Annotated in this window: 52 protein-coding genes (1 of these 52 cut by a window edge); 35 read left to right on the top strand and 17 right to left on the bottom strand. The window is 76.5% G+C overall.

All coding sequences use genetic code 11. From position 1 onward, the window contains the following. From carB to ACI8AX_RS15120, 16 genes are all read left to right on the top strand, one after another. Window positions 1–1,408, top strand: the 3' end of a protein-coding gene (gene carB / locus ACI8AX_RS15195) for a carbamoyl-phosphate synthase large subunit (protein ID WP_456550670.1). 1,886 nt of this gene lie to the left of the window's left edge; the window shows 1,408 of its 3,294 coding nt (coding positions 1,887–3,294); its start codon lies off the left edge, out of view; its stop codon occupies window positions 1,406–1,408. Beyond that, on the top strand, window positions 1,405–2,292 hold the full coding sequence (locus tag ACI8AX_RS15190) for a dihydroorotate dehydrogenase electron transfer subunit (RefSeq protein WP_456550669.1): 888 nt from the start codon (window positions 1,405–1,407) through the stop codon (window positions 2,290–2,292). Before carB ends, ACI8AX_RS15190 begins: the two co-directional genes overlap by 4 nt. A gap of 35 nt (window positions 2,293–2,327) precedes the next feature. Then, window positions 2,328–3,263, top strand: a complete 936-nt coding sequence (locus ACI8AX_RS15185) for a dihydroorotate dehydrogenase (protein WP_456550668.1) — start codon at window positions 2,328–2,330, stop codon at window positions 3,261–3,263. Then, the gene (gene pyrF / locus ACI8AX_RS15180) at window positions 3,260–4,135 is read left to right on the top strand and encodes an orotidine-5'-phosphate decarboxylase (RefSeq protein ID WP_456550667.1); all 876 of its coding nucleotides are present in this window, start codon (window positions 3,260–3,262) and stop codon (window positions 4,133–4,135) included. The genes ACI8AX_RS15185 and pyrF overlap by 4 nt, the downstream gene beginning before the upstream one ends. 360 nt (window positions 4,136–4,495) lie before the next feature. Continuing rightward, window positions 4,496–4,852 carry an integration host factor, actinobacterial type gene (gene mihF / locus ACI8AX_RS15175; protein ID WP_456550666.1) on the top strand — a complete coding sequence of 119 codons (357 nt, stop codon included), beginning with the start codon at window positions 4,496–4,498 and terminating at the stop codon, window positions 4,850–4,852. Between the two features lie 36 nt (window positions 4,853–4,888). Continuing rightward, window positions 4,889–5,497: a guanylate kinase gene (gmk, locus tag ACI8AX_RS15170; RefSeq protein ID WP_456550665.1), complete on the top strand. Its 609-nt coding sequence runs from the start codon at window positions 4,889–4,891 to the stop codon at window positions 5,495–5,497. A 53-nt stretch (window positions 5,498–5,550) separates the two neighbouring features. Continuing rightward, window positions 5,551–5,814: a DNA-directed RNA polymerase subunit omega gene (gene rpoZ, locus ACI8AX_RS15165; RefSeq protein WP_012949163.1), complete on the top strand. Its 264-nt coding sequence runs from the start codon at window positions 5,551–5,553 to the stop codon at window positions 5,812–5,814. A gap of 78 nt (window positions 5,815–5,892) precedes the next feature. Further along, window positions 5,893–7,104: a bifunctional phosphopantothenoylcysteine decarboxylase/phosphopantothenate--cysteine ligase CoaBC gene (coaBC, locus tag ACI8AX_RS15160; protein WP_456550664.1), complete on the top strand. Its 1,212-nt coding sequence runs from the start codon at window positions 5,893–5,895 to the stop codon at window positions 7,102–7,104. 93 nt (window positions 7,105–7,197) lie between these two features. Then, window positions 7,198–8,394: a methionine adenosyltransferase gene (gene metK, locus ACI8AX_RS15155; RefSeq protein ID WP_456550663.1), complete on the top strand. Its 1,197-nt coding sequence runs from the start codon at window positions 7,198–7,200 to the stop codon at window positions 8,392–8,394. Window positions 8,395–8,488: 94 nt separating this feature from the next. Next, window positions 8,489–10,480: a primosomal protein N' gene (locus ACI8AX_RS15150; RefSeq protein ID WP_456550662.1), complete on the top strand. Its 1,992-nt coding sequence runs from the start codon at window positions 8,489–8,491 to the stop codon at window positions 10,478–10,480. A gap of 7 nt (window positions 10,481–10,487) precedes the next feature. Next, window positions 10,488–11,177, top strand: coding sequence for an aspartate/glutamate racemase family protein (locus ACI8AX_RS15145; RefSeq protein ID WP_456550661.1), 690 nt, complete (start codon window positions 10,488–10,490; stop codon window positions 11,175–11,177). 121 nt (window positions 11,178–11,298) lie between these two features. Then, window positions 11,299–11,556 carry a hypothetical protein gene (locus ACI8AX_RS15140; RefSeq protein WP_456550660.1) on the top strand — a complete coding sequence of 86 codons (258 nt, stop codon included), beginning with the start codon at window positions 11,299–11,301 and terminating at the stop codon, window positions 11,554–11,556. A 43-nt stretch (window positions 11,557–11,599) separates the two neighbouring features. Further along, window positions 11,600–12,133, top strand: coding sequence for a peptide deformylase (gene def / locus ACI8AX_RS15135; protein ID WP_456550659.1), 534 nt, complete (start codon window positions 11,600–11,602; stop codon window positions 12,131–12,133). Continuing rightward, window positions 12,082–13,059, top strand: a complete 978-nt coding sequence (fmt, locus tag ACI8AX_RS15130; RefSeq protein WP_456550658.1) for a methionyl-tRNA formyltransferase — start codon at window positions 12,082–12,084, stop codon at window positions 13,057–13,059. The genes def and fmt overlap by 52 nt, the downstream gene beginning before the upstream one ends. Next, on the top strand, window positions 13,056–14,459 hold the full coding sequence (locus ACI8AX_RS15125) for an RsmB/NOP family class I SAM-dependent RNA methyltransferase (protein WP_456550657.1): 1,404 nt from the start codon (window positions 13,056–13,058) through the stop codon (window positions 14,457–14,459). Before fmt ends, ACI8AX_RS15125 begins: the two co-directional genes overlap by 4 nt. Before the next feature lie 47 nt (window positions 14,460–14,506). After that, entirely contained in the window at window positions 14,507–15,004 is a 498-nt protein-coding gene (locus ACI8AX_RS15120; protein ID WP_456550656.1) for a GNAT family N-acetyltransferase, read from the top strand. 25 nt (window positions 15,005–15,029) lie between these two features. Here ACI8AX_RS15120 and ACI8AX_RS15115 read toward each other — a convergent pair whose 3' ends face one another. Further along, complete coding sequence (locus ACI8AX_RS15115) at window positions 15,030–16,508, bottom strand: aldehyde dehydrogenase family protein (RefSeq protein ID WP_456550655.1); 1,479 nt, start codon at window positions 16,506–16,508, stop codon at window positions 15,030–15,032. Window positions 16,509–16,913: 405 nt separating this feature from the next. On the opposite strand from ACI8AX_RS15115, the gene rpe reads away from it, so the two are divergent. From rpe to ACI8AX_RS15075, 8 genes are all read left to right on the top strand, one after another. Further along, a complete protein-coding gene (rpe, locus tag ACI8AX_RS15110; protein WP_456550654.1) occupies window positions 16,914–17,588 on the top strand; it encodes a ribulose-phosphate 3-epimerase in 675 nt (224 codons plus the stop codon). Continuing rightward, window positions 17,585–18,634 carry a bifunctional diaminohydroxyphosphoribosylaminopyrimidine deaminase/5-amino-6-(5-phosphoribosylamino)uracil reductase RibD gene (ribD, locus tag ACI8AX_RS15105; protein ID WP_456550653.1) on the top strand — a complete coding sequence of 350 codons (1,050 nt, stop codon included), beginning with the start codon at window positions 17,585–17,587 and terminating at the stop codon, window positions 18,632–18,634. The genes rpe and ribD overlap by 4 nt, the downstream gene beginning before the upstream one ends. Window positions 18,635–18,636: 2 nt before the next feature. Continuing rightward, window positions 18,637–19,260 carry a riboflavin synthase gene (locus ACI8AX_RS15100; RefSeq protein WP_456550652.1) on the top strand — a complete coding sequence of 208 codons (624 nt, stop codon included), beginning with the start codon at window positions 18,637–18,639 and terminating at the stop codon, window positions 19,258–19,260. Next, entirely contained in the window at window positions 19,257–20,558 is a 1,302-nt protein-coding gene (locus ACI8AX_RS15095) for a bifunctional 3,4-dihydroxy-2-butanone-4-phosphate synthase/GTP cyclohydrolase II (RefSeq protein ID WP_456550651.1), read from the top strand. The genes ACI8AX_RS15100 and ACI8AX_RS15095 overlap by 4 nt, the downstream gene beginning before the upstream one ends. Before the next feature lie 76 nt (window positions 20,559–20,634). Beyond that, complete coding sequence (ribH, locus tag ACI8AX_RS15090) at window positions 20,635–21,159, top strand: 6,7-dimethyl-8-ribityllumazine synthase (protein ID WP_456550650.1); 525 nt, start codon at window positions 20,635–20,637, stop codon at window positions 21,157–21,159. After that, window positions 21,156–21,419: a phosphoribosyl-ATP diphosphatase gene (locus ACI8AX_RS15085; RefSeq protein ID WP_456550649.1), complete on the top strand. Its 264-nt coding sequence runs from the start codon at window positions 21,156–21,158 to the stop codon at window positions 21,417–21,419. The genes ribH and ACI8AX_RS15085 overlap by 4 nt, the downstream gene beginning before the upstream one ends. 92 nt (window positions 21,420–21,511) lie before the next feature. Further along, entirely contained in the window at window positions 21,512–22,378 is an 867-nt protein-coding gene (gene hisG / locus ACI8AX_RS15080) for an ATP phosphoribosyltransferase (protein WP_456550648.1), read from the top strand. Between the two features lies 1 nt (window position 22,379). Next, entirely contained in the window at window positions 22,380–22,820 is a 441-nt protein-coding gene (locus tag ACI8AX_RS15075) for an SSI family serine proteinase inhibitor (RefSeq protein ID WP_456550647.1), read from the top strand. Window positions 22,821–22,825: 5 nt separating this feature from the next. Here ACI8AX_RS15075 and ACI8AX_RS15070 read toward each other — a convergent pair whose 3' ends face one another. After that, on the bottom strand, window positions 22,826–23,116 hold the full coding sequence (locus tag ACI8AX_RS15070) for a DUF4287 domain-containing protein (protein WP_456550646.1): 291 nt from the start codon (window positions 23,114–23,116) through the stop codon (window positions 22,826–22,828). Window positions 23,117–23,274: 158 nt separating this feature from the next. Beyond that, complete coding sequence (locus ACI8AX_RS15065; RefSeq protein ID WP_456550645.1) at window positions 23,275–24,258, bottom strand: DUF2877 domain-containing protein; 984 nt, start codon at window positions 24,256–24,258, stop codon at window positions 23,275–23,277. Between the two features lie 407 nt (window positions 24,259–24,665). On the opposite strand from ACI8AX_RS15065, the gene ACI8AX_RS15060 reads away from it, so the two are divergent. After that, window positions 24,666–26,519, top strand: coding sequence for a PucR family transcriptional regulator (locus tag ACI8AX_RS15060; protein ID WP_456550644.1), 1,854 nt, complete (start codon window positions 24,666–24,668; stop codon window positions 26,517–26,519). Window positions 26,520–26,533: 14 nt separating this feature from the next. Beyond that, window positions 26,534–27,277, top strand: coding sequence for a DUF5995 family protein (locus ACI8AX_RS15055; RefSeq protein ID WP_456550643.1), 744 nt, complete (start codon window positions 26,534–26,536; stop codon window positions 27,275–27,277). An 18-nt stretch (window positions 27,278–27,295) separates the two neighbouring features. On the opposite strand, the gene ACI8AX_RS15050 is transcribed toward ACI8AX_RS15055, so the two are convergent. After that, complete coding sequence (locus ACI8AX_RS15050; protein ID WP_456550642.1) at window positions 27,296–28,888, bottom strand: helix-turn-helix domain-containing protein; 1,593 nt, start codon at window positions 28,886–28,888, stop codon at window positions 27,296–27,298. 84 nt (window positions 28,889–28,972) lie between these two features. Here ACI8AX_RS15050 and ACI8AX_RS15045 point away from each other — a divergent pair, with 84 nt between their 5' ends. Then, entirely contained in the window at window positions 28,973–29,716 is a 744-nt protein-coding gene (locus ACI8AX_RS15045; RefSeq protein WP_456550641.1) for an SDR family oxidoreductase, read from the top strand. A gap of 63 nt (window positions 29,717–29,779) precedes the next feature. Continuing rightward, a complete protein-coding gene (locus ACI8AX_RS15040) occupies window positions 29,780–30,706 on the top strand; it encodes a DMT family transporter (protein ID WP_456550640.1) in 927 nt (308 codons plus the stop codon). 7 nt (window positions 30,707–30,713) lie between these two features. Here ACI8AX_RS15040 and ACI8AX_RS15035 read toward each other — a convergent pair whose 3' ends face one another. From ACI8AX_RS15035 to ACI8AX_RS15025, 3 genes are read right to left on the bottom strand one after another with little or no spacing between them, the layout of a single operon-like run. Next, on the bottom strand, window positions 30,714–31,580 hold the full coding sequence (locus tag ACI8AX_RS15035; protein ID WP_456550639.1) for a universal stress protein: 867 nt from the start codon (window positions 31,578–31,580) through the stop codon (window positions 30,714–30,716). Window positions 31,581–31,629: 49 nt separating this feature from the next. Further along, a complete protein-coding gene (locus tag ACI8AX_RS15030; protein ID WP_456550638.1) occupies window positions 31,630–32,478 on the bottom strand; it encodes a DUF998 domain-containing protein in 849 nt (282 codons plus the stop codon). After that, window positions 32,466–32,921, bottom strand: coding sequence for a hypothetical protein (locus ACI8AX_RS15025; protein ID WP_456550637.1), 456 nt, complete (start codon window positions 32,919–32,921; stop codon window positions 32,466–32,468). Before ACI8AX_RS15025 ends, ACI8AX_RS15030 begins: the two co-directional genes overlap by 13 nt. A 47-nt stretch (window positions 32,922–32,968) precedes the next feature. On the opposite strand from ACI8AX_RS15025, the gene ACI8AX_RS15020 reads away from it, so the two are divergent. Next, the gene (locus ACI8AX_RS15020; protein WP_456550636.1) at window positions 32,969–34,234 is read left to right on the top strand and encodes an MFS transporter; all 1,266 of its coding nucleotides are present in this window, start codon (window positions 32,969–32,971) and stop codon (window positions 34,232–34,234) included. Here the strand turns inward: ACI8AX_RS15020 and ACI8AX_RS15015 are convergent. From ACI8AX_RS15015 to hrpB, 4 genes are all read right to left on the bottom strand, one after another. Then, on the bottom strand, window positions 34,231–34,431 hold the full coding sequence (locus ACI8AX_RS15015) for a hypothetical protein (protein WP_456550635.1): 201 nt from the start codon (window positions 34,429–34,431) through the stop codon (window positions 34,231–34,233). The two genes, ACI8AX_RS15020 and ACI8AX_RS15015, sit on opposite strands and share 4 nt — an antisense overlap. An 80-nt stretch (window positions 34,432–34,511) precedes the next feature. Continuing rightward, window positions 34,512–34,892, bottom strand: coding sequence for a hypothetical protein (locus ACI8AX_RS15010; RefSeq protein WP_456550634.1), 381 nt, complete (start codon window positions 34,890–34,892; stop codon window positions 34,512–34,514). Between the two features lie 504 nt (window positions 34,893–35,396). After that, complete coding sequence (malQ, locus tag ACI8AX_RS15005) at window positions 35,397–37,049, bottom strand: 4-alpha-glucanotransferase (protein WP_456550689.1); 1,653 nt, start codon at window positions 37,047–37,049, stop codon at window positions 35,397–35,399. A 250-nt stretch (window positions 37,050–37,299) separates the two neighbouring features. After that, window positions 37,300–39,786, bottom strand: coding sequence for an ATP-dependent helicase HrpB (hrpB, locus tag ACI8AX_RS15000; protein WP_456550633.1), 2,487 nt, complete (start codon window positions 39,784–39,786; stop codon window positions 37,300–37,302). Between the two features lie 79 nt (window positions 39,787–39,865). Between hrpB and ACI8AX_RS14995 the strand changes: the two genes are divergently transcribed. From ACI8AX_RS14995 to ACI8AX_RS14985, 3 genes are all read left to right on the top strand, one after another. Continuing rightward, on the top strand, window positions 39,866–40,915 hold the full coding sequence (locus ACI8AX_RS14995; protein ID WP_456550632.1) for a TIGR03885 family FMN-dependent LLM class oxidoreductase: 1,050 nt from the start codon (window positions 39,866–39,868) through the stop codon (window positions 40,913–40,915). Between the two features lie 81 nt (window positions 40,916–40,996). Next, the gene (locus ACI8AX_RS14990) at window positions 40,997–41,461 is read left to right on the top strand and encodes a hypothetical protein (protein ID WP_456550631.1); all 465 of its coding nucleotides are present in this window, start codon (window positions 40,997–40,999) and stop codon (window positions 41,459–41,461) included. A gap of 63 nt (window positions 41,462–41,524) precedes the next feature. Further along, window positions 41,525–43,204, top strand: a complete 1,680-nt coding sequence (locus ACI8AX_RS14985) for an alpha-amylase family protein (RefSeq protein WP_456550630.1) — start codon at window positions 41,525–41,527, stop codon at window positions 43,202–43,204. Here ACI8AX_RS14985 and ACI8AX_RS14980 read toward each other — a convergent pair. Both ACI8AX_RS14980 and ACI8AX_RS14975 read right to left on the bottom strand, forming a co-directional pair. Further along, window positions 43,150–47,934 carry a Pls/PosA family non-ribosomal peptide synthetase gene (locus ACI8AX_RS14980; RefSeq protein WP_456550629.1) on the bottom strand — a complete coding sequence of 1,595 codons (4,785 nt, stop codon included), beginning with the start codon at window positions 47,932–47,934 and terminating at the stop codon, window positions 43,150–43,152. The two genes, ACI8AX_RS14985 and ACI8AX_RS14980, sit on opposite strands and share 55 nt — an antisense overlap. Window positions 47,935–47,949: 15 nt before the next feature. Further along, window positions 47,950–49,482, bottom strand: a complete 1,533-nt coding sequence (locus tag ACI8AX_RS14975; protein ID WP_456550628.1) for a diaminobutyrate--2-oxoglutarate transaminase family protein — start codon at window positions 49,480–49,482, stop codon at window positions 47,950–47,952. Window positions 49,483–49,771: 289 nt separating this feature from the next. Between ACI8AX_RS14975 and ACI8AX_RS14970 the strand changes: the two genes are divergently transcribed. Next, a complete protein-coding gene (locus ACI8AX_RS14970) occupies window positions 49,772–50,521 on the top strand; it encodes a hypothetical protein (protein WP_456550627.1) in 750 nt (249 codons plus the stop codon). Between the two features lie 16 nt (window positions 50,522–50,537). Here ACI8AX_RS14970 and ACI8AX_RS14965 read toward each other — a convergent pair whose 3' ends face one another. The 4 genes from ACI8AX_RS14965 to ACI8AX_RS14950 are packed head-to-tail and all read right to left on the bottom strand — an operon-like array spanning window position 50,538 to window position 55,472. After that, complete coding sequence (locus tag ACI8AX_RS14965; RefSeq protein WP_456550626.1) at window positions 50,538–51,257, bottom strand: ANTAR domain-containing protein; 720 nt, start codon at window positions 51,255–51,257, stop codon at window positions 50,538–50,540. Between the two features lie 58 nt (window positions 51,258–51,315). Further along, window positions 51,316–52,086, bottom strand: coding sequence for a sulfite exporter TauE/SafE family protein (locus ACI8AX_RS14960; protein WP_456550625.1), 771 nt, complete (start codon window positions 52,084–52,086; stop codon window positions 51,316–51,318). Continuing rightward, window positions 52,083–52,868 carry a sulfite exporter TauE/SafE family protein gene (locus tag ACI8AX_RS14955; RefSeq protein WP_456550624.1) on the bottom strand — a complete coding sequence of 262 codons (786 nt, stop codon included), beginning with the start codon at window positions 52,866–52,868 and terminating at the stop codon, window positions 52,083–52,085. The genes ACI8AX_RS14960 and ACI8AX_RS14955 overlap by 4 nt, the downstream gene beginning before the upstream one ends. Window positions 52,869–52,913: 45 nt before the next feature. After that, window positions 52,914–55,472 carry a DEAD/DEAH box helicase gene (locus ACI8AX_RS14950; protein ID WP_456550623.1) on the bottom strand — a complete coding sequence of 853 codons (2,559 nt, stop codon included), beginning with the start codon at window positions 55,470–55,472 and terminating at the stop codon, window positions 52,914–52,916. A gap of 168 nt (window positions 55,473–55,640) precedes the next feature. Here ACI8AX_RS14950 and ACI8AX_RS14945 point away from each other — a divergent pair, with 168 nt between their 5' ends. Together ACI8AX_RS14945 and ACI8AX_RS14940 are read left to right on the top strand one after the other, a co-directional pair. Beyond that, window positions 55,641–55,769 (top strand): hypothetical protein, encoded by a 129-nt coding sequence (locus ACI8AX_RS14945; RefSeq protein ID WP_456550622.1) that lies wholly within the window; start codon window positions 55,641–55,643, stop codon window positions 55,767–55,769. A 148-nt stretch (window positions 55,770–55,917) separates the two neighbouring features. Continuing rightward, complete coding sequence (locus ACI8AX_RS14940) at window positions 55,918–56,775, top strand: SDR family oxidoreductase (RefSeq protein ID WP_456550621.1); 858 nt, start codon at window positions 55,918–55,920, stop codon at window positions 56,773–56,775. Window positions 56,776–56,896 lie beyond the last annotated feature (121 nt).

Below are 56,896 nucleotides of genomic sequence, written 5' to 3'. Positions count from 1 at the left end.
GCGCGCGGCGGGGCCGGTGGCCGGCGTCATCTGCACCCTCGGCGGGCAGACCCCGCTGGGTCTGGCACAGCGGCTCAAGGACGCCGGGGTGCCGGTGCTGGGCACGTCCCCGGAGGCCATCGACGACGCCGAGGACCGCGGCGCGTTCTCCCGGGTGCTCGCCGACACCGGGCTGCAGGCGCCCAAGCACGGCACCGCCACCACCTTCGCCGAGGCCCGCGCGATCGCCGCGGAGATCGGCTACCCGGTGCTGGTCCGGCCCTCCTACGTGCTGGGCGGCCGCGGCATGGAGATCGTCTACGACGAGGCCACCCTCGAGGCCTACATCGCCAAGGCGACCGACGTCAGCCCCGCGCACCCGGTGCTGGTCGACCGGTTCCTCGAGGACGCCGTCGAGATCGACGTCGACGCGCTCTACGACGGCGCCGAGCTCTACCTCGGCGGGGTCATGGAGCACATCGAGGAGGCCGGCATCCACTCCGGCGACTCGGCGTGCGCGCTCCCGCCGATCACCCTGGGGCAGGCGGACGTCGCGAAGATCCGCACCGCCACCGAGGAGCTGGCCGCCCGGATCGGCGTCCGCGGGCTGGTGAACGTCCAGTACGCGATCAAGGACGACATCCTCTACGTCATCGAGGCCAACCCCCGGGCCAGCCGGACGGTGCCGTTCGTCTCCAAGGCGACGGCGGTGCAGCTGGCCAAGGCCGCGGCGCGGATCGCGGTCGGGGAGACGATCGCCGGGCTGCGGACGGCGGGCGTGCTGCCGGCCACCGGCGACGGCGGCGACCTGCCCGCCGACATGCCGATCGCGGTCAAGGAGGCGGTGCTGCCCTTCAACCGGTTCCGCACCGCCGAGGGGCAGAACGTCGACACGGTGCTCTCGCCGGAGATGAAGTCCACCGGCGAGGTCATGGGCCTCGACACCGGCTTCGGCACCGCGTTCGCCAAGTCCCAGGCCGCCGCCTACGGCTCGCTGCCGACCGAGGGCACGGTGTTCGTGTCGCTGGCCAACCGGGACAAGCGCTCGGCGATCTTCCCGGTCAAGCGGCTGGCCGACCTCGGCTTCCGCGTCCTCGCCACCGCCGGCACGGCGCAGGTGCTGCGCCGCAACGGGGTGGCGTGCGAGGTGGTCGGGAAGTACAGCGAGGGCCCCGGCAACGTGGTCGAGCGGATCGTCGCCGGGGACGTCGACATGGTGGTCAACACGCCGTTCGGGTCGCCGGGCAACAGCGGCCCGCGGCTGGACGGCTACGAGATCCGCGCCGCCGCGGTCGGCGCCGGTGTCCCGAGCATCACGACCGTGCAGGGTCTCGCCGCCGCGGTGCAGGGCATCGAGGCGCTGCGGGCCGGCGACATCGGCGTCCGCAGCCTGCAGGAGCTGCACGCCGCCCTGGCGGCCTCCCGGTGACCTCCTACCTGACCAGCCCGGCGCCGCGGGCGGAGCGGCCCCCGGTCCAGCGGGAGGTCCCCGTCGTCTCGGCGCGGCCGACCGGCGCCTACGTCGAGCTGACCCTCGACGCCCCCGAGGTCGCCGAGCGCACCCAGCCGGGCCAGTTCGTCGCGTTCGCCGTCGGCGGGCCGATGACGGCGAACCTGCTGCGCCGGTCCATCGCCGTCGCCGGCACGGATCCGGCGGCCGGCACCGTCACCGTGGTCGTCGCCCCGCACGGGCCCGGGTCGACCTGGCTGGCCGAGCGCCGGCCCGGGGACACCGTCGACGTGGTCGGCCCGCTCGGCCGGCCGTTCCCGCTGCCGGAGCCCGGCGCCACGGCGCTGCTGGTGGGCGGCGGCTACGGGGCGGCGGCGCTGGTCGGGCTGGCCGGGCTGCTGCGCTCGCGCGGCTCCCGGGTGCTCGCGGTGACCGGCGCGGCCGACGCCGCGCGGCTGTGCTCGGTGGCGGAGCTCGGGGCGGTCGCCGACCGGGTCGAGGTCACCACCGACGACGGCAGCGCCGGCCGGACCGGCCGGGTGACCGTCGCGGTGGACGAGCTCGTCGGGGAGGCGGCGGTCGCCTACGCCTGCGGCCCGATGCCCATGCTGCGCGCGGTGGCCGACGCCGCCACCGCCGCGGGCGTGCCCTCCTACGTCGCGGTCGAGGAGTCGATGGCCTGCGGGATCGGGGTCTGCATGACCTGCGTGCTGCCGGTGGTGGGGTCCGACGGGCTCACCCGCTTCTCCCGGTCCTGCACCGAGGGGCCCGTCTTCGGCGGGGACCGGGTGCGCTTCGCCGACGTCGGCTCCCTGCCCTGGGACGTCGTCGGTGCCGACGCGATGGGGGTGGTGGCCCCGTGACGACGACCGCGAGCGGAGTCGCTCGAGCGCAGGAAGTGCACTCCAGCGACTCCGTCGACATGACGACGGCGCTCGGGTCCGTGCCGCTGGCCGGCCCGGTGCTCACCGCGTCGGGCTGCTCGGCGTTCGGTCAGGAGCTGGAGCCGTTCGTGGACCTGGGCGGCCTCGGCGCCGTCGTCACCAAGTCCGTGCAGCTGCGGCCCCGCTCCGGGCGCCCTACCCCGCGGATGGCCGAGACGCCGAGCGGGATGCTCAACTCCATCGGCCTGCAGGGCCCCGGCATCGACGGCCTGCTCGCCGGCGAGCTGCCCTGGCTGGCCGAGCGCGGCGTCCCCGCGTTCGTCTCCATCGCCGGCACCCGGGTCGAGGACTTCGCCGAGCTCGCCACCCGGCTGCGCGGCGTGCCCGGCGTCCTCGGGCTCGAGGTCAACATCAGCTGCCCCAACGTCGAGAGCCGCGGCGAGGTGTTCGCCTGCGACCCGGTCGCCGCCTCCGACGTGGTCGCCGCCGTCCGAGCCGCCGCGGACCCCGCGCAGCCGGTCTACGCCAAGCTCAGCCCCGACGTCACCGACATCGTCTCGGTCGCCCGCGCGGTCACCGACGCCGGCGCCGACGGCCTGTCGATGATCAACACCCTCCTCGGCCTGGTCATCGACCCCGACACCATGAAGCCGGTGCTGGGCGGGGTCACCGGCGGGCTGTCCGGCCCGGCGGTGCGCCCGGTCGCGGTGCGCTGCGTCTGGCAGGTGCACCAGGCGCTGCCGGAGGTGCCGATCCTCGGCATGGGCGGCATCCGCTCGGGCCTGGACGCGCTGCAGTTCGTGCTCGCCGGCGCCTCGGCGGTCAGCGTGGGGACGGCGGTCTTCCACGACCCCTCGGCGACCGCCCGGGTGCACCGCGAGCTGGCCGGGGCCCTGGCCGCCCGCGGGTTCTCCTCGCTGCGCGAGGCCGTCGGGCACGCGCACCGGTGAGCACCTTCGGGGAGCGGCTGGCCGACGCCGTGGCCGCACGCGGGCCGCTGTGCGTCGGCATCGACCCGCACGCTCCGCTCCTGGAGCGCTGGGGGCTGCCCGACTCGCCCGAGGGGCTCGCGCGGTTCACCGACGCCGTCGTCGGCGCGCTGGCCGGCACGGTCGCCGTCCTCAAGCCGCAGATGGCGTTCTACGAGCGGCACGGGTCGCGGGGGACCGCCGTCCTGGAGGACGCCGTCGCCCGCGCCCGGGCCGCCGGGGCGCTGGTGCTGCTGGACGCCAAGCGCGGCGACATCGGCTCGACGATGGACGCCTACGCCGACTACCTCCGCCCGGACCACCCGCTGGCCGTCGACGCGCTGACCGTCAGCCCCTTCCTCGGGCCGGGCTCCCTGCAGCCGGCCGTCGACACCGCCCGGCAGCACGGCGGCGGCCTGTTCGTGCTGGCGCGGACGTCGAACCCCGACGCCGGCACGCTGCAGCACGCGCTCGTGGGGGAGCGGTCGGTCGCCCAGGTCGTCGTCGACACGGTGCGCGGCTGGAACACCCCCGGCTGGGTCGTCGGCGACCCGCTGCCCGACCCGGGCTCGGTGCAGGACCTGGCGAGCCGCTTCGGGCCCACGACCGGCTCCTTCGGGGTCGTCGTCGGCGCGACCCTGCGCGCGCTGGACGTCGACCTGGCCGGCCTGGGCGGGCCGGTGCTCGCCCCTGGCCTGGGCGCCCAGGGCGGCTCGCCGGAGGACCTGCGCCGGCTGTTCGGCCGCGACACCGCCGTCGTCCCCACCGTCTCCCGGGACGTCCTGGGAGCCGGGCCCGACGCGGCCGCGCTGCGGGCCGCGGCGGCCCGCTGGGCCGAGGCCCTGGCCGCCTGACCGGGCGCCGCGACGCCGCGGTCCGTGCCGCCCTGACCAGGGCGGACCGCGCCGGCCGGAGCTGCCCCCGGCGTGTCGCGGTAGATCCCTCCCGTGTGGCGCACGTCACCGCTTACCGGAACTGCTCCGGAGCGTAAGCCGGTTGACCTGCCCCCTTGACACACGGTCATCACGCAGGTGGACGGAGGGTGAACACGGCGGCGCCGGCTGCCGCGAAAATGTGTCGAGGGTGGGCGTGACCTGCGCATACGCCGGTTACTAGGTTGGCCGTCAGGCTCCCGCGGGAGCGCCACCTCCGAGGCAGCACAACCACCAGCCGGGGTCCACCGTCGCCGGCGACGACACGATCGGATCGCACCGATGCCCCTTCCCAGCCTGTCCCCCGAACAACGCGCCGCCGCACTCGAGAAGGCCGCCGCGGCCCGCAAGTCGCGCGCCGAGCTCCGCGAGAAGCTCAAGAGCAAGGGCGCCACCGTCGGAGACGTCCTCCGGCAGGGCGAGACCGACGAGGTGATCGGCAAGATGCGCGTCAGCGCCGTCCTCGAGTCCCTCCCGGGTGTCGGCAAGGCCCGGGCCGCGAAGATCATGGAGCGGCTGGAGATCTCCCCGACCCGCCGCGTCCGAGGCCTGGGCGCCAACCAGCGCCGGGCGCTCGAGGCGGAGTTCGGTGGGGACCAGGTGGCGGCCGACCAGGTCCCCGCCGACGCCACCAGCTGACCCGCGCGACCGGAGGAACGAGGACGACGACGAGTGGTGCCCGATGCGCCCGCCTGCCCGCCGCCGGCGCGGCTGACCGTGCTCTCCGGCCCCTCGGGGGTCGGCAAGGGGACGGTCGTCGCCGAGGTCCGGCGGCGGTACCCGGAGGTCTGGCTGTCGGTGTCGGTGACGACCCGGCGGCCACGGCCCGGTGAGGTGGACGGCGTCCAGTACCACTTCGTCGACGACGCCGAGTTCGACCGGCTGGTCGCCACCGACGGCCTGCTCGAGTGGGCCGAGTACGCGGGCAACCGGTACGGCACGCCGGTGGCCCCGGTCCGCGAGCGCCTCGCGGCCGGGGCCCCGGCCCTGCTGGAGATCGAGCTGCAGGGCGCGCGGCAGGTCCGGTCCCGCGACGCCGAGGCGCAGCTGGTCTTCCTCGCCCCGCCCTCGTGGGCCGACCTCGTCAGCCGGCTGGCCGGCCGCGGGTCGGAGCCGCCGGAGGTGCAGGAGCGCCGGCTGGCCATCGCGCAGGCCGAGCTCGACGCCGCGGGGGAGTTCGACGTGGTGGTGGTCAACGACGACGTGGCCCGCGCCGCGGACGAGTTGGTAGGATTGCTGACTGCGCCCTCGCCGGACCTGTGCCGGGGTGGCGCGAAAGAGTGAGTCCGGCCCGCCGGCCGCCACTCCCGCTGAGGATCTGAGGAGCACGCCCACCCGTGTCCGGAGTCGCACCTGCCCCCGAGGGCATCACCAACCCGCCGATCGACGAGCTGCTCGAGCGCACCAGCAGCAAGTACGGCCTGGTGATCTTCGCCGCCAAGCGTGCGCGGCAGATCAACGCCTACTACAGCCAGCTCTCCGAGGGCCTGCTCGAGTACGTCGGGCCGCTGGTCGACACCGCGCCCCAGGAGAAGCCGCTCTCGATCGCGCTGCGCGAGATCAACGAGGGCCTGCTGACCCACACCGCCGGCGAGAACTGAGTCGCCCGCACCCCGATGTGATGACGGAGCCCCCGGCACCCGCCGGGGGCTCCGTCGCGTCTGGGGGAGGATGAGCTCATGAGCCGGATCGTGCTGGGCGTCAGCGGCGGCGTGGCCGCGTACAAGGCGGCCCTGCTGCTGCGCGCGCTCACCGAGGCCGGCCACGACGTGCGCGTCGTCCCCACGCCCGGCGCCCTGCACTTCGTCGGCGCCGCCACGTTCGAGGCGCTGTCGGGCAACCCGGTCACCACCGACGTCTGGTCCGACGTCCCGGAGGTGGCCCACGTGCGGATCGGGCAGACCGCCGATCTCGTCGTCGTCGCCCCGGCCACGGCCGACCTGCTGGCCCGCGCCGCCGCCGGCCGCGCCGACGACCTGCTCACCGCCACGCTGCTCACCGCGCACTGCCCGGTGGTGTTCGTGCCGGCGATGCACACCGAGATGTGGCTGCACCCGGCCACCCAGGACAACGTCGCCACCCTGCGCCGCCGCGGCTCGATCGTGCTGCCGCCCGCCGTCGGCCGGCTCACCGGCCCGGACTCCGGTCCCGGGCGGCTGCCCGAGCCCGCCGACGTCGCCGCGCTCGCCCAGCTGGTGCTCGCCTCCGGCGCGCCCGCGCTGGCCCGCGACCTGGGCGGACGACGCGTGGTGGTCAGCGCCGGGGGCACCCGCGAGCCGCTCGACCCGGTCCGCTACCTGGGCAACCGCTCGTCGGGCCTGCAGGGCTGGGCGCTGGCCCGGGTGGCCGCGGCCCGCGGCGCCGACGTCGTGCTCGTCGCGGCCAACGTCGAGGCGCCGGCGCCCTTCGGCGTCCGGGTGGTGCCGGTGGGCACCGCCGAGGAGCTGCGGACGGCGATGCGCCAGGAGGCCCGGGAGGCCGACGTCGTCGTGATGAGCGCGGCCGTCGCCGACTTCCGGCCCGAGACCGTCGCCGCGACCAAGCTCAAGAAGGGGTCGAGCAGCGAGCCCTCGGCCGTCCCCCTGGTGCGCAACCCCGACGTGCTCGCCGAGCTGGTCGCCGAGCGGCGGCCCGGGCAGCTCGTCGTCGGCTTCGCCGCCGAGACCGGGGACGCGGAGGGCGACGTGCTCGCCCACGGCCGGGCCAAGCTGGCCCGCAAGGGCTGCGACCTGCTGGTGGTGAACGACGTCTCCGGCGGGCAGGTGTTCGGCAAGCCCGACAACGCCGCCGTCGTCCTGGGCTCCGACGGCGCGGTGACCGAGCTGCCGCCCGGGAGCAAGGACGCCGTCGCCGCCGGCATCTGGTCCGCCGTCGTCACCCGACTGGGCTGACCGCACGCCCGACCGCACGCCTCCGTGCCCGCACCCCGGCGCCCGCCGGTACCGTGCACGACGACATCGTCCGTCGAACACCCTGGAGTTCTCGTGTCACGCCGCCTCTTCACGTCCGAGTCGGTGACGGAGGGCCACCCGGACAAGATCGCCGACCAGATCAGCGACGCCATCCTCGACGCGATGCTCGAGCAGGACCCGCGCAGCCGGGTCGCCGTCGAGACGCTGATCACCACCGGCCAGGTGCACATCGCCGGTGAGGTCACCACCGCCGGCTACGTCGACATCGCCGACATCGTGCGCAGGACGGTGCTCGGCATCGGCTACGACTCCTCCCGCAAGGGCTTCGACGGCGCCTCCTGCGGCGTCAGCGTCTCCCTCGGCGCGCAGTCGCCCGACATCGCCCAGGGCGTCGACACCGCCTACGAGGCGCGCACCGCCGGGGCCACCGACGACGAGATCGAGCGCCAGGGCGCCGGCGACCAGGGCCTGATGTTCGGCTACGCCAGCGACGAGACCCCCGAGCTCATGCCGCTGCCGATCGCGCTGGCCCACCGGCTGGCCCGGCGGCTGTCGGCGGTCCGCAAGGACGGCTCGGTGCCCTACCTGCGGCCCGACGGCAAGACCCAGGTCACCGTCGTCTACGAGGACGGCCGGCCGGTCGGCGTCGAGACCGTCGTCGTCTCCTCGCAGCACGCCGAGGACATCTCCATCGACCAGCTGCTGGCGCCAGACGTCAAGGAGCTCGTGGTGGAGCCCGAGCTGGCCGCGCTCGGCCTGCCGACCGGCGACTACCGCCTGCTGGTGAACCCGACCGGCAAGTTCGTCATCGGCGGCCCGATGGGCGACGCCGGGCTGACCGGCCGCAAGATCATCGTCGACACCTACGGCGGCATGGCCCGCCACGGCGGCGGCGCCTTCTCGGGCAAGGACCCGTCGAAGGTGGACCGCTCGGCGGCCTACGCGATGCGCTGGGTGGCCAAGAACGTCGTCGCCGCGGGCCTGGCCCGCCGCTGCGAGGTGCAGGTGGCCTACGCGATCGGCGCCGCCCACCCGGTGGGCCTGTTCGTCGACACGCACGGCACCGGCACCGCTCCCGACGACGTCCTGGAGAAGGCGATCACCTCGGTGTTCGACCTCCGCCCCGGCGCGATCGTGCGCGACCTGGACCTGCTGCGCCCCATCTACGGCCCGACGGCGGCCTACGGCCACTTCGGCCGCAGCGACCTCGACCTGCCGTGGGAGCGCACCGACCGCGTCGACGCGCTGCGCTCCGCCTGCGGCATCTGAGGCGGCACCCGGCTGCACCGGTGGCCCGTTCCCCCCAGGGGGAGCGGGCCACCGCCGTCTGCTGTCGTAGCCCGTCGGTAGCGTCGCCGGAGCGATGACGACGACCCCCGACCTCCCCGCCGCACCCCTGGTGGCCCGGGTCGTCGTGGACGTGCCGCTGGCCCACCTGGACCGGCCCTTCGACTACGCCGTGCCGCCCGAGCTCGCCGCCGACGTGCGGCCGGGCTGCCGGGTCCGGGTGCGCTTCGCGGGCCAGCTCGTCGACGGGTACGTCCTCGAGCTGGCCGCCACCACCGAGCACCAGGGCCGGCTCGCCCCGCTGGCCAGGCTCGTGTCGCCCGAGCCGGTGCTCACCCCGCAGGTGGCGGCGCTGGCCCGGGCCGTGGCCGACCGCTGGGGCGGCACCATGTCCGACGTCCTGCGGCTGGCGGTCCCACCGCGGCGCGCGGCGGCCGAGAAGCGCCCGCCCGCCGAGCCGCCACCGGCCCCGGGGCCACCCGACCCGGCCGGCTTCGGCCGTTACCCGGCCGGCCCGGCGCTGCTCGCCGCCCTCGCCGAGGGCCGCCCGGCGCGTGCGGTGTGGACGGCGCTGCCCGGGGAGGACTGGCCGGCCCGGCTGGCCGAGCTGTGCCAGGCCGCGCTGTCCGGCGACCGCGGCGCGCTGGTCGTCGTCCCCGACGGGCGCGACCTGGACCGGATGGAGGCCGCGGCGGCCGCGCGGCTGCCGAAGGGCTCCTTCGTCGTCCTGCGGGCCGACGCCGCGCCCGACGCCCGCTACCGGCGCTTCCTGGACGCCGTCCGCGGCAGCGCGAAGGTCGTGCTCGGCACGCGGGCGGCGGTCTACGCCCCGGTGGCCGACCTGGGCCTGGTCGCGATCTGGGACGACGGGGACGACCTGCACGCCGAGCCCCGCGGGCCCTACGCGCACGCCCGCGACGTCCTGGTGCACCGGGCGCACCTGGCCGGCTGCGCGGCCGTGGTCGCCGCCACCGCCCGCACCGCCGAGGCCGCCCTGCTGCTGGAGAGCGGCTGGGCGCAGGAGCTGGCCGCCGACCGCGCGGCCCTGCGCGCGGCCGCGCCGCGCGTGCAGGCGCTGGGTGCCGACGCCGAGCTGGCCCGCGACCCGGCCGCCCGCACCGCCCGGCTGCCCAGCCTCGCCCACCGGGTGGCCCGCGAGGCCCTCGCCGCCGGGGCGCCGGTGCTCGTGCAGGTGCCGCGGGCCGGCTACGCGCCCGGGCTGTCGTGCGACCGCTGCCGCGCGCCCGCCCGCTGCCCGGTCTGCTCGGGCCCGCTGGGCATCGCGCCGACCCCCGGGCCGGGCGGCTCGCGGGTCCCCGCCTGCCGGTGGTGCGCGCGCCCGGCGGCGACCTTCGACTGCCCGCACTGCCACGGCACGAAGCTGCGTGCCTCGGTGGTCGGCGCCTCCCGGACGGCGGAGGAGCTGGGCCGCGCGTTCCCCGGCGCCGCGGTCCGGGTGTCGGGCCGCTCGTCCGGCGTCCTGCCGACGGTCCCCGCCGGGCCGGCCCTCGTGGTGGCCACCCCGGGTGCCGAGCCGGTCGCCGAGGGCGGGTACGGCGCGGCCCTGCTGCTGGACTCCTGGGCGCTGCTGGGCCGGGCCGACCTGCGGGCGGGGGAGGAGACCCTGCGCCGCTGGATGAACGCGGCCACGCTCGTCCGGCCCGCCCCCGACGGCGGCCAGGTGGTCGTCGCGGCCGACGCGGCGCACCCGGTCGTGCAGGCGCTCGTGCGCTGGGACCCGGGCTGGCTCGCCGAGCGGGAGCTGGCCGACCGGCGGGAGCTGGGGTTCCCGCCGGCCACCCGGATGGCGTCGGTGTCCGGCTCGCCCGACGCCCTCGCCGACTTCCTCGCCGCCGTCCGGCTGCCGGCCGACGCCGACCTGCTGGGCCCGGTGCCCGAGCAGCCGCGCCCCGGCCAGGAGGGGCCGCGCGAGCGGTACCTGGTGCGCACGCCGCGCACCGAGGGGGTCGCCCTGGCCCGCGCCCTGGCCGAGGTGCAGGGCGTGCGCAGCGCGAAGAAGGTCGCCGAGCACGTCCGCGTGCAGCTGGACCCTCCCGAGCTGGTGTGATCGGCGCATGCGGACCATCGGCCTGCTCGGCGGCATGAGCTGGGAGAGCAGCGCGCTCTACTACCGACTGCTCAACGAGGCGGTGCGCGATCGTCTCGGCGGGCTGCACTCGGCCCGCTGCGTGCTGCTGTCGGTCGACTTCGCGGAGATCGAGCGCCTGCAGGTCGCCGGGGACTGGGACCGGGCCGGGGAGCTGCTGGCCGCCGACGCCCGCAGCGTGCAGGCCGCGGGCGCCGACCTCGTCCTGCTGTGCACCAACACGATGCACCAGGTCGCCGGGGCGCTCACCGCGGTCCTCGACGTGCCGCTGCTGCACATCGGCGACGTCACCGCCGACGCCGTCCGGGCCGCGGGCGTCACCCGGGTCGGCCTGCTGGGCACGGCGTTCACCATGGAGCGGCCGTTCCTGCGGGAGCGGCTGGCCGGGCACGGCCTCGAGGTCGTCGTGCCGGAGGCCGCCGACCGCGCGCTGGTGCACCGGGTGATCTACGAGGAGCTGTGCCTGGGGGTGGTCCGGGACGGGTCCCGGGAGGCGGTGCGCGGCGTCGTGGCGCGGCTGGCCGCCGCAGGCGCCACGGGCGTCGTCCTGGGCTGCACCGAGCTCGAGCTGCTGCTGGGCGCCGGCGACGTCGACCTGCCGCTGTTCCCCACCACGCAGCTGCACGTGGCCGCCGCCGTGGCCGCCGCCCTGGACTGACCCGGTCGCCGGGCATCCCGGGGTGTCGGGGCCGGTGGCCGGGGTAGCGGACGGGAACGGGTCAGCAACCGCCCGCTGGCCGACCACCGGTCCGCTCGGGGACCGGGACCAGGAGCGCCCCGTGACCGCCACGAACCCCCAGCCCGGTGACACCGGCAACGACGACGCCGGCTCCGGCGTCCCGCGCAGCGGCACCGACCCGGAGGGCGTCGCGAGCGTCAGGCGGGGCCTGCGCCGGGTCCTGCTCGGGTTGGTCGCCCTCGTCGTCGTCGCCGCGATCGCCGTCGGCATCAGCCGGTGCGGCCCCGACGACGGCCCCAGCGGCAACGACCCCTCCGACGGGGCGCCGGCCGTGGTCGGCGTGCTGACCGGCACCTGACCGGCCGCCCGGGGCGTCGTGCGGGGCCGCCTACGATCGTCCGGTGAGCGTGACCCCCATCCGGCTCTACGGCGACCCGGTGCTGCGCACCCCGGCCGCGCCGGTCGTGGACTTCGACGCCGAGCTCCGGCGGCTGGTGGCCGACCTGACCGACACCATGCAGGCCGCCGGCGGCGCCGGCCTGGCCGCGCCGCAGATCGGCGTCGGCCTGCGCGTCTTCACCTGGCGGGTGGACGGGGAGCTCGGCCACCTGGTCAACCCCGACGTGACGCTCGTCGGCGAGGAGCAGCAGGAGGGCCCGGAGGGCTGCCTGTCGCTGCCGGGCTACGCCTACGACTGCCGCCGGCACCTGCACGTGGCGGCCACCGGCTGGAACATGCACGGCGACCCGGTGCGGATCGAGGGCTCGCACCTGCTGGCCCGCGCGGTGCAGCACGAGGTCGACCACCTCGACGGCGTGCTGTTCGTCGACCGGCTCGACCCGGACGCCCGCGCGGCCGCGCTGGCCGCCCTCGCCGAGGCCGAGTGGTCCGGCTGGGGCGCCTACCTGCCGCGGGTGGAGGTGAGCCCCCACTGAGGCTCCTGTTCGCGGGCACCCCGGCGCCCGCCGTCCCCTCGCTGGACCTGCTGCTCGGCTCGGAGCACGAGGTCGTCGCCGTGCTCACCCGCCCGGACGCCCGCTCCGGCCGCGGCCGGTCGCTGCGCCGCTCGCCGGTGGCCGAGCGCGCCGACGCCGCCGGCGTGCCGGTGCTGCAGCCGCGCTCGCCGCGCGAGCCGGAGTTCCTGGCGCAGCTGGCCGACCTCGCCGTCGACTGCGCCCCGGTCGTCGCCTACGGCGCGCTGGTGCCGCAGGCCGCCCTCGACCTGCCGGCCCACGGCTGGGTCAACCTGCACTTCTCGCTGCTGCCGGCCTGGCGCGGCGCCGCCCCGGTGCAGCACGCGGTCATGGCCGGCGACGAGATCACCGGCGCGTCCACCTTCCGCCTCGAGGCCGGGCTGGACACCGGGCCGGTGTTCGGCACGGTCACCGAGGCGATCGGGCCCCGCGACACCGCCGGCGACCTGCTCGGCCGGCTGGCCGTCAGCGGTGCGCAGCTGCTGCTCGCCACCCTCGACGGCATCGCCGCCGGCGCGCTGGAGCCGCAGCCGCAGCCGGCCGAGGGGGTCAGCCTGGCGCCGCGCATCGAGGTCGCCGACGCGCGGGTGGACTGGACGCTGCCGGCGCACGTGGTCGACCGGCGGGTCCGGGGCGTGACCCCCGCGCCGGGGGCGTGGACGACCTGGCGCGGCGACCGCCTGCGGCTGGGCCCGGTGGAGCCGCTGCCGACGTCCCTGGGCCTGGAGCCCGGTGAGCTGTCGGTGGGTCCGACGGGCGTGCTGGTGGGCACCGGCCGCGGCGCCGTCCGGCTGGGCGAGGTGCAGCCCGCGGGCAAGCGGGTGCTGCCTGGGCCGGACTGGGCGCGCGGCGCGCGGCCGGCCGCCGGCGAGCGGGTCGGCGCATGAGCGGTCCGCCGCGGCGCGGAGGGCGGGGACCCTCCGGGGGCCGGCCCGGCGGGCGGCAGGGACGCCGGCCGCGCCCGCAGCTGGACGGCGCCCGGCTGACCGCCTACGACGTGCTGGACGCCGTCACCTCGCGCGAGGCCTACGCCAACCTGCTGCTGCCGCAGCTGCTGCGCGAGCGGGAGCTGGACACCCGGGACGCGGCCTTCACCACCCAGCTGGCCTACGGGGCGCTGCGGGCACAGGGCACTCTGGACGCCGTCCTGGCGACGCTGGTCGACCGGCCGCTGGCCGAGCTCGACCCGCGGGTGCTCGACCTGCTGCGGCTGGGCGCCTACCAGCTGCTGGACCTGCGGGTGCCGGCGCACGCCGCCGTCGCCACCACGGTGGACCTGACCCGCGCCGTCGTCGGCACGGGCGCCTCCGGTCTGGTCAACGCCGTGCTGCGGAAGGTCGCCGGTGGCGGGGACCGCGCGGCCTGGCTGGAGCGGCTCGGTGCCGGGGGCGACCAGCGGCTCGCGCTGGCCACCGACCACCCGCGCTGGGTCGTGGCGGCCTGGCGCGACGCGCTGGGCGGGGACGACGAGCTGGAGCCCGCCCTGCTGGCCGACGACGCGGCGCCCGAGGTGCACCTGGTCGCGCGGCGGGTGGCCCGCGAGGCGCTGGCCGAGGAGTCCGGCGGCGAGCCCGGGCCGTGGTCGCCGTACGCGGTCCGCATGGGCGGCGGGGACCCCGGCCGGCTGCCGTCCGTGCGCGCGGGCGCCGCGGCGGTCCAGGACGAGGGCAGCCAGCTCGCCGCGCTGCTGCTGGCGCGGGCGCCGCTGGAGGGGCCCGACGGGGCCTGGCTGGACATGTGCGCCGGCCCGGGCGGGAAGTCGGGGCTGCTGGCCGCCGTCCGCCCGGCCGGGGTGCGGCTGACCGCCGCCGACCGGGCCCCGCACCGGGCCGAGCTGGTGCGCCGGGCGCTGCGCGGCGAGGACGACGTCGAGGTGCTGGTGGCCGACGGGCGCGAGCCGCCGTGGGCGGCCGGCTCGTTCGACCGGGTGCTGCTGGACGCCCCGTGCACCGGGCTGGGGGCGCTGCGGCGGCGCCCCGAGGTGCGCTGGCGCCGGACGCCGGAGGACGTCGCCCCGCTGGCCGGGCTGCAGCGCGAGCTGCTGGACGGCGCGCTGGCGTCGGTGCGGCCCGGGGGAGTGGTCGCCTACGTGACCTGCTCGCCGCACACCGCGGAGACCGAGGACGTCGTGGGCGGGGTCGCGGCCCGCGACGACGTCGAGGTGCTGCCGGTGGCGCCGCTGTTCCCCGAGGTCCCCCGGATCGAGCGGGGGCGGTACGGGCAGCTGTGGCCGCACCGGCACGGCACCGACGCGATGTTCCTGTCGCTGCTGCGCCGCACCCGCTGACCGGTCGGCCGGCCGACGGCCGACCGCGAGCGGCTACGGTCCCGGCCGTGTCCTGGCTCCCCGACGACTTCGTCCACCCGCTGCGCGCCGACCTCCCGACCGGGCACCACCTGCGGCCCATCCGCGAGGCCGACACCGCGATCGACTTCCCGACCGTCATGGCCGAGCAGCCGCGGCTGTGGGCCGTCTACGGCGAGGCCTGGGGCTGGCCGCCGGCGGACATGACCGAGGAGCAGGACCGCGCCGACCTCGCCCGCCACGAGCGGGAGATCGAGGCCCACGAGAGCTTCAACTACGCCCTGTTCGACGCCGGCGAGACCGAGCTGCTCGGCTGCGTGTACGTCGACCCGCCGGAGAAGGCCGGGGACGCCGACGCCGAGGTCTCCTGGTGGGTCGTCGAGCGGCTGGCCGGCACGGAGGTCGAGGCGGCGCTGGACGCCTTCGTCCCGCGCTGGCTCGCCGGGGAGTGGCCGCTGCGCCGTCCCCGCTTCGTGGGTCGTGACCTCAGCTGGGCGGAGTGGACCGCCCTGCCCGACCGCGACTGACCCGCGGTCGGTGGGGGGGCGGCGGTCAGAAGGGGAAGCGGCGCTTGGTGTGCTGGACGCTCACCCAGTGGTCGGTGGTGAACTCGTCGATCGCCCACTCGCCGCCGAACCGGCCCAGGCCCGACTCCTTCTCGCCGCCGAACGCGGTGTTGTTCTCGTCGTTGAGCGGTGAGTCGTTGACGTGGGTCATCCCCGCCTCGACGCGGAGGGCGAAGCGGACGCCGCGCTCGGTGTCCTCGGTGAAGACGGCGCTGGACAGCCCGTACTCGGTGTCGTTGGCGATGGCGAGCGCGTCGTCCTCGTCGCGGGCCCGGATGATCGTGACGACGGGACCGAACATCTCCTGTCGCGCGCTGGCGACGTCGTTCGTGCCGAGCAGGACGTGCGGCGGCAGCACGGAGCCGATCGGGCCGGTGGGGTCGCCGCCGAGCAGCTGATGCGCGCCGTCCTCGCGGGCGGCGCCGATCTTCTCCTGGATCCCCTCGAGCTGCTTGGCGTTGATGATCGGCCCGATGACGGTGTCGTCCTCCCGCGGATCTCCGGCCTTGAGCGAGCGGGCCCGCTCGACGTAGCGGTCGACGAACTCGTCGTGCACGGCGTCGTCCACCACGATCCGGTTGGTGATCATGCAGACCTGGCCCTGGTGGAAGAACTTGCCGAAGATCGCCGCGTCGACGGCGTAGCCGAGGTCGGCGTCGTCCAGGACGACGAGCGGGCCGTTGCCGCCCAGCTCCAGCGACAGCTTCTTGAGGCCGGCCTTCTCGGCGATGCCCTTGCCGACCGGTGTGGACCCGGTGAACGAGACGACCCGCGGCGTGGGGTGGGAGACGATCGCGTCGCCGATCTCGCTGCCCGACCCGATGACCACCGAGAGCAGCCCCTCGGGCAGCCCCGCCTCCTCGTAGACCTTGGCCAGGAGCAGGCCGCCGGTCACCGGCGTGTCCCCGGCCGGCTTGAGGACGACGGCGTTGCCCAACGCCAGTGCCGGGGCGACGGAGCGGTTGGACAGGTGCATCGGCACGTTCCACGGGCTGATGACGGCGACGACACCCACCGGACGGCGGTAGACGCGGCTCTCCTTGCCCTCGATGTCCGCGGGCAGGATCCGGCCCTCGACGCGGTAGGGGTAGGACGCCGCCTCGTGGAAGTCGCGCACGGTGATCGCGAACTCGAAGGCCGCGGCGGGGGCCGCGGCGCCGCTCTCGCGGACGTGCCAGTCGACGATCTCGTCCCTGCGGGCGTCCATGATCGCCGCGGCCCGGCGCATCACCTCGGCGCGCTCGCCGGGCAGCCGGGCGGCCCAGTCCCGCTGCGCCTCCTTCGCCCTCGCGTAGGCCTGGTCGAGGTCGGCGGCGTCGGCGAGGCGGATCTCGGTCAGCGTCTCGCCGGTGTAGGGGTCGGTGTCGGTCGCCGTCTTCCCCGAGCTCCCGGGCCGCCAGGTGCCGGCGATGGGCATGCGGTCGAATCCGTCGTAGCGGGAGGGGGCGGGGGTCGCAGGAGCCATGGGTCGTGCCCTACCCGGCCGCCCCCGGCGGACACGCCCCGATCCGCGCCCGGCCTCGTCGCGGGTGCCGCGGTGCCGGTCTGGGTGCCGCGCGGCAGATCGGCGGTCGGGTCGGGGACGCGGCAGTGCCGGCCGGGCGCAGGGCACCCACGGCGGACCGGCCTCGGGGACCGGCGCGGCGGACCGGCTCGACCGGTGGGCCGGGTCAGCCGGCGCCGGCGGTGTCCCCGGTCCGCATCGCGGAGGCGTGCGAGCGGGGCGCCGGTCGCGGGCGCGCGGGCGCGGCCGACCACGCCTCGGACCAGCCGCCGGACCCCGTACGCGCAGGTTGGGGAACCGCACGGGATCGCGCCGCCGTGCATCGCCCCGAAGGGGAGCGGGCGGGCCCGCCTAGACTCGGCACCCGTGCCCCGGACGCCGATGATCGCCCCCAGCCTGCTCTCGGCCGACTTCGCCCGCCTCGCCGAGGAGGCGCAGCGCGTGGCCGACGCCGACTGGCTGCACGTCGACGTCATGGACGCCCACTTCGTGCCCAACCTGACCCTGGGCCGGCCGGTGGTCGAGGCGATCCAGCGGGTGAGCCCCGTCCCGCTCGACTGCCACCTGATGATCGAGGCCCCGGAGCGGTGGGCGCCCGGCTACGCCGAGCTCGGCGCCCGCAACGTCACCGTCCACGCCGAGGCCTGCACCGGCGACCCCCGCGACGTCGCCCGCGACCTCCGCGCCGCCGGCGCGCTGGCCGGCCTGGCGGTCAAGCCCGGGACGCCGCTGGAGGACTACGTCGAGGTGCTCCGCGAGTTCGACACCCTGCTGGTCATGACCGTCGAGCCCGGCTTCGGCGGCCAGTCGTTCATCGCCGAGGTCCTGCCCAAGGTCCGCCGGGCCCGCGAGCTGGTCGACACCGGCCACCTGAAGCTGTTCGTCGAGGTCGACGGCGGCATCAACGCCGACACCATCGAGCAGGCCGCCGAGGCCGGCGCCGACGTCTTCGTCGCGGGCTCCGCCGTCTACGGCGCCGACGACCCCGCGCGGGCCATCGCCGCCCTGCGCGCGCAGGCCGCCGCGGCGCTGTCCGGGTGACCGCCCCGACCGGCGCCACCAGCCCCTGGGCCGAGCGCATGGCCATGGCGCGGGCGCTGGCCCTCGGCGAGTCGGTCCTCGGCGCCACCAGCCCGAACCCGCCGGTCGGCGCCGTGGTGCTGGCCGCCGACGGCACGCCGGTGGGGGAGGGCGCGACCGCGCCGCCCGGCGGCCCGCACGCCGAGGTCGCCGCCCTCGCCGAGGCCGGGGAGCGGGCCCGGGGCGGCACCGCCGTCGTCACGCTCGAGCCCTGCGCGCACACCGGGCGCACCGGCCCCTGCGCCGACGCCCTGATCGCCGCCGGCGTCGCCCGCGTCGTGGTCGCCGTCCCCGAGCCGACCGGCCTGGCCGCCGGGGGCGCGCAGCGGCTGCGCGACGCCGGTGTCGAGGTCGAGGTGGGCCTGGAGCGGACGGCGGCCGAGGCCGGCGCGCTGGCCTCCTGGCTGACCGCCGTCCGCGAGCACCGCCCCCACGTGGTGTGGAAGGTCGCCGCCACGCTCGACGGCCGGGTCGCCGCCGCCGACGGCAGCAGCCGCTGGGTCACCGGCGCCGAGGCGCGCGAGGCGGTGCACCGGCTGCGGGCCACCTGTGACGCGGTCGTCGTCGGCTCCGGGACGGCGCTCACCGACGACCCGCAGCTGACCGTCCGCCGTCCCGACGGGAGCGACGCCGCACGGCAGCCGCTGCGCGTCGTCGTCGACCGGCGCGGCCGCCTGCCCGGCGCCGCCCGCGTCCGCGACGACGCGGCCCCGACGCTGGTCAGCGCCGCACCGACCGCCGCGGACCTGCTCGCCGAGCTCTACGCCCGCGACGTCCGCCGGCTCCTGCTGGAGGGCGGGCCGACGCTGGCCGCGGCGTTCCTGCGCGCGGGCCTCGTCGACGAGGTGGTGCTGCACGTCGCACCCAAACTGCTCGGCGCGGGCGCCCCGCTGGTGGGCGACCTGGGAATCACCTCCATCGCCGGCGCGCTGTCCCTGACGGTCACCGACGTCGTGCGGCGGGGCCAGGACGTCGAGATCCGGCTGCGGCCGGACGGGAGGAGCTGACCGTGTTCACCGGCATCGTCGAGGAGGTCGGCACCCTCGAGCGACGCGACGAGCAGGCCGACTCCGCCGTGCTCGCCATCCGCGCCCGCACCGTGCTCGGCGGCGTCTCCCTCGGCGACTCGATCGCCGTCAACGGCGTGTGCCTCACCGTCACCGGCGTCGAGCCGGCCGGGGACGGGTCCGGCGTGTGGAGCACCGACGTCATGGCCGAGACGCTGAGCCGCAGCAGCCTCGGCGCGCTGGGCGCCGGCGACCCGGTGAACCTCGAGCGGGCCGTGACCCCGCAGACCCGGCTGGGCGGGCACCTGGTGCAGGGCCACGTCGACGGCGTCGGCTCCGTGCTGGCCCGCACCCCGGGCGAGCACTGGGAGGTCGTCCGGATCGCCCTGCCGCCGTCGCTGGCTCCGTACGTGGTCGAGAAGGGGTCGGTCGCCGTGGACGGCGTCTCGCTCACCGTGAGCGCCGTCAGCGCGGTGCACGACCCGGAGCCCTGGTTCGAGGTGAGCCTCATCCCCACCACCCTGCGCGAGACGACGCTGGGCACCCGCGCGCCGGGCAGCCCCGTGAACCTGGAGGTCGACGTGGTCGCCAAGTACGTGGAGCGGCTCCTGGAGGCGCGCCGGTGAGCGGGCAGCGCGTGCGGCTGGACAGCGTCGAGGACGCGATCGCCGCGATCGGCGCCGGCCGCGCCGTCGTCGTCGTCGACGACGAGGACCGCGAGAACGAGGGCGACCTGATCTTCGCCGCCGAACTGGCGACGCCGGAGCTGGTCGCGTTCACGGTCCGCCACACCTCGGGCTACGTCTGCGTGGCGGTGACCGAGGCCGACGCCGACCGGCTGGACCTGCCGCCGATGTACCGGGTCAACCAGGACCGCCACGGCACCGCCTACACGGTCACCGTCGACGCCCGCGCCGGCACCGGGACCGGCATCTCGGCCGCCGACCGCGCGCACACCATCCGGCTGCTGGCCGGCGCCGGGACCTCGCCGACCGACCTGACCCGCCCCGGGCACGTGGTGCCGCTGCGCGCCCGCGACGGCGGGGTGCTGCGCCGGCCGGGGCACACCGAGGCCGCCGTCGACCTCGCCGTGCTGGCCGGGCTGCGCCCCGCGGGCGCGCTGTGCGAGGTCGTCAGCGAGCGGGACCCGACCGAGATGGCCCGCAGCGAGGAGCTGCGCGCCTTCGCCGACACCCACGGCCTGCTCATGGTGTCCATCGCCGACCTCATCGCCTACCGCAAGCGCTTCGACAAGCTGGTGGAGCGGGTCGCCGAGGCGGTCGTGCCGCTGCCCGCGGGCACGTTCACCGCGGTGGGCTACCGCAGCTCCTACGACGAGCGCGAGCACGTGGCCTTCGTCGTCGGCGACATCGGCGACGGGCAGGACGTGCTGGTCCGCGTGCACTCCGAGTGCCTCACCGGCGACGTGTTCGGCTCGCTGCGCTGCGACTGCGGCCCGCAGCTGCAGGCCGCGCTGGCCCGCGTGGCCGAGGAGGGGCGCGGCGTCGTCCTCTACATCCGGGGGCACGAGGGCCGGGGCATCGGCCTGCTGCACAAGCTGCAGGCCTACCAGCTGCAGGACGCCGGCGCCGACACCGTCGACGCCAACCTGGGCCTGGGCCTGCCCGCCGACGCCCGCGACTACGGCACCGGGGCGCAGATCCTCGTCGACCTCGGCATCCGCACCATGCGCCTGCTGACCAACAACCCGGCCAAGCGGGCGGGCCTGGAGGGGTACGGGCTGGAGGTCCTCGGCCGCGTCCCGCTGCCCAGCCACGTCACCGCCGAGAACCTGGCCTACCTGCGCACCAAGCGCGACCGGATGGGCCACCTGCTCGACATCCTCGAGCCCGAGACCGAGTCCGGCCCCGACGACGTGCCCGGCACCGTGGTCCCGCTGGCGCAGCGCGAGCAGCGGCTGTGAACGGGCTCGCGCGTCCGCGGACGGGCCGGGCAGCGGGGCCGCGGGCGCGGTCGACGAGCATCAGCGAGGAGGCGGCGTGAGCGGGACGGGCGCCCCCGCGGCGGAGCCGGTCGACGCCGCCGGGCTGTCGCTGGGCGTCGTCGCCACCACCTGGCACGCCGAGATCACCGGCGCGCTGCTGGAGCGCGCGGTCGCGGCGGCGCGCGCCTGCGGGGTCCCGGCGCCGACCGTCGTCCGGGTGCCCGGCGCCGTGGAGCTGCCGGTCGTCGCCCAGGCGCTGGCCGAGCGGCACGACGCCGTCGTGGCGCTGGGCGTGGTCGTCCGGGGCGGGACGCCGCACTTCGAGTACGTCTGCGACGCGGTGACCGCCGGGCTCACCCGGGTCTCGCTGGACGCCGGCCGGCCGGTCGGCAACGGCGTCCTGACCTGCGACACCGAGGAGCAGGCCCGCGACCGCGCGGGGCTGCCCGGCTCGGCCGAGGACAAGGGCTGGGAGGCCGCCGTCGCGGCCCTGGCCACGGCACTGACCCTGCGCGCCCTGCGTGCGCCGCAGCGGACCACCGGGTTCACCGCGGACCCGGCCCCGGGAGGACGAGCGTGAAGACCTTCGACGAACTGTTCGCCGAGCTCTCCGGCAAGGTCGCCGCCGGCGACCCGGCCTCCGGCACGGTGGCGGCGGTGCGCGACGGCGTGCACGCGGCGGGCAAGAAGGTGGTCGAGGAGGCCGCCGAGTCGTGGATGGCCGCCGAGCACGAGGACGAGCAGCGCACCGCCGAGGAGATCAGCCAGCTCCTCTACCGGGTGCAGGTCCTCATGCTGGCGCGGGGGCTGACCCTCGACGACGTCTACGCTCACCTCTGAGTAAGGACCCCGCTGCCCCCCCACGCCTCGCACGCTCGGCGCGGGCCCCTGCAGCGGGGCCATGGGTCCTCATCCGTCGAAGGAGCTCGTCTGTGCTGCGCGTCGCCGTCCCCAACAAGGGAGCCCTGAGCGAACCGGCCGCCGAGATGCTCGCCGAGAGCGGCTACCGGCAGCGGCGCAGCACCAAGGACCTCGCCGTCTACGACCCCGACAGCGACACCGAGTTCTTCTACCTGCGCCCGCGCGACATCGCCGTCTACGTCGCCGCCGGCACCCTCGACGTCGGCATCACCGGCCGCGACATGCTGCTCGAGACCGCGCCGGCCGACGGCGCCGGCTCCTCGGCGATGGAGGTCATGCCGCTGGGCTTCGGCCGCTCCTCGTTCCGCTTCGCCAGCCCCGTCGAGTCGGGCATCGAGAAGCCCGAGCAGCTGGCCGGCAAGCGGATCGCCACCGCCTACCCGGTGCTCCTGCAGCGCTACCTGGACGACAACGGCATCGACGCCGGCGTGGTCAAGCTCGACGGCGCGGTGGAGACCGCCTGCCGGCTGGGCGTGGCCGACGCGGTCTGCGACGTCGTGGAGACCGGGACGACGCTGCGTGCGGCCGGGCTGCACATCATCGGCGAGCCGGTGCTGACCAGCGAGGCGGTGCTGGTGCGCCGCGGCGGCACCGAGGAGAGCCCGGCCATCGAGCAGCTCCGCCGCCGCCTGCGCGGGGTCCTCGTCGCCCGGCAGTACGTGCTGCTGGACTACGACTGCCCCAACCACCTGCTCGAGCAGGCCACCGCGATCACCCCGGGGCTGGAGGGGCCGACGGTCAGCCCGCTGCAGACCGAGGGCTGGTCGGCGGTGCGGGCGATGGTCCGCCAGACCGAGACCAACCGGCTCATGGACGAGCTGTGGGAGCTGGGCGCACGCGCCATCCTCGTCACGAGCATCCACGCCTGCCGGATCTGACGTGCGGCCGCTGCTGGTGCTCGTCGCGCTGGCGGCAGCGCTGGGCACGGCCGCGTGTGCCGACCGCCCGGACGGCGGCGACGCCGGCGCACCTGCACCCGCGCCCCCGGCCTCGGCCGACGGGCTGACGGTCACCGTCGACCGCGGCGACGGCGGCCCGGCCGAGGAGTACACGCTGACCTGCGGCGACCCGGCCGGGGGCACGCTGCCCGACCCGCAGGCCGCCTGTGACCACCTCGCCGGGCTCGAGGACCCGTTCGCGCCGCTGCCGGACGACGTCGCCTGCACCGAGCAGTACGGCGGCCCGCAGACCGCGCGGGTGGTCGGGACCTGGGCGGGCGAGCCGGTCGACCTCGCCTTGTCGCGGACCGACGGCTGCCGCATCGGCCAGTGGGACGCCCTCGGGCCGCTGCTGCCCGGACCGGTCGGCGTCCTCGACTGAGCGGCTCAGGCGGGCTTCGTCGCCCGCCCGTCGAGCCAGAGGGTGTCGGACTCGTCGCGGTGGGCCCCGCTGCCGCCCACGTGCCTGCCGCTGATCGTCGGCCCGTTCTTGATCACGTGGACCAGTGCCATGCCGTGGCCACGGCCGAGGCCGTGCTCCTCGGCCAGCCAGGCCAGCACCGGGCCGGCCTTGGTGGCCGGGCCCTCGAAGCCCCGCTCCCGCGCCTGCTCGACCAGCCGGCGCGGGGTGAGCCCGGTCTTCTCCTCGATCGCGTCGAGGTAGGCCTGGAAGGACATTCGCAGCTCCTGGGGTCCCGGTCCGGCCGCGCGGCCGGACGTCGTCGGCAGGGGAGACGTGCCGGCGGCGCCGGACTCATCGGTGGCCCGTCCGGCGCGGGCGCCCGGACGCGCCGCGAGCCCCCGTCCCGGAGGACGAGGGCTCGCGGCGGGGATGCTCAGCGCGGGCGCGTGGTGCGGTCGACCAGGTCGATCGCGGTGGACAGGCCCAGGGCCATCGCCCGGCCGCTGGTGGAGCCGGTCGCCATCAGCCCGGCGATCGCGGGGCCCAGCGGCCGCTCGCCGACCAGGCCCTGCAGGACGGCCGCGTACTCGCCGCTGACCCGGCCGGCCGCGGCGTGCCGCAGCAGCGCCCGGGACAGCTCGGTCGTGCGGCCGGCGGCCAGCGCGTAGACGCCGGCGGCGAACCGGTCGGCCGCGGGGTGCCCGAGCAGGACCAGCCCGGCCATGGTGCCCGCCATGACGTCGTCCCCGGCGGGCGTGAGGCCCGGGCCCAGCCCGATCAGCCGGGTGGCCGTGCGGAGCGCGGCGTCCAGGTCGGCGCGGCGGACGGCGCCGCGCAGCGCGGCCAGCGGGCCACCGGGGCCCCCGGGCAGCCCGGGGAGGTTGAAGGCGCTGTGCGGGCCCTCGCCGTAGAGCGCGGTGCGCAGCTGGCGGACGCCCTCGGGCAGCAGCGCCGGCCGCAGGCTGGGCAGCTTGGGCCGCGGGTCCCACCACGCCGCGGCGCTCACCGCGAGGTCGCCGACGACGATGCGGCCGCCGCCGACCTCGGCCGGCGCCCCGGCGGGCAGGGCGACGAGCGGGCGGCCGTTGCTCGGCCGGAAGAGGACGCAGCCCAGCGGCAGGCGCGCCGCGTCGCTGGTGAGGACGCCGACGACGTCCGAGCCGCGGTCGGTGGCCACCTGGAGGTAGACGGCGGCGGGCATGCTGGCGAGCACCCGCGCGGGCCGCACCGGCCCGCGCAGCAGCTCTGCCACGCCCGTGCTTGCGGAGGCCGGCACCGCGCTCGCGGCCCGGGAGACCGCGGCGGTCCGCGCGGTGGCCTGGGCCGACTCGCGGGGCAGCGGGATGGTCGGCACGCCCGCGCGGGCGGCGTGCCCGCGACCCGGAGCGGCCGGCGTGGTGTGGTCGATCGTGTGCATCGGAGGCCCTTCCCCGTTGGAGCGGCGGGAGCTCCCCCTGACCGGCGCTCCCGCCCGGCGCCGTCCTGCCCAGCGGGGGGCCGGGGCACCGGGGGAGCGGTGGCCACCTACCATCCAGCGAGCGGGGTGGTTCCGGGCTTCGAACCTATTCGGCGCGTCGCGGGCCGAAATATGGCGGATGTCGCCAAGAATGGCCCCGGGCGGACGGGGACTCCTGACAGAATGACGCCATCCATGGAGCGCCCATACGGACGCTGCATGAGCGAACGGCCACGAAGAGTCATGACGCGCAGGGGAGGAGCACGCCCGGTGACGACACGATTCCGGTGCGTCAGGGCGGTCGAGGGTCCTACCCGCGGCCCTCACCACTCAAACACGGCGGTCCCGGGGACCCCGCGGGGGGCCCGGTGACCGACGTCCGCCCCCAGCACGCCAGCTGGCAGGAGCGCTCCGGGCTCACCCTCGAGGAGGCGCTCGGGCTCCCCGGCCTCACCGGCACCGAGATCGTCGCCGGGAGCGGCGGCAGCCAGCGGCTCGTGCGGCACATGGTGGTCGACGACCCGGCCGACCCGCTGTCGGTCGCCGGTCCCGACGTCCTCGTGGTGCTCGGCGCCCGGCTGCCCCCGGCCGACGCGGCCAACTGCCGGGCGCTGGTCGAGCGCCTGGTCTCCATGGGGACGGCGGGCCTGGCCTTCCGGCGCACCGAGGGGCCGGCGCCGGTGCCACCGGAGGTGCTGGCCGAGGCCGACCGGCGCGACTTCCCGGTGCTGGCGGTGCCCGCCGACGTCCGCATGGACGAGGTCGTCTCCGAGGTCCTCGGCGCCGTGGTGGCCAAGCAGGGCGAGGCGCTGGCGCTGTCCCTGCGGATGCACGACCAGTTCATCGACGTCGCGCTCAGCGGCGGCGGGCTGGCCGAGGTGACCGACCAGCTGGCCAACTACCTCGAGGGGGCCGCGGTCCTGGGGCTGGGTCCCGACCGCGAGATCGTCACCAGCGCCGGGCCGCCCGAGGACGTCACCGAGATCAGCGACTGGCTCTGGCTGCTCGACGCCGCCGCCGACGACCTCATGGCCGAGATGGCGCCCGCGCGGCGGATCTCGGGGCAGCGCGCCGTGCAGGCCGTGGTCACCCCGGCCGAGGTGCTCGCCGACGCCGACCTCTCCCCGGCCGACGGCATCCTGCTCGTCCCCGGGCACCACCAGCTGCCCGGCGGTGTCGGGGAGTACGCCGTCGCGCCGATCGTGGCCGGCGAGCAGCGGCAGGGGTGGCTCGTCGCCGTCCACCGCACCGGCCCGCTGCTGTGGGGAGCCGGCGGCGTGCTCGAGCGGGCCGCGGTCGTCGCCGCGCTGTCGGTGATCCGGCAGCAGGCGGTGCACTCGGTCGAGCTGCGCTTCCAGGGCGACCTGGTGCGCCGGCTGGTCGCCGGGTCCCTGCGGCACACCGAGCGGGTGCTCGCCCAGACGCGGTCGTTCGGCTGGCGGCTGGACGGGCCGGTCGTCGTCCTGGTGACGGCGACCGAGACCGCCGCCGACCCGACGGCCGACCCCACCCGCGCGCTGGACGTCCTCGACCGGCTGGCCGACGGCTGGCGCTCGGCGCTGGAGGGCGAGGTCGCCGGCGCCGCCGTGGCGGGGCTCTCCACGGAGATCGTCACCGTGCTGCCGCTGGACGGGCGCAGCCCGGAGGAGATCAGCTCGCTGGTCGCCGCCGTCACCTCGCGCGTGAACGCCCGCGTGCGCCGGGTCGGCCGGGTGCTGGCCACCGGCATCGGCCGGCCCGCCGGGTCGCTGTCGGCGCTCGGCGAGGCCTACCAGCAGGCGCAGCGGGCGCTGGGCGTGGGCCAGGAGATCCACGGCCCCTCGGCGGTCACGCACTTCGACCAGCTCGGCGTCTTCCGGCTGCTGTCGCTGATCCCCGACAGCACCGAGCTGCGCAGCTACGTCGACGAGGTGCTCGGCGCGCTGGCCGACGCGACCGACCCCGACTCCGCCGACCTGCGCGAGACCCTGCGGGTGCTGCTGGAGACCAACCTCAACGTCGCCGAGTCCGCCCGCCGGCTGCACTTCCACTACAACACGATGCGCTACCGGATCGGGAAGCTGGAGCGGCTGCTCGGGCCCTTCACCACCGACCCGACGCTGCGGCTGAACCTGCTGCTGGCGCTGCACGCGGCGCGCATGCGGGGGCTGGACCAGCCGCACCGCCCGCCGGTGGACGCCGGTCTGCTTCCGCCGGACGACGGGCTCGACGCCCTCATCTGAGCCGGGGCGACTCGATGACGGAGGCCGTCGACGCCCTCGTGGCGCGCATGGAGGACCTGCTCGCCCCCATGGAGGCGTCCGGGGACCCGGCGCGGCACTTCCTCGGCACCTACCTGCGCACCACGCGGGCGGTCGGCGCGGCCATCGACGCCGGCCTGTTCGAGGACCCGGCGTGGGTGAGCGACTGGGACGTCGACTTCGCCGAGCTGTACCTCGACGCGCTGGAGGCGTACCGGCACGACCCGGCGGCCGCGCCCGGGCCCTGGCGCGAGGCCCTCGGGACCGGCGCCGCCGCCCGGCCGGAAGCGCACGTGCTGCTCGGGATGAACGCCCACATCAACTTCGACCTGCCGCAGTCGCTGGTGCGCGTCATCCCGGCCGCGGACTTCGCCGACCCGGTCGTGCGGGCCCGCCGCGAGCGCGACCACGAGCGCATCGACGCCGTCCTGGCCGGCCGGGTCGCCGCCGAGGACCTCGCGCTGCAGGCCGCGGGCAGCCGCCGCACGGTGCTCGACCGCCTGGCCGTCGGGGTCAACCGCGCGTCGGCACGGGTGCTGCTGCGCGAGTCCCGGCGCAAGGTGTGGGCCAACGCCACCGCCCTGCACGAGGCCCGGCTGCGCGGGCCGGAGGCGCTGGCGGCGCGGGTCACCGAGCTCGAGGCGCTCAGCGAGGCCCGGGTGGCCGACCTCCGCCGTCCGGGTCCGGTGCTGCTGCGGCTGGCGGTCACCGGCTTCGGCGTCAGCCTGACGCCGGGCTGAGCGCCGACGGGCCGGGCCTCAGTCGCGGAAGACCTCGATCGAGGCGCCCATCTCCACCAGGCGCTCGTAGAGGTGCTCGTAACCGCGGGCGATGATGTCGACGTTGCGCAGCACCGAGGTGCCCTTGGCCGCGAGCATGCCCAGCAGCAGGCAGACGGCCGGCCGCAGCGCCGGCGGGCACACCACCTCCGCGGCTCGCCAGCGGGTGGGGCCGCTGACCAGCACGCGGTGCGGGTCCATCAGCCGGACGTCGGCGCCCAGGCGGGTGAGGTCGGACAGGTGGATCGCCCGGTTGTCGTAGACCCAGTCGTGGATCATCGTCGAGCCCTCGGCGGCCGCCGCGATCACCGCGAAGAACGGCAGGTGGTCGATGTTGAGGCCCGGGAACGGCATCGGGTGGATCTTGTCGATCGGCGCCCGCAGGTCCGAGGGGTGAATCGTGATGTCGGCCAGCCGGGTGTGGCCGTTGGCCGCCCGGTACTCCGGCGAGAGCGTGTAGCGCAGCCCCATCTCGGCGAGGACGGCGAGCTCGATCTCGAGGAACTCGACCGGCGCGCGGCACACGGTCAGCTCCGAGCGGGTGACGATCCCGGCCGTCAGCAGGCTCATCGCCTCGACCGGGTCCTCGCTGATCGTGTAGTCGACGTCGGCGTCGAGCACCGGCCGCCCGCGCACGACGAGCGTCGTCGTCCCCAGGCCCTCGATCTGCACGCCGAGCAGCTGCAGGTACAGGACCAGGTCCTGGACCATGTAGTTGGAGCTGGCGTTGCGGATCGTCGTGGTGCCGTCGGTGCGGGCGGCGGCGAGCAGCGCGTTCTCCGTGACGGTGTCGCCGCGCTCGGTGAGCACGATGGTGCGGTCGGCGCTCGGCGGCGCCTCGACGGTCGCGTGGTACTCGCCGGCGTGCGCCTCGACCGCCAGGCCGAAGCGGCGCAGCGCGATCATGTGCGGCTCGACCGTGCGGGTGCCGAGGTCGCAGCCGCCGGCGTAGGGCAGCCGGAAGGTCTCGGCCCGGTGCAGCAGCGGCCCGAGGAACATGATGATGCTGCGGGTCCGGCGGGCGGCGTCGGCGTCGATGCCGTCGAGATCGAGCTCATCGGGGACGACGAGGGCGAGGTCGCGGCCGGCGGCGTCCCACTCGGCGGAGACGCCGATGGAGCGCAGGACGTCGAGGATCCGCTCCACCTCGACGATGCGCGCGACGTTGCGCAACGTGGTGCGGCCGCGGTTGAGCAGCGCGGCGCAGAGCAGGGCGACGGCGGCGTTCTTCGACGACTTCACGGTGACGCGGCCCTGCAGCGGGGTGCCGCCGGTGACCCGCAGGTGCGTCGGCCCGGCCGGGCCGAGGGTGATGAGCTCGCTGTCCAGCGCCTCGGACAGACGGGTCAGCAGCTCCAGCGTCAGGTTCTGCCCGCCCTGCTCGATGCGGGCGACGGCGCTCTGGCTGGTGCCCAGCCGCTCGGCGAGCTGGGCCTGGGTGAGGCCGCGGTGGCGGCGGGCGTCGCGCACGAGGGTGCCCACGCGCCGCATGGCGGTGGACTCGGGAGCGGGCGACCCGTCGCCGGGGTCGGGCGCGGAGCTGGGGTCGAGGGGGGCCTCGGTGAGCGTCACGCCGGGCACGCTATCTCTTATGTGAGATGGGCCTGCGGCGGCACGCCGGTGTCCCGGACGGACCGGTCCGGCCAGACTGGCGGGGTGGACGTTCTCGTGACCGGGGCCTCGAGACGGCTCGGCCCCTCGCTCGTGCAGGCGCTGCGACGCGACGGCGGGCGGCTGCGACTGATGTCCCGGTCGGGGGCGGGCCCCGACGGCGTGCGGGGCGACCTGGCCGGCGGCGACGGGCTGCGCGAGGCCCTGGCCGGGGCGGAGCTGGTGGTGCACGCGGCCAGCGACCCGCGCGACGCCTGGACCGTCGACGTGGCCGGCACCCGCCGGCTGGTGCAGGCGGTGGACCGGGACCGGCTGCGGCACCTGGTGTACGTGTCGATCGTCGGCGTCGACCGGATCCCGTGGAGCTACTACCGGGCCAAGTACGCGGCCGAGCAGGTGCTGCTCGCCTCCGGGCTGCCGGTGACGCTGGTGCGGGTCACCCAGTACCACGGCTTCGTCGACGAGCTGCTGGCCAGCGCCCGCAAGGGGCCGGTGCTGCCGGTGCCGATGGGCTGGCGCGTCCAGCCGGTCGACGTCGCCGACGCGGGGGAGTACCTGGCCCGGGTGGCCCGGCAGGCACCGAGCGGGGACGTCGTGGAGTACGGCGGTCCGGAGGAGCTGGCCGTCGCCGACCTGGCGCGGGCCTGGGCCGCCGCCCGCGAGCCGGGGACGCACGTGGTGTCCACGCCGGTCCCGGGCCGGCTGAGCACGGCGTTCCGCGACGGCGCGGCGCTGCCCACCGACGGCGAGCGGGGACGGCGCACCTACGCCGCCCACCTGCGCGGATGACCGGGCACGCCGTGTCCGGAAACCGCCGGAGGGACGGCGCGGCCGCCACCTAGTGTGCAGGGCGTGCAGAGCCCCGCGGCGCCGGCCGCCCGTGCCCTCCTGGTGCCCGCCGCGGTCGTGGTGACCGTCCTGGCCTGGGCGTCGGCGTTCGTCGGCATCCGCGCGGTCGGCGAGGACCTCTCGCCCGGCGCGCTGGCCCTGGGCCGGCTGCTGGTGGGCACCGCGGTGCTCGGCGTCCTCGCCCTCGGGCGCGGCTGGGTGGCGCCGACCCGCCGCGAGTGGGGGCTGCTCGCCGTCTGCGGGGTCGGCTGGTTCGCCGTCTACAACGTCGCGCTCAACGCCGCCGAGCAGCATCTCGACGCCGGGACGACGTCCCTGCTGGCCAACGTGGGGCCGATCCTCATCGCCGTCCTCGCCGGGGTCTGGCTGGGCGAGGGCTTCCCGCGGTGGCTGCTGGCCGGGATCGCGATCGCCTTCGCCGGCGTGCTGCTCATCGGGCTGTCGACCAGCGGCGGGGACGCCGACGTGGTCGGGGTGGTCTTCTGCCTGGTCGCCGCGGTCGGGTACGCGATCGGCGTGGTGGCGCAGAAGGTGGTGCTGCGCCGGCTGCCGGCGCTGCAGGTGACCCTCACGGCGTGCGCGATCGGCGCGGTCTGCTGCCTGCCGTGGGCGGGGGTGCTGGCCGGCGAGGTGACCGAGGCGCCGCTGTCGTCGGTGCTCGGCATGGTCTACCTGGGGGCGGTGCCCACCGCGATCGCCTTCAGCACCTGGGCCTACGCGCTGGCCCGCACCGACGCCGGCCGGCTCGGCGTGACGACCTACCTCGTGCCGCCGCTGGTCATCCTGTTCGCCTGGCTCCTGCTCGACGAGGTGCCGCCGGTGCTGGCCGTCGTCGGCGGGGTGGTGTGCCTGGCCGGGGTCGCGGTCTCCCGCCGCCGCGACCGGCGGTCTCCCGCGGTGGTGCCGCAGGAGGCCGCCGTCAGCGGGTGACGCCCGCTCAGCCCTCGCGGCCGGAGGGGACGACGAGCACCGGCCGGTGGGCGCAGTGCAGGACCTCGCGGGCGACGCTGCCCAGCAGCAGCTCGCGCCCGGTCGAGTTGCCGCGGCTGCCGACGGCCAGCACGCCCGCGCCGCGCTCGGCGGCGAACTGGGCCAGCGCCGCGGCCGTGGCCCGCTCGCTGCCCGGCCGGCCGTGCCGCGGGACGGTGATCAGCTCGGCCCCCTCGGGTGCGGTCGGGCCGGGGCCCTCGCCGGGCTCCTCGACGGCGATCAGCAGCCGCTCGCGGCCCGGGAACAAGCGGGAGGCGGTCTCCGCGGCCAGGGAGGCCCCGGCCGAGCCGTCGCTGCCGACCACGACCGGGCCCGACGCGGCCGCCGTCCACTCGGCGGATGTCAGCGGGTGGGGCACGACGAGCACCGGCACGGGGCTGACGTGCACGACCAGCTCGGACACGCTGCCCATCACGGCCTTGAGGCCGGTCAGGCCGCGGGAGCCGACGACGACGAGGTCGGCGCCGTGCTCCTCGGCGGTGCGCGCGAACTGGTAGCCGTCACCCCCGAACGCGCGCAGCACCATCGGCCCGGCGTCCCAGCCGGCCGCGCGGGCCAGCGCGACGCCGTTGCCCGCGAGCCGCTCGGCCTCGGCGCGGCCCTCCTGCTCCAGCAGCTCGCCGAGCTGCTCGAGGCCGGTGGCCCGGCCGGCCAACCGCTGGCGCAGCGCCGGTGAGGTGAAGGGCGGCTCCCACAGGTGCACGACCGTCGCCGTGGCAGAGGGGGCCAGGCGCGCGGCCGCCTCGATGGCGGCCACCGCGCTCGGCGATCCGTCGTACCCGACCAGCACCCGCAGCGTTCCCGGAGTCGTCATGGCCCCATCCTCGCCGGTCGGCTCGGCGGCCCGCCCGGCGGGCCGGGCCTCAGGAGTCGCGGCGGCGCGGGGTGGCCCAGGGGTCGTCGGGGTCGAAGTCGTCGTCGTCCTCGGTGGCGGCGGGCCGGGGCTCCTCCCGCCCGGCCTCGGCGGCGCGGCGGTCGGCCGCGGCCCGGGCCGCGGCGGCCTCCAGCGCCTCGTCCCGCTCCCGTGCCCGGCGGGCGCGCTCCTCGCGGGCCTGCTCCCGCTCGGCGCGGCGGGTGGTGCGGCCCTCCTCGTCCTCGGCCGGGACGACCTGCAGCGGCCGGTCGCCCAGCCGGAGCAGGGCGACCGCCGTGAATGCGAGCCCGATCGGCAGCGGGTAGGCGGCGGCCCGCTCGGTGCCGCCCTCGCCCAGGTACCCGGTGACGGCGGCGAGGTAGAAGACGGTCGTGGCGGTGCTCACCAGGCCCAGCAGCGCGAGCGTCGTCCCCACCGCCTCCGAGCGGGGCCGCACGGAGTAGGCGAGCCCGACGAGCCCGACCCCGGTCCCCAGCAGGTAGAGGGCGGCGCCGAAGCGGTGCCAGGTGTCGTCGTCGCCGAGGGGGAGCAGCCCGACGACCACCACGCCGGCCGCCGCGACGGCGAGCATGGCCGTGGCCACCTGGGCGCCCCGGCCGAGCAGCAGCGGGCGCAGCAGCACGAGGCCGCCGAGCACCAGCGCCCCCTGGACCACGAACGACACGTTCATCAGCGCCGCGTCGGGGGAGACCGAGGAGCCGAGCAGGCTGATCGTGTCGTCGACGTGGGAGTAGCCCTCGTACGCCGACGCGACGACGGTCTCGACGACGAAGAACTGCAGGGTCAGCAGCCAGAGGAGGGCGCCGAGGCGCAGCCGGACGGGTGTCACGGGGCCCATGGTCCCAGCCGGTCCTGGGAGCCGTCGGGCAGCGCCACCCACGCCCGGACGACGGCGAACTGCCCGGCCGACAGCCACGACGGGTTGCTCCCCGCGGGCATCCGCAGCACCTCCGCGCCGGCGGCGACCGGGTCTGCCAGCAGCTCGCCGCGCGGCACCGGCTCGGCCAGGACGGTCAGGTGGACCGCGACCTCCGGTCCGCCCGGGCCCTCGGCCACGGCCCCGTCGAGCACCCCGACGGCGTGCACCCCGGGCGCGGTCCGGCCGCTGACCCACAGCAGGCAGGGGTCGCCGGGGCGCATCAGGCCCAGCCGGTAGGACCGGCGCACGCAGCGGCTCAGCCGGCGCCGCTCGCCGGCCGCCCAGCCGGGGTCGATCTCCGCGGGGCGCCGCGTGCTCTTGAGCACCCAGCAGGCGACGTCGGTCGGGGAGAGCCGGGGCACCCGCCCAGCCAACCAGCCGGCGCGCGGCGGGGAGGACGATGGCGGTCGTGCCCGCCGCTCCCGCCCCCGGACCCGGGACGGCGACCGGGGCCGGAGGGGAGCGGCTGCCGGAGGGGCACCGCGCCGGGTCCCGCGGCCTGCGCCGGGCCTCACTGGCGACCTTCCTGGCCGGGCTGGCCACCTTCGCGCTGCTCTACGAGCCGCAGGTGCTGCTGCCGGAGCTGACCCGGTCGTTCGGGGTCTCGCCCGGCGCGGCGACGCTGGCGGTCTCGGTGGCGACCGCCGGGCTGGCGGTGGGCCTGCTGGTGCTCGGCCCGGTGTCGGACCGGCGCGGCCGGACGGCGATCCTGCGGACGAGCCTGGCCGCCTCGGTCGTGCTGGCCGCGCTGCTGGCCGTGGTGCCGACGTGGGAGCTCCTGCTCGTCGTCCGGGCCCTGCAGGGCTTCGCGCTGGCGGGGCTGCCCGCGGTGGGCGTGGCCTACCTGCGCGAGGAACTGCACCCCTCGGTGTCCTCGCGGGGCATCGGCCTGTACGTCGGCGGCACGGCCATCGGCGGCCTGTCGGGGCGGGTGCTGGGCGGGTTCCTGGCCGACCTGGGCGGCTGGCGGACGACGATGGGCGGCATCGCAGCGCTGACGGCGGTGTGCGCGGCGGCGGTGTGGGTGCTGCTGCCGCCGTCCCGCCGCTTCCGGCCCGTCCCGCGGACCGGCCCGCTGGCCCGGCAGCTGGCCGCGGCGTTCACCGACCCCGTCCTCGTCGGCCTGTACGCGGTGGCGGCCCTGCTCATGGGCGGGTTCGTCGCCGTCTACAACGCCGCGACGTTCCGGCTGGAGGACCCGCCGTACGCGCTGACCCCCTCGGTCGCCGGGCTGGTGTTCCTCGCCTACCTGCTCGGCTCGGCGAGCTCGCCGGCGGCCGGGGCGCTGGCCGACCGGTGGAGCCCGCGGCTGGTGGTCCCGGTCGCGGTGGGGGTGATGCTCGGCGGGGTGCTGCTCACGCTCGCCGCGCCGCTGGGGCTGTTCGTCGTCGGGCTGTGCGTGCTGACGACGGGGTTCTTCGCGGCGCACGGGGTGGCCAGCTCCTGGGTGGCCACGCGGGCGGCGTACGGGGAGCGGGCCGTGGGACAGGCCGCCTCGCTGTACTCGTTCTGGTACTACGTCGGCTCGTCGGTGGCCGGCACGGGAGCCGGCCGGGCCTGGGCGACGGGCGGGTGGCCGGCCGTCGTGTGGCTGGCGGGCGGGACGAGCGCCGCGGCGCTGGCGCTGACCGTGGTGCTGGGCCGCACCCGGGCGCTCGCCCCGTCCGACCGCTAGTCGGTCGCCGAGTGGATCTGGTCGCCGGCCGGGTCCGCGTCGTCGGAGCCGACGGCCTGCCGCTCCTGCTCGGCGCGGTGCTGCAGCGCGTCGTCGTTGGGGCGGTCGTAGCCGCCGGCGTGCTGCGAGCGGTCGCGGGGCGCCGACTCCTGGGTGTCCATGACGTCGTCGAGCGTCGGCTCGTCCGGGGTGCTCATCGCGGTCCTCCGCTCTCTCTTCGGGTGTGCCGCCAGGGGCCATAGCCCGGCGCCCGCCGCGGTAACCGCGCAGTGCCTGGTCAGCGCTGCTCGAGCGCGGCGGCCGGCAGCCAGGCCTCCATCAGCACCGACCCGGCCGGCCCGGCGACGGTGAAGGCCACCCGGCCGTGCCAGCCCTCGTCGGTCTGCCGCCACTCGACCAGCAGCCCGGGCCACACGCCGGGTGCGCCGGGCGGGTCGTGCACCCAGCAGTGCCGCCCGCGCCCGTCGGCCCGGCGGGTGACCGGGGGAGGGGCGGGCAGGTCGCGGACGTCGGGCGGCGGCGGGGCCGCCGGGGCCGCGGCCGCCGCCGTCTGCGGGAACGGGGCGTCCCAGTCCTCCTCGGCGCGGGGGACGCCGGAGCGGGCGGCGCGCTCCTCCAGGGAGGGTCTCGACCGCCCCCGATGCATCCCGCCGGCCACGGGGAGAGTGTGGCACGGCGGTCGAACACGTGTTCGGTCGACACGCCTCCCGGGCAGCGCGTCCGGGCGCCGGGAGCCGGCTCCGGCAACGGCGTCGCCCGCAGGTGGACGACGGACGCCCCGCCGGCGCCCATGGGGAGGCGGGCACCGGCGGGGCGTCCGGGAGGGGTGCTGTCGACCGTCAGGCGACCGGCGTGATGCGGCCCTCCCCGCCGACGGGGGTGGGTCTCGGCGGGGACGACACCGTCACCGGCGGCAACGGCGACGACGTGGTCTGCGGCGGCGACGGGGACGAGTCCTGGCCGGTGACGACGGAGCCGACGTGCTGTCCGGGGCTTCGGCGACGACCGGCTGGTCGGCGGCCCGGGCGCCGACGTCCTGGAGCAGGGCCGCGGCTCCGGCACCGCCGAGCAGGACGGCGCCGGGTCCTGACCGCTCGCTGACCCCGTCCCCACCACGTCCGGCGTGGGCCCCGGAGACCCCGGGGCCCACGCCGGACGCGCGTCAGGCGGGCTTCGCGGCGCCCTCGGCCAGCGTGCGGGCCACCGCCTGAAGCAGCTCGTGCTGGGGCAGGTCCTCCACCAGCACCGGCAGGGGCAGCGACCAGTTCGGCCGGTCGACGGTCCCCGGCATGTTCGGACGGCGCTCGTCGGCGACGGCGTCCTCCAGCGTGGCCGACAGCAGCAGCGACGGCGCCGTCGCCAGGGCCTCGTGCGCCCTGCGCACCGCCGTCGCGGGCTCGGCGTCCTCCTCGACGCCACGGATCCGGCCGAGCAGCTCGGTGCGGCCGCGCTCGAGCTCCTCGTCGGTGCCCGTGCCGTGCTCGCGCTGCTCGGCGAGGTCGGCACCGGTCCAGAGGCCGGCGACGGTCGGCAGGTCGTGCGTGGTGATCGCGGCCATCGCCTCGACCGGCCACTGCGCGGGCTCGTCGTCCTCGAACCACAGCAGCCGGTAGCTGAGCACGCCGTGCTCGGCCATCGCCTCGCGGACACCCTCCTCGACCGTGCCGAGGTCCTCGCCGACCACCAGCGCCTGCGCGCGGACGCTCTCCAGCGCGACGATGCCGAGCAGGTCCTCGGCCGGGTAGCGCACGTAGGCGCCGTCGGCGGCGCTGCCGTCGGCCGGCACCCACCACAGCCGGAACAGGCCCATCACGTGGTCGATGCGCAGTCCGCCGCCGCCGGCCATCGTGGCCCGGATCGACTCGATGAACGGCTCGTAGTCGGCCAGCCGCAGCCGCCACGGCACGAGGGGCGGGGAGCCCCAGTCCTGGCCCTGGGAGTTGAAGGCGTCCGGTGGCGCGCCGACGCTCACGCCCTGGGCCAGCACGTCCTGCCAGGTCCAGGCGTCGGCGCCGCCGCCGGCCACGCCGATCGGCAGGTCCTGGATCACCGTCATGCCCTCGGCCGCCCGCTCGAACTGCAGCTGCAGGCACCACTGCAGCCAGGCGTGGAAGGCGACGTCGCGCTCGTGCTCGGCGACGAACCGGCCGACCTCCTCGCTGCGGGGGTCGCGCAGGCCCTCGGGCCAGGTGTGCCAGTCGGGGCCGTGCTCGTCGGCGATCGCGCACCAGGTGGCCCAGTCCTGCAGCTTCTGCCCCTGGTGCCACCACCAGTCGGGGAAGGCCGGGTCGTCGCGGCCGGTCGCGTCGAAGACCCGGCGCAGGACGGCGCGCTTGCGGGCCCAGACGGCGTCGCGGTCGACGAGGTCGCCGTCGGACAGCGCGCGGCCGGCGTCCTCCTCGAGATCGACGGCGGAGGCGCCGGGCACCTCGGTCACGCGCAGGAAGACCGGGTTGCGGAAGCGGCGGGTGGCCGGCAGGTAGGGGCTGGCCTCCTGCTCGGGGGTGGGGGCGACCGCGTGCAGCGGGTTGATGAGCACGAAGCCGGCGCCCTGCGCGGCGGCCATCTCGCGGATCGCCCGCAGGTCGGCCAGGTCGCCGATGCCCCAGCTGTCGCGGCTGCGGACGGCGTACAGCTGCACGGCCCAGCCCCAGGTGCGCTCGGGCAGCCAGCACCGGCCCGGGGTGACGATCAGCCGCCTCCGGTGCCCGCCGGGCGCCTGCAGCCAGTGGTAGCCGAGCGGGAAGTCCTCGTCGAGCTCGCCGTCGACGTGCCGGGTGGAGCCGTCCTCCAGGGTGACCTCGGCCTGGTCCACCTCGAGGACGTCGCCGGGGCGGGCCACGATCGGCGCACGCTCCTCCAGGTCGTCCGGCGGGGTGCCGATCACCTCCCGCAGCCGGTCGATGGTGGCCTGGGCGACCTCGTGCTCCTCGTCGAGGGCGTCGAGCCAGCTGGCGTCGATGCCCCACTCGTCCGTCGTCGCGGTGCGTGTCACCCCCCGATCCTCACCGCGACCCGGGCCCGGCGCAGTGCAAGCGGCGCGTGGTGCCGGTCTCGGTCCGGCCTCAGCGCCGGGGCCGGGCCCGGTTCGTGGGGGAGGCCGTCGCGGGGTCCTCGGGCCAGGGGTGGCGGGGATAGCGGCCGCGGAGCTCGCTGCGGACGGCGGGGTAGCCGGTGACCCAGAAGCCGGCGAGGTCGGTCGTGGTGGCGACGACCCGCTGCGCGGGGGAGAGCAACTGCAGCCGCAGCGGCCGTCCGGCGACCAGCGGCGTCCGCGCCCACCCGAAGACCTCCTGCACCCGCACCGACAGCGTGGGGACCGCCGGGTCGTCGTAGTCGACCCGGATCCGGGAGCCGGTCGGGACGGTCACGGTGTCGGGCACGACGGCGTCGAGGTCGCCGGACACCTGCCAGGGCACCAGCGCCCGCAGCGCCGCGACGACGTCGACACGGGCCAGGTCGGCGCGGCTACGGGCCCCGGAGACGTCGATGGCGGCGAGCAGGTCCCGGTCGCCCACGGCCGGCCACGGCGCCCCGAGGCCGGCGTGCGCCGCGGCCAGGCGCTCGCGCAGCCGGCGGGCGGCCGGGGTCCAGCTGAGCAGCCCGAGGCCCTCGGTGCGCAGGCCCTCGGCCACCGCGGCCGCCACCGCGGCGGGATCGGCGTCGCGCAGCGGGCGCTCGGCCAGCACCACGGCGCCCAGCCGCTCGACGCGCGCGCCGTGCACCGTCCCGTCGCGCCAGGACACCTCGTCGCGCTCGACGTGCAGCGGCCCGCCGGCCTCCAGGGCGGTCGCCTCGTCGATCGCGACGGCCGCCCGCACCCGCGCGTCGCGCCGCCCGGGGGACCGGTCGGCGACGGCGATCGCCAGCCACGGCGCCCCGGTCAGCGCCGTGCCGTGGGCCAGCTCGGCGCCCGTCCCGGCGGCCATCAGGTAGGTCGAGGTGCTGCCCGGGCGCCGGCGGGCCAGCCGCTCGGGATGGGCCAGGCCCACGACCAGGCCGGCCGCGGTGTCGTCGGGGAGGCGCCCGCCGGGAGGAGGGCCGGCGTCGTCGACCGAGCGCTCGAGGCGGGCGACCTCGTCCCGCCAGCGCGCGGTGGCGCCCCGATCGGCGCCCGACCGCAGCGCCCGCCACGTCGCGACCAGGTCGTCGCCGCGGGAAGGCAGGTCCGCCGACAGCAGCGCGACCACCTCGGCCGCGCGGCGGCGGCCCACCGGCGCCGCGCCGTCGAGCAGCGCACGGGCCAGCCGCGGGTGCACGCCGACGGCTGTCAGGGCCCGCCCCCGGGGAGTCGCCCGGCCGTCGTCGTCCACGGCGCCGAGGGTCTGCAGCGTCCGCTCCGCGACGAGCAGCGCGGCCGGCGGCGGGGGGTCGAGCAGGGCGAGGCCCTCGCCGCCGGGCGCGCCCCAGCACGCCAGCTCCAGCAGGAAGGCGGTCAGGTCGGCGACGACCACCTCGGGCTCGTCGTGGGCGGGGAGCCGGTCGTGCTCGGCCGGGGTCCAGCAGCGGTAGACCGTCCCGGGCCCCTCCCGGCCGGCGCGGCCGCCGCGCTGGGTGACCGCCGCGCGGGAGGCCCGCACGGTGACCAGGGACCCGAGGCCACGCGCCAGGTCGGCCCGCGGTCCGCGGGCCAGGCCGGCGTCGACGACGACGCGGACACCGGGCACGGTGAGGCTGCTCTCCGCCAGCGCGGTGGCCAGCACCACACGGCGCCGGGGCCTGGCCCGCAGGGCGGCGTCCTGCGCGGCGGCCGGCAGCCGGCCGTGCAGGGCGAGCACGTCGGCGTCGACCCCGCCAAGCTGCCCGGCCACCGCGCCGATCTCGCCGGCGCCGGGCAGGAACACCAGCACGTCGCCGCTGCGCTCGGCCAGCGCCCGCCGGACCGTCGTCGCCACGTGGGCGAGCAGCCGCGGATCGACCCGCAGGCCGTGCGGCGGGTCGACGGGGCCCTCCGGCGGCGCCCAGACCACGTCCACGTCGTGGAGGGCCCCGTGCGCCTCCACCACCGGGGCGGGGCCGGCGTCCCCGCCCAGGAGGGCGGCCAGCCGGCCGGCCTGGGTGGTGGCCGACATGGCGAGCAGCTGCAGGTCCGGGCGCAGCGCGCCGCGGACGTCGAGCGCGAGGGCCAGGGCCAGGTCGGTGTCCAGGTGCCGCTCGTGGCACTCGTCGAGGACCACGGCGTCGACCCCGGCCAGTTCCGGGTCGGCCTGCAGGCGGCGGACGAGCAGGCCGGTGGTGACGACCTCCACCCGGGTGGCGGCGCCGCGCCGGCTGTCGCCGCGGACGCTGTAGCCGACCCGCTGCCCGAGGGGCTCGCCCAGCAACGAGGCCATGCGCCGGGCGGCAGCCCGCGCGGCCACCCGGCGCGGCTCGGCGACCAGGACCCGCCCGGACGGGCCCCCGGCCAGCGCGAGGGGGACGAGCGTGGTCTTCCCGGTGCCGGGAGGAGCCACCAGGACGGCGGTGCCCCGCGCCGCGAGCGTGTCCGCCAGGGCCGGCAGCGCGGAGCGGACCGGCAGGTCGGTCCCGGGCGTCCCCGGCGGTGGCAGCACGCGACCAGTCTCGCCTGCGCCGGCCCGGTCGCCGCGCCGATGCAGGACTGCCTCACCGGCGCCGGGGTAGGCAGCCGGCATGACCGTCATCGGGTTCCACAACTCGCACGAGCAGGTGCACCCGCGCGATCTGCTGACCGCTGTCCGGCACGCGGAGGAGGTGGGCTTCACCGCGGCCATGTGTTCTGACCACCTGACGCCGTGGAACCCGCGGCAGGGGGAGTCCGGCTTCGCCTGGTCCTGGCTCGGCGCCGCCATGGCGACCACGAGCCTGCCGTTCGGCGCGGTCAACGCGCCCGGCCAGCGCTACCACCCCGTGATCATCGCCCAGGCGATCGCCACCCTCGGCGCGATGTTCCCCGGCCGGTTCTGGGTCGCCCTGGGCAGCGGCGAGGCGATGAACGAGCACGTCACCGGCGACCCGTGGCCCCGCAAGGAGCTGCGCGACGCCCGGCTGCGCGAGTGCGTCGACGTCATCCGCGCCCTGCTCGCCGGCGAGGAGGTGAGCCACGACGGCCTCGTCCGCGTCGACCGCGCCAAGGTCCACACCCTGGCCGACCCGCAGCCCGCCCTGATCTGCCCGGCGGTCAGCGTCGAGACCGCCCGCCGCGGCGCCGACTGGGCCGACGGCCTCGTCACGATCAACCAGCCGCACGACAAGCTGCGGGAGATGGTCGCCGCGTACCGGGACGCCGGCGGCCGCGGCAAGCTGGTCCTGCAGGTGCACGTCTCCTGGGACCCCGACCCGGACCGGGCGCTCGGCATCGCCCACGACCAGTGGCGCAGCAACGTCTTCCCGCCGCCGCTGTGCTGGGACCTCGACAGCCCCGAGGCCTTCGAGCAGGCCAGCGCCCACGTGACGCCGCAGGGGGTCACCGACGCCGTCCGGGTGTCGGCCGACCTCGACCAGCACGCCGCCTGGCTGTCGGAGTACGTCGACCTCGGGTTCGAGGAGATCTACGTGCACCACGTCGGCAAGGAGCAGACGGCGTTCCTGGACGCGTTCGGCCAGCACGTCCTCCCGCAGCTCGACGTCACCGCCCCGGCACCGGCCCGGGCGATCGACCCCGTCGGACCGGACGGCCCGTGGCGGCCGGAGCAGGAGCCGCTGCAGTCGTCGATGGCCTGAGCCGACGGCGGGGCGGCGCGCCGGGAGGCCCGCGTGCCGCCCCCTGGACGTCCCGGGCCGCGTCCGGCACCCTCCGGCGCCGTGCGCACCCGGTCCCTCGCCCCGAGCCTGCTGTTCGCGATCCTCGGGCTCTCCGCCTGCGCAGGGGACGCCGGCGGCGCCGAGGTCGCCTCCTCCGGCGCGTCGTCCTCGGGCGAGGGCGGGTACGAGCTCTCGGACGGCGACGTCGAGACGTGCACGGAGTTCGTGGCGGGGGAGGACCGGGTCGTCGAGTTCCTGACGACGGTGGAGGCGACCGGCTCGATCTACGACGACCCGGACGGCCAGGCCCCCCTGGCCACCCTGGCCGACCGCGCGCAGCCCTACCTCGACGTCGCCGAGCACGCCGACCTGGTCCTGCCGCTGGAGCGCCTGGTCACCCTCGACGGCGAGGCGCGTCAGGCGATCGTGTCCGGGCAGCTCGACCCGGGACCGCACCTGAACGCCCTGCGGTACGCCGCCACCCTGTGCGAGTACGGCGGGACCGACATCGACTGGCACGGCTGACCCGGCTGGCGGACCCGGCGGTTCCCGGCCAGGGTCGGACGACACCCGAGCCGAGGGAGCCGCATGCGCATCACCGACACGTCCGACCTGTGGTGGAAGACGGCCGTCGTCTACTGCCTCGACGTCGAGACGTACATGGACTGGAACGGCGACGGCTGCGGCGACTTCGCCGGCCTGGCCCAGCGCATCGACCACCTCGCCGACCTCGGCGTCACCTGCCTGTGGCTGATGCCCTTCTACCCGACGGCCGAGCGGGACGACGGCTACGACATCACCGACTTCTACGGCGTCGACCCGCGGCTGGGCACCCACGGCGACCTGGTCGAGTTCGTCCGGACGGCCAACGACCGCGGCATGCGGGTGATCGTCGACCTGGTCGTCAACCACACCTCGGCCGAGCACCCGTGGTTCCAGCAGGCGCGCAGGAGCAAGGACTCGCCCTTCCACGACTTCTACGTCTGGCGCGACGACGAACCGCCGGACACCTCCGACCAGGTCGTCTTCCCCGACCAGGAGGACAGCATCTGGACGTTCAACGAGCCGACGGGGGAGTGGTACCTGCACAAGTTCTACAAGGAGCAGCCCGACCTCAACGTCGCGAACCCGCTGGTCCGTGACGAGATCGCCAAGGTCATGGGCTTCTGGCTGCAGCTCGGCCTGGACGGCTTCCGGGTGGACGCCGTCCCGTTCCTGCTGGAGACCTCGGGCATCGACGAGCAGGAGGTCGAGGACTTCCGGGACCCGCACCAGTACCTGCGCGCCCTCCGCTCCCTGATCAGCCGCCGTGCCGAGGCCGCCGTCCTGCTCGGCGAGGTCAACCTGCCGCACGAGCAGCAGCAGCAGTTCTTCGGCGGGGTCGACGGCGACGAGCTGACCATGCAGTTCGACTTCATCGCGATGCAGGCGATGTACCTGTCCCTGGCCCGCTGCGACGCCGCTCCGCTGGTCGACGCGCTCACCTCCCGCCCGCAGGTCTCCCCGGACAACCAGTGGGGGATGTTCGTCCGCAACCACGACGAGCTCACCCTGGACAAGCTGAGCGAGGAGGAGCGCCAGGAGGTCTTCGCGGCCTTCGGTCCCGAGGAGCGGATGCAGGTCTACGGCCGCGGGCTGACCCGCCGGCTGCCCCCGATGCTGTCCGGCGACCCCCGCCGGGTGCGCATGGTCTACAGCCTGATGTTCACCCTGCCCGGGACGCCGGTGCTGTTCTACGGCGAGGAGATCGGCATGGGGGAGAACCTGGCCGCCGAGGGGCGCCTCGCCGTGCGCACCCCGATGCAGTGGACGGCGGGCCGCAACGGGGGCTTCTCGACCGCCGCGGCCGGCGAGCTGCCCGGGCCGGTGGTGGACGGCGGGTTCTCGCCGGAGTTCGTCAACGTGGCCGACCAGCGGCGCGACCCCGACTCGCTGCTGTCGTTCATGAAGCTGCTGATCCGCCGCTACCGGGAGTCGCCGGAACTGGGCTGGGGCACCTACGAGGTGCTCGGTCAGCCCCACCCGGAGGTGCTGGCGAGCATGTCGACGTGGGACGACGGCACGCTGGTCGCCCTCCACAACCTCGGCGCCGAGCCGCGCACGGTGCCGCTGGTGCTCTCCGGCTGCGACTCCACCCACCGCCTGGAGGACCTGCTGGTGACGCAGTCGACGGCGATCGCCGACGACGGCTCCGTCGAGCTCACCCTCGACGGCTACGGGTACCGCTGGCTGCGGGTGGTCGCCCAGGAGAGCCGGCGCCTGCTCTGACCGGGCGGCCGTGACCGGCGCCGGCCGCTGACCGTGCTGAGGACGTAGACGCGCCCGTCCCGGGCCCAGATCTGCTGGCTGCACGCGGGCGTGCCGGCCAGCGCCTCCTCGACCGCCGGACCGGCGACGGCCACGGGGTCGGTGCTGGTGTGCACGCGCTCCGGTCCGCCGGCCAGTCCGGTGCCCGCGCACTTCAGGGCCGCCTCCTTGAGCGTCCAGGCGCGCAGGAACAGCGCCGTCCGCTCGGCGGGCGCGGCCGCGCGCAGCCGCTCCCGCTCGGCGGGGGTGAGCGCCGTCTCGAGCACGCGCTGCCCGTCGAGCTGCTCCAGGTCCACCCCGACCGCGCGCGCGTGCGCCACCGCGGCGACCACCAGCCCGTCGGCGTGGGCGAGGCTGACCTCCGGCCCGCCGGGCACCACCGGCCGGCCGGCGGCCGTCCGCTCGATCCGCCACTCGTGCGGCGCCCGTGCCGGGGCCTCGGCGCTCAGCAGCAGCCGCAGCAGGGCGCGGCCGGCGACGTAGGCGTCGCGCCGCCCCGGGGCGGTCATCGCCTCGGCGGCGGCCCGCTCCTCGGCGCTGAGCAGCGCCACGAGCTCCGGCCACCGCCGCCGGCAGGCGGCGACCGCGGCCGCTTCCAGCCGCACGCCGTCGGCGGAGGACGGCGGTCGCGGGACCTCGGCGCGCACCGCGTCGAGCAGCTCGCGCACGGGGGTCGCCGCCGGCACCGGCCGCGCCGGGTTGCCGGCCCAGTGCTCGCCGGCGGCCACCGACTCGCCCTTCATCAGGAACGAGTCGGGGCCGACGACGGCGTCCGCCCCCACGGTGACGCCGTAGTGGACGAAGGCCCCCGTGCCGAGCGTGGCCCGGTCCCCGAGGACGACGTGCCCGGACTTGAAGACGCCGTCCTCCAGCGAGTGCCCCTGCACGGTGACGCCCTCACCCAGCGTGCAGTCGTCGCCGACGGTCACGAACATCCGCTCGGTCATCCAGCACCCGTCGTCGAGCACCCGCCGGCCCATCCGGACGCCCAGCGCCCGCCAGAGGAGGCTCTTCACCGGCGTCCCGTCGAACACCTCGACGTAGACGGCCGCCGGCACCTTCCAGTACCGCTCGTGCCGCCAGAAGTCGCGGTCGTAGATGGAGCAGGTCAGCGGCCGCAGGCGCGGGACCAGGCGGTCGACCAGCAGGAACCAGCCGGTCGTGAGCGCCAGCATCCCCACCAGGCCGGCGCTGACGACGAGCGGCCCCCACCGGCCGTGGGAGTCGATGGTCAGCACCGCGACCAGCGTCATGGCGACGACGTGGACCCAGCGGACCGCCAGGTAGAGCAGGGCCGTGACCAGGTTGTGCCGGTTCTTCGCGTGCAGGGCCTGCCGCCGCGTCGCCGGGTCCTCGAACCGCGGGTCGGCGCGGTCGCGCGCCACCGACCGGGGGATCTCGAACGGCGGCGAGCCCAGCAGGCCGACGCCGCCGTGCACCGGCCCCTCGACCGGCACGTGGACCTTGGTGGCCAGCAGGACGTCGTCCCCGGTGCGCCCGCCGGCGGGGTAGGCCACGTTGTTGCCGAGGAAGTTGCGGGCGCCGACGGCGGCCCGGCGGACCCGGAACGACGTGCCCGAGAAGTCGGCGTTCAGCATCGACAGCCCGTCGGAGACCATCGTCCCGGTGCCGACCGTGCTCGAGCCAGGCACCTCCGCCTGCACGGCCATGCCGAAGTTGGACCCGGTCTGCTCCAGCCGGGAGAGGTCCCAGCCGAGCGCCCGCAGCCAGTGCGGGATCGCCGAGCTGTCGCCGAACAGGTAGGTGTGCGAGCGGAGGTTGCCGAAGCGGGCGGCCGCGCGCTGCACCGACCACCGCCAGCCGTACAGCCGAAACACCCGGTCCTCGGGCAGGGCCACGGTGGCGAGCCGGGACACCGCGACGGCGCCGGCCATCCCGACCAGCAGCGCGCCCCAGAACAGCACGGAGGCCAGCAGCGCGTGCTCGCCCCAGAACAGCGGGTCGGCGGGCGAGTGCCGCCCCAGCTCGTCGAACTCCGGCAGCACCAGGCCCGCGGCGGCGAGCAGCAGCGGCGCCCACACCAGGACGACGGCGGCCAGCTGGAGGAGCCCGTAGACCAGCCGGCGCGCCGGTCCGCAGCGCGCCGGCTCCGGGACGGCCGGCCCGGGCGCGGCCGGCTCGGCGGGCGACCCCAGCCAGCGCTCCCCGGCCGGGACCACCTGCCCGGCGTGCAGCGACGAGGCGTGCGCGAGCTCCGCGCCGTCGCCGATGGCGGTGTCCACGTCGAGGACGGTCATCTCGCCGACGACGGCGTCCCGACCGATCGACACCGCACCGGTCTCCACGAGGCCGCCGACGATCCGGTAGCCGTTGAGGAAGCTGTCCTTGCGCACCACCGCCCCCGCGCCGACGGTCAGCAGGTCGGTGCACACGGGCACGTGCGCGGTGAGGACCAGCGCCCCGCGCCCGACCCGCGCGCCCAGCGCCCGCAGGTGCAGCACGGCCAGCGGCGAGCCGGCGAACAGCGCCAGCGGGCTGCCGCGCACCAGCGTCTTGACCACCCACAGCCGCAGGTAGCGCAGGCCCCACACCGGGAAACGCTCCCCGGCGCGCCAGCGGCCGACCAGCAGCCACTTGGCGGCGACGGGCAGCAGGCAGGCGCCCAGGAACGTCGCGCCGCCGAAGACCGCGGCCCGCGCATAGGTGTCCAGGACGCCGTCGGCGGTGCTGATCCACTCGTGCCCGGCGACGACCACGACGGCCACGGCGTAGGTGTAGGCCAGGAACACCAGCGCCTGCGCCGCTCCGCAGAGGACGTGCCGGTGGCGGGCGGCCGGGACCGGCGGCACCGGGGCGCTGCCGGCGGCGGGCGCGGGAGCCCGCCCGGCGAGGGCCGCGGCCAGGTCGCGCACCGTGGGGTGCTGGTAGACGTCCTTGACCGCCACCGCGGGCAGGTCCGGGCGCTCGCGCACCCGCGCGCAGACGGTGGCCAGCAGCAGCGAGTCGGCGCCGAGGTCGTCGAGCAGGTGGCTGGTCACCGACACAAGGCCGGTCCCCAGCACGGCGCCGACCACGTCGGCCAGCTCCCGCTCCAGGCCGGTCGCCGGCGGGTCGTAGGGGGCCGTGGCGGCCAGGAGCCGGGGGCCCCGCGGCGGCGGCAGCGCCTTCCGGTCGGCCTTGTCGCTGCTGGTCATCGGGATGACCGGCAGCTCCTCGAGGTGGGCCGGGACCATGTACGCCGGCAGCCGGTCCCGCAGGTGGGCGTACACCGCGGCGCGGTCCAGCGGGCCGGTGTCGGGGCGGCGTGCCACGTAGGCGACCAGCTCCGTGCCCGCGGGACCCTCGTGCGGCGCCACGACCGCCTGCGCGACCCCCGGTACCTGGAGCAGCACCGACTCGATCTCCGGCAGCTCGATCCGGTAGCCGCGGATCTTCACCTGCAGGTCGATCCGGCCGTGGTACTCGACCTCGCCGTCGACGACCCGGACCAGGTCGCCGGTGCGGTACACCAGCCCGCCCGGGTTGCCCGGCAGGCCGACGGGGTCCGGCACGAACGCCCGCGCGGTCAGGTCGGGACGGCCCAGGTAGCCCCGGGCCAGCCCCGTCCCGCCGACCACGAGCTCGCCGAGGACGCCGGGCGGCAGCGGCGCGTCGCCCTCCGGGTCCAGCACGGCGACGGCGTAACCCGGCAGGGGCCGGCCCAGCGTCACGGGCCGGTCCGGCGCGACCGTCGTCCACGTGGCCGTCACGGTCGTCTCGGTCGGCCCGTAGACGTTGAGGAACCGGCGCCCCGGCCGGTGCCAGCGGGTGACCAGGTCCTGCGGGCACGCCTCGCCGGAGACCAGCAGGAACCGCAGGGCGGGCAGGTCGGCGGGCACCGTGGCCAGCAGTGTCGGCACGCAGCACAGCGCGGTCACCCCGCGCTCGGTGAGGAAATCGTGCAGCTCCGCACCGAGCAGCTGGCCGCCCGGCGGGCGGGGGACCAGCGTCGCGCCGGTCGCCCAGGCCACCCAGATCTCCTCCACCGAGAAGTCGAAGGCCAGCGTGAGCCCCTGGTACACGCGGTCGTCGGGACGGACGCCGTACAGCTCCGCCGCCACCCGCACGAAGTGGCAGATCGACGAGTGCGCGACCGCCACGCCCTTGGGGCGGCCGGTCGTCCCGGAGGTGTAGACGACGTAGCAGAGCGGGTCGTCCGGGGCGGCGGGGTCGGGGGAGGGGCGGCCGGGGTCCTCGGCGGCGAGGGCGGCGGCCGAGGCGTCCAGGTCCAGCACCGGCACAGAGGCGTCGCCCAGCCGCGCCCGAGCCCCCGCCGTCGTCACCACGAGGTCGACCGCGGCGTCGGCGAGGACGTACGCGATCCGGTCGGCGGGGAACGCGACGTCGAGCGGCACGTAGGCCGCGCCGGCCTTGAGCGCGCCGAGCAGCGCCGTGTAGGCCGCCACCGGGTCGTCGGCGAGCAGCGCGACCCGCGCCCCCGTCCCGATCCCGCGCCGCCGCAGGTGGTGCGCCAGCCGGTTCGCGCGCGCCTCGAGCTCGCCGTAGGTCAGCGTGAGCTCCCCGGTGTCGACCGCGAGCGCGCCGGCCCGGCCCGCGGCGGCCAGCGCGTCGCAGCGCTGCTCGAAGACCTGCTCGAGCCGCTGCCGGGGCGCCCAGCGCACCCCGGCCGGACCGAGGTCCCCGACGAGCACGGCGGGACCGGTCGCCGTGCCGGGGGAGCGGGTGTCCACGCCGCCGTCCCGCGGTCAGCGGGCCTGCGGCAGGGACCTCCGGCCACGGCTCGGCACCGTGTCCGTGACGGCGCCGACCAGGATCTCGCAGGCGGTGGCGACGACGTCGGCGGTCACGTTCAGCGGCGGCAGCATCCGCACCACGCAGTCCTCGCGGCCGCCGCACTCGAGGATCAGCCCCCGGCGCAGCGCCCGGGCCTGCACGGCGCGGGCGAGCCCCCCGGCCGGCGCACCGGTCACCGGGTCGGCGAGCTCGACGCCCCACATCAGCCCGGCGCCGCGGACCTCGCGCACCTCCGGCAGGTCGAGCAGCGGGGCCAGCAGCTCGGCGATCTGGGCGCCGCGGGCCCGCACGTTGGCCAGGACGTCGTCCCGCCGCACGATCCGCACCGCCTCGGTGCCGGCGGCGAAGGCGAGCTGGTTGCCGCGGAAGGTGCCGGTGTGGGCGCCGGGGGCCCAGGTGTCGAGCCGCTCGTCGTACAGGATGACCGCGACCGGCTGGCCGATGCCGCTGAGCGCCTTGGACGCGACGATCACGTCGGGCTCGATGTCGTACTGCTCGAACGCGTACCAGGTCCCGGTGCGGCCGCAGCCGGTCTGCACCTCGTCGACGACCAGCGGGACGTCGAGCTCGCGGGTCAGCGCCCGCACCCGCCGGACGAAGTCCCGCGTGGCGGGCACGACGCCGCCCTCGCCCTGCACCAGCTCGAGGATCACCGCGGCCGGGCGGGTCACCCCGCCGTTGCTGTCGGTCAGCGTGCGCTCCAGGTAGGTCGCGCAGTTGGTCGCGCACCGGTCCGACTCCAGGCCCAGCGCACACCGGCCGCAGTAGGAGAAGGGGAAGAAGTGCACGCCGGGCACCCCGTTGGGCACCGGGCTCTTCTGGCCGACCAGCCCGGTCACCGCCATCGCCGCGTGGCTGCTGCCGTGGAAGCCGCCGGAGAACGAGACGACCTCGCCGCGGCCGGTCGCCGTCTTGCACAGCTTGAGGGCCGCGTCGACCGCGTTCGCCCCCGTGGGACCGCAGAAGTGGACCCGCATCCGGTCCCGCAGCCCGGCCGGGAGCATCGACAGCTGGGCCTGGACGAAGGCGTCCTTGGCCGGGGTCGGGAAGTCCAGGCCGTGCGTGTGCCGGGTCAGCTGCTCGGCCACGACGCGGACCAGCTCAGGGTGGTTGTGGCCGAGCGAGAGCACCCCGGCGCCGGCGAGGAAGTCGATGAAGACGTTGCCGTCGACGTCCCGCACGAAGCTGCCCGCGGCCTCGGCGATCGCGACGGGCAGGTGCCGCGGGTAGGTGCGGGCGTTGGACTCCCACCGCTCCTGGCGGGCCAGGTACTCGCGGGACCGCGGGCCGGGCAGGTCCCCGGTGACGCGGGGCCGGGCGGAGGCCAGGTCGGCGGCCGGCTCGGGGGTGGAGTCACGAGCCCGGTCCGGGGCCGGCTCGGGTGCGCCCGGTGCGCTCGCGGGGACCTCCCGCGTGCGGCTGCGCGCCTGATCGGCGCGCGAGCGGGCGCGGGTGGTGCGGGAGGAGGTGGACGTCGCTGCCATGAGGTCGATCCCGTCTGCCGGGGGAGACGGCCTCCCCCGGCCGTGCTCCCATGTCCCTCCCCACGGATCCCCCGCGGAGGCGGTTCACGGCCGACGCCCGGAAAGGCCGGAACATTTCCGGAACAGCTCGGGTCGTCACGCTGCGCCCGTGATCGGTGGCGCACCGGCTGCGGAGACGCCTTGTCGGTGAGTCACCTCGTCGACACGGTGAGGTGGCGACACGGCGAGATGTCGACACACGGGGCCCAGCTCCCGGTGTCGTCGGTGGCCGGGCCTAGCGTCGCCGTCGATGTCCGAGCCGACCGCACCCCCCGCCCCGTCCCAGCCGACCGGCCCCATCCCGCCGTACTTCGGGCCCATGGGCCGCACGGCGCAGGAGACCCCGCAGCCGCGCCCGGCCGACGGCGCGCCGGCCGGTCCCGAGGCCCCCACCGCCGAGGCCCGGCTGCCGCAGGCCGAGCCGGACCCGGCTGCCACCGCCGCCGGTGCCACCGCCGCCGGGCAGGCGGCCGACGAGCCGCCGACGCTCGTGGGGCCGGCCGTGCCGGGGCCCGGCGCCGAGCCGGCCGGCGGGCCCGTGGCGGCGTGGGCGCTGACCGACGACGACCGCGGGCCGGGGCCCGACGCCCCGCCGCCCCCGCCGGGCACCTTCCCGACCACACCGGTGTCGAGCCGGCCGACCGTCCGCGCCCGCCGCCGCGACCCGCTCACCCGCATGGGCCCCTGGGCGCCGGCCGCCGGCGCGCTGCTCGGCCTGGTCGCCGGCCTGGTCGTCGTCCTGCTCCTCGCCGGGCGGGCCGACGCCTTCAGCGAGGGCCTGGCGCTGGTCTTCCTCGTCGTCGGCCTGACGATGCTCGGCGCGGCCGGTGCGCTGCTGGCCGACGAGGTGCGGCTGGTCCGCCGCGGTGCGCGGGAGGCCGCCGTCCGCCCGGCGTGGGTGGAGGCGACCGCGAACCTGCTCAACGGCCTCACCCCGGCCCGGCTGCTGCTGGCTTCCAGCGCGTTCGTGCTGTTCCTGGCCGCCTACGTCGGGCGCTGAGGCGGGCCGGACGCCGTCACTCCCGCAGCGTCGCGGGGTCCAGGCGCCCGGCCACCAGGTCGGCGGCGACGTCGTCGACGACCCGGCCGGTCGCGAAGGCGTGCGCCCGCAGCACCGCCAGCGCGGCGACCACGTCGACGCGCAGCGCGACGCTGACCATCCCGGTCGCCTGCCACACCCCGGCGCGCAGCCGGGCGTCGGGCGAGTCCCACCACCGCGGCCCGCCGTCCTCGCTCTCGCTGGCGCGCACCAGCTCCTCGGTGAGGCAGTCGACCACGGCCTCGACCTCGTCGCGCGGCACCCGGGTCATCCGCTCGGGGTCGCCGGCGTAGAGGTCGAGGACGACCGTCGGGCCCAGCGGCGGGGCCAGCGGGAGGGACAGGACGGCCTGGAAGGGGGTCTCGCCGACGAGGGAGGCGTGCAGCTCGGGCCAGTTGCGCCGGATGTCCTCGAGGTCGAACGCGATGGCCCGGCCGGTGTCGTGGGCGCGCAGGCAGGGCCCGTCGCCGTGGGTGAACTGCAGCCGCTCGGCCAGCGCGGTCCGCGGGTCGCTGGCCCCGACCGGCGTCCGCAGGCCGGCGCCCTCGTGGATGCTCAGGCCGGCCCCGTCGACCGGCAGTGCCCGGGCGGCGGCCCAGGCCAGGCGGCTGGGGAGCAGCTCGGGTCCGTCGAGGCCGTCGGGCACCTGCGTCTGCAGGGCGTCGAGGAACCGCTTCTCGGGGTCTGCCGTGTCCACTGCCTCTCCTTCCGCCGGACCGCACGACAGCCTGCCGTTCCGGACCCGGCCGCACCAGTCAGCCGAAGGCCTCGACACCCAGGTAGACGGCCAGGCCGAGCCCGGCCAGGGCGATGACCCGGCGCAGCACGGCCGGCGGGCTGCGGCGCACGATCCGGGGCCCGAGCAGGCCGCCGAGGAACAGGCCGGCGGCCAGCGGGAGGGCTGCCGACCAGGCGACGTCGGTGAGCACGACGTAGCCCACGGCCGCCACGGCGTTGGCAACGCCGAGGATCGCGTTCTTCAACGCGTTGCTGCGCGGTACGCCGTCCCCGGTGGCCAGCAGCAGCGTGGCCAGCAGCAGCACTCCCGCGGCGGCGCCGAAGTAGCCGCCGTAGATGCCGATGCCGAAGACGGCGGCCGGCAGCCAGCGGGGGTCGCCGGGGTGCCCGGCGTGCGCGGCGGCGCCCTCGGCGGCCAGCTCGCGCGGCGGCCGCTGCACCAGGATCGCCACCGCCGCCAGGGCGATGAGGAACGGGACGATCTTCTCGAAGGCGTCCGAGGGGGTCGACAGCAGCAGCGCGGCGCCGGCCGCCCCGCCCAGCACCGCCGCGCCGAGCAGGGGCAGCAGCCGGCGGCCCTGCCCGCGCAGCTCCGGCCGGGAGGCGCTCACCGAGCCGACGCTGTTGAGCACGAGGGCCACCGTGTTCGTCACGTTGGCCGTGACCGGCGGGATGCCGGTGGCCAGCAGCGCCGGGTAGCTGACCAGCGAGGCCAGTCCGGCGATGCTCCCGCTCAGCCCGCCGCCGACGCCGGCGGCCACGAGGAAGGCGATCTCCAGCACGCTCATCGGCTCAGCAGCACCCCGATCGCCACGCAGCCGAGGACGACGATCGCCGTCCGCAGCACCCCGGCCGGCAGCCGCCGGCCGAAGCGCCCGCCCAGGTAGCCACCGACGACCGAGCCCGCGGCGACGAGCCCGGCCGCGGCCCAGTCGACCCGGTCGGTCGCGACGACGATGTAGGCGAGCGCGGCAACCGCGTTCACCGTCGAGGTCAGCACGTTCTTGATCGCGTTCAGCCGCTGCAGCGAGTCCGGCAGCAGCAGGCCGAAGACCCCGATCTGCAGGATGCCCTGGCTGGCCGAGAAGTAGCCGCCGTACGTGCCGGTGGCGTACGCGCCGGCGACCAGGCCGGTCAGCCGGCCCGGGCCCAGCCGCGCCGGGGCGGTCGTGCCGGCCGCGGCGCGGCGGCGGGCCAGGGCGCGCTGCAGCAGCGGCTGCACGGCCACGAGGACGACGGCGAGCCCGACCAGCACCGGCACGATCGCCTCGAACGCCGCGGCCGGCAGGTGCAGCAGCAGGAAGGCGCCGGTCAGCGCGCCGAGCACCGAGGCGGGGACGAGGGTGAGCAGCAGCCGGCGCTGCCCCGACAGCTCGCGCCGGTAGCCGATCGCGCCGGCCACGTTGCCCGGCACCAGGCCCAGGCTGTTGGTGACCGTCGCGGTCACCGGCGGCAGGCCGACGGCCAGCAGCACGGGGAAGGTCACGAGCGTGCCGGAGCCGACGACGGCGTTGATGCCGCCGGCCGCGAGCCCGGCCGCGGCGACCGCCACCATCTCCCCGGGCCCCACGCCGCCACGGTGTCACAGCGTCCCGGGTGACCCCGCACACGCCGCCTAGTCGCGACGGCCGGCCTCCACCACCCGGAGCACCAGGGAGCCCTCCTCGTCGGAGGCGGCCAGGTCGACCTCGGCGTCGATGCCCCAGTCGTGGTCGCCGGCGGGGTCGTCGACGATCTGCCGCACCCGCCACAGGCCCGGGGTCTCCTTGTCCCAGACCAGCAGCGCCGGCCCCCGCGCGTCGGCGCCGGTGTTCACCTCGGCGTGGTCGGCGAAGTAGGCCTGCACGACCTCGCCCCACCGCTCGGCGTCCCAGCCGGAGCCGCCGTCGAGCTCGCCGAGGTCGTACCAGCGCCGACGGGCCCACAGCTGCACCCGGTGGAACAGCGCGTTCCGGACCATCGCGGTGAACGCCCGCTCGTTGCCGGTGAGCGGCCGCGGCCGCGCCGGCACGGCGACCGGCTGGTCCAGCGGCTGGTCGGGGTCGGTCAGGGCCTCCCACTCGTCCAGCAGCGAGGAGTCGACCTGGCGCACCAGCTCGCCGAGCCACTCGACGAGGTCGGTGACCTCCTCGGTGCGCGCGGCCGCCGGCACCCCGGAGCGCAGCGCCTTGAAGGCGTCGGAGAGGTAGCGCAGCACCGCGCCCTCCGACCGGGTCAGCCCGTAGGTGTTCACCAGCTCCCGGAAGGTCATCGCCCGCTCCCACATGTCGCGGACGACGGACTTGGGCGAGGGGTGCGCGTCCCGCGCCCACGGGTTGGTGCGGGTGTAGACCTCGAACGCGTGCTCCAGGAGCTCCGCGAGCGGCTTGGGGTAGCTGATCTCCTCGAGGAGCTCCATCCGCTCCTCGTACTCGATGCCCTCGGCCTTCATCTGCGCGACGGCCTCGCCCTTGGCCTTGTTCAGCTGCGCGGCCAGGACCTGCCGCGGGTCGTCGAGGGTGGCCTCGAGGACGCTGACGACGTCGAGGGCGTAGGTGTCGGACTCCGGGTCCAGCAGCTCGATCGCCGCGAGCGCGAAGGTCGACAGCGGTGAGTTGAGCGCGAAGTCCGGCGGCAGGTCGACGGTGAGGTCGTAGCGCCGTCCGTCCGGCTCGGGCTCCGGGAGCCGCTCGAGCACGCCGGCCTGCAGCAGCGAGCGGGCGATGCCGATCGCCTCGCGGATCAGCCGCAGCTGGCGCTTGCGCGGCTCGTGGTTGTCGGTGAGCAACCGGCGCATCGCGGCGAACGGGTCGCCGGGGCGGTCGACGACGTCGAGCACCATCGCCGTCGTCACCCGCATGTGGCTGGCCAGCGGCTCGGGGTCGGCGGCGACCAGCCGGTCCATCGTGGCCTGCGACCACGGGACCATCCCCTCCGGCGCCTTCTTGCGCACCAGCTTGCGGCGCTTCTTCGGGTCGTCGGACACCTTGGCGAACTGCTTGAGGTTCTCGACCTCGTGCTCGGGCGCCTGCACGACCACGGTGCCGGCGGTGTCGTACCCGGCCCGCCCGGCGCGGCCGGCGATCTGGTGGAACTCGCGGGCGTTGAGCAGCCGCATGCGGGTGCCGTCGTACTTGCTGAGCGCGGAGAAGACGACCGTGCGGATCGGCACGTTGATGCCGACGCCGAGGGTGTCGGTGCCGCAGATGACCTTGAGCAGCCCGGCCTGGGCCAGCTGCTCCACCAGCCGCCGGTACTTGGGCAGCATCCCGGCGTGGTGGACGCCGATGCCGTGGCGGACCAGCCGCGAGAGCGTCGTCCCGAAGGCCGAGGTGAACCGGAAGCCGCCGATCATCTCGGCGATCGCGGCCTTCTCCTCCTTGGTGGAGACGTTGACGCTCATCAGCGCCTGCGCCCGCTCCAGCGCCGAGGCCTGGGTGAAGTGGACGACGTAGACCGGCGCCTGCCGGGTGTCCAGCAGCTCCTGGATCGTCTCGTGCATCGGCGTGGTCGCGTAGTAGTGGTGCAGCGGCACCGGGCGCTGTGCGCTGGCCACCAGGGCGGTCGGCCGGCCGGTGCGGCGGGAGATGTCCGCGCGCAGGTCGGTGGTGTCGCCGAGGGTGGCGCTCATCAGCAGGAACTGCGCCTTCGTCAGCTCCAGCAGGGGCACCTGCCAGGCCCAGCCGCGGTCGGGGTCGCCGTAGAAGTGGAACTCGTCCATGACGACGAGGGCGCCGTCGAGGCCGGGGGCGTCACCGCCCTCGCGCAGCGCGATGTTGGCCAGGATCTCGGCGGTGCACACGATGACCGGCGCGTCCCGGTTCACGGCCGCGTCGCCGGTGAGCATGCCGACGTTGGCCGCGCCGAACACGCCGCACAGGGCGAAGAACTTCTCGCTGACCAGCGCCTTGATCGGCGCCGTGTAGTAGCTCTGCCGGCCGGCGGCCAGCGCGGCGTACTGGGCGCCCGTGGCCACCAGGGACTTGCCGGAGCCGGTCGGCGTCGCGAGGACGACGTTCGCGCCGCTCAGCACCTCGATCAGCGCCTCCTCCTGCGCCGGGTAGAGCGTCGTCCCCCCGGCCTCGGCCCAGGCCGCGAAGGCGGTGAACAGCTCGTCGGGGTCGGCGCCGCGGGCCCGCAGCGACGACAGGTCGGCCGGGTCGTCGAGCAGGGGAGGGGCGGTGGTGGCGGTCATCGTGGGGAACAGCGTGCCCGACCCGCCGTCCCTTCCCGTGCAGCCACCCGGCTCCCCGCCTCGGGGACGACCTCCGTAACGACACGGTCACGAAATCTCCGGAGATGTGTGAGGTGAACCGACTAAGGTCAGAAGGTGAACAACAGGTGAACGAGAGGTGGCTCGGCGATGCGCGTTGAGGAACGACCGCTGGTCAGGTGGGTGCCCGTCGTCGACAAGGCGGGACACCGGCACATGGAGATGCGCTGGGAGCTGCCGGCGACGGTGGCGCAGCAGCAGGTGCAGCGCGCGGCCTGACCGCACGCACACGGGAACCGGCCGGGCGCCAGCCCGGCCGGTTCCGTGCGTTCCGGGGGGTTCCTGGGCCAGCGGCCGGGTAGGCGCGGGGGTGAGGCGGCGGGGGAGCAGCGCCCCGCGCCGGAGCCGCAGCCCGCAGGAGGAACACGTGTCGTCACCCCGCCCCGAGTCGCAGCCCGAGCAGCAGCAGACCCCGCCCGGGACGCTCGGCGAGATGGACCCCAAGCCCGACCACGGCGAGGAGAGCTACACCGGCTCCGGGAAGCTGACCGGCAAGGCCGCGGTCATCACCGGCGGCGACAGCGGCATCGGCCGCGCCGTGGCCATCGCGTTCGCACGCGAGGGCGCCGACGTCCTCATCTCCTACCTGTCCGAGCACGAGGACGCGCAGGACACCGCGAAGTACGTCGAGCAGGCCGGCCGCAAGTGCGTCCTGGTCCCCGGGGACATCTCCGACCGGGCGCACGCGAAGACGATCATCCCCAGGGCCGTCGAGGAGTTCGGCAAGGTCGACGTCCTGGTCAACAACGCGGCCTTCCAGATGACGCACGACACCCTGGAGGAGGTCCCGGACGAGGAGTGGGACCACACCCTCGCGACCAACCTCACCGCGATGTTCGTCCTCTGCAAGGACGTCATCCCGCACATGCCCTCGGGCGGGTCGATCATCAACTCGTCGTCGGTGAACTCCGACATGCCGAGCCCCAGCCTCGCCCCGTACGCGATGACGAAGGCGGGGATCGCCAACTTCACGGCGAGCCTGGCGCAGATGTACGCGGAGAAGGGCATCCGGGCCAACAGCGTCGCGCCGGGCCCGGTGTGGACGCCGCTGATCCCGTCGACGATGCCGCCGGAGAAGGTGGAGAGCTTCGGCCAGCAGGTGCCGATGGGCCGCGCCGGGCAGCCGGCCGAGCTCGCGCCGGTGTACGTGCTGCTGGCCAGCGACGAGGCGTCCTACGTCTCGGGTGCCCGCGTCGCGGTGACCGGCGGCAACCCGATCCTCTAGCCGTCGTCGGGGGGGGGGGGGGGGGGGGGGGGGGGGGGGGGGGGGGGGGGGGGGGGGGGGGGGGGGGGGGGGGGGGGGGGGGGGGGGGGGGCGGGCGGCCCCCCCCCCCCCCCCGGCGCGC

The organism is Blastococcus sp. SYSU D00813, from assembly GCF_054050735.1.
The sequence above is the reverse complement of the archived record's forward strand: the minus strand, read 5'-3'. Positions and strand labels throughout refer to the sequence as shown.

Bases quoted from the DNA above. Each gene is read 5' to 3' on its own strand.
- mihF (WP_456550666.1), top strand. From the start codon at position 4,496: ATGCCCCTTCCCAGCCTGTCCCCCGAACAACGCGCCGCCGCACTCGAG.
- coaBC (WP_456550664.1), top strand. From the start codon at position 5,893: ATGAGCCGGATCGTGCTGGGCGTCAGCGGCGGCGTGGCCGCGTACAAG.
- ACI8AX_RS15150 (WP_456550662.1), top strand. From the start codon at position 8,489: ATGACGACGACCCCCGACCTCCCCGCCGCACCCCTGGTGGCCCGGGTC.
- ACI8AX_RS15145 (WP_456550661.1), top strand. From the start codon at position 10,488: ATGCGGACCATCGGCCTGCTCGGCGGCATGAGCTGGGAGAGCAGCGCG.
- ACI8AX_RS15125 (WP_456550657.1), top strand. From the start codon at position 13,056: ATGAGCGGTCCGCCGCGGCGCGGAGGGCGGGGACCCTCCGGGGGCCGG.
- ACI8AX_RS15115 (WP_456550655.1), bottom strand. From the start codon at position 16,508: ATGGCTCCTGCGACCCCCGCCCCCTCCCGCTACGACGGATTCGACCGC.
- ACI8AX_RS15070 (WP_456550646.1), bottom strand. From the start codon at position 23,116: ATGTCCTTCCAGGCCTACCTCGACGCGATCGAGGAGAAGACCGGGCTC.
- ACI8AX_RS15065 (WP_456550645.1), bottom strand. From the start codon at position 24,258: ATGCACACGATCGACCACACCACGCCGGCCGCTCCGGGTCGCGGGCAC.
- ACI8AX_RS15055 (WP_456550643.1), top strand. From the start codon at position 26,534: ATGACGGAGGCCGTCGACGCCCTCGTGGCGCGCATGGAGGACCTGCTC.
- ACI8AX_RS15035 (WP_456550639.1), bottom strand. From the start codon at position 31,580: ATGACGACTCCGGGAACGCTGCGGGTGCTGGTCGGGTACGACGGATCG.
- ACI8AX_RS15030 (WP_456550638.1), bottom strand. From the start codon at position 32,478: ATGGGCCCCGTGACACCCGTCCGGCTGCGCCTCGGCGCCCTCCTCTGG.
- ACI8AX_RS15015 (WP_456550635.1), bottom strand. From the start codon at position 34,431: ATGAGCACCCCGGACGAGCCGACGCTCGACGACGTCATGGACACCCAG.
- ACI8AX_RS14995 (WP_456550632.1), top strand. From the start codon at position 39,866: ATGACCGTCATCGGGTTCCACAACTCGCACGAGCAGGTGCACCCGCGC.
- ACI8AX_RS14985 (WP_456550630.1), top strand. From the start codon at position 41,525: ATGCGCATCACCGACACGTCCGACCTGTGGTGGAAGACGGCCGTCGTC.
- ACI8AX_RS14975 (WP_456550628.1), bottom strand. From the start codon at position 49,482: ATGGCAGCGACGTCCACCTCCTCCCGCACCACCCGCGCCCGCTCGCGC.
- ACI8AX_RS14970 (WP_456550627.1), top strand. From the start codon at position 49,772: ATGTCCGAGCCGACCGCACCCCCCGCCCCGTCCCAGCCGACCGGCCCC.
- ACI8AX_RS14960 (WP_456550625.1), bottom strand. From the start codon at position 52,086: ATGAGCGTGCTGGAGATCGCCTTCCTCGTGGCCGCCGGCGTCGGCGGC.
- ACI8AX_RS14950 (WP_456550623.1), bottom strand. From the start codon at position 55,472: ATGACCGCCACCACCGCCCCTCCCCTGCTCGACGACCCGGCCGACCTG.
- ACI8AX_RS14945 (WP_456550622.1), top strand. From the start codon at position 55,641: ATGCGCGTTGAGGAACGACCGCTGGTCAGGTGGGTGCCCGTCGTCGAC.